Origin of the sequence: Aeromicrobium sp. Sec7.5 (assembly GCF_036867135.1) — a bacterium.
Taxonomy (GTDB): Bacteria; Actinomycetota; Actinomycetes; order Propionibacteriales; family Nocardioidaceae; genus Aeromicrobium.
Window position 1 is genome coordinate 2,595,452 of the sequence record NZ_JBAJIJ010000001.1, and the last position, 46,332, is coordinate 2,641,783.

Here is a 46,332-nt window from a genome sequence, read left to right on the forward strand (position 1 = left end):
TGTCCCCGGAGTCCGCGATCCAGGCCACCCGCACGGCCGGGCTCGACCTCCTGACGAGCGGCACCCTGCCGCCCAACCCGTCCGAGCTGCTGCAGACCGAGGCGATGCTCCAGCTGGTCGGCCAGCTCTCGGAGCTCTACGACCTCGTGCTGATCGACGCCCCGCCCCTGCTCGCGGTCACGGACGGGGCGCTGCTGGCGGCGCTCTCGGACGGGGCCCTCGTCGTGGTGCGCCACGGTCGGACGCGGCTCGACGAGCTCAAGGGGGCGGCGGAGCGCCTGCAGGCGGTCGGCGCCCGCGTGCTCGGCACCGTCATCACCATGACGCCGCGCCGCTCCACGTCACGCTACGGCTACGGCAGCGGCTACGGACCGGAGTTCTTCGCCCGTGAGACCGCCAGCACGTCACGCCGCGGCGGCTCCCGGCGCCGCACGTGAGCCAGGGCTGACGAGTTTGGGCTGACGGGGGCCGCAGAGACTGGGCTGCGTCAGCCGCGGTCGGCCGACACCACGAGCGAGTTGAGCCGGCTCGCGATCGTGAGGCACGCCTCGTTGATCTGGTCGGCCACCGCACGGTAGACCGCCGGCTTGCGCTTGTACGGGTCGATGATGTCGAGGTCGCCCCGGGCGCGGCTGCGCAGCCGGGCGGCCTCGGCCACGAGCGACGCCGGGTCGTCGGCCTCGACGGTGCCGACGAGCTGGGCGAACTCAACCAGGGTGAAGGTGCGACGCAGCGCCTCGGGCGCGGTGCCGAGGATCTCCGACCGGTGGCCCGTCGTGGCGGTCAGGATCAGGCTCGCTGAGTCGACGAAGTAGTCGTCGATGGGATGCGACCGGAACGAGCCGGGCGTGAGCCCGAGGCGCATGAGCTCCATCGCCGCCATCGCCTCCATGGGCTTCTCGACCCACCCACGCACACCGGCGCTGGCCACCTCGAAGTACCCGTCGTCGAGCTGGTCGCGCAGGACCGCCTCGATGATCGGGGAGCGACAGATGTTGGCGGTGCACACCCCGAGCACCGCGAACCGGGGCGACACGTCAGCCACGGAGCACGGGCCGCACGTGCAGCCCGGCCTCCGGGTCGACGACGGCCTCCTGGGCCGCGGCCACGCCGTCGACGAGCAGCGCGGCATCGAGGTCGACCGAGCGCTTCAGCAGCGCGAGCGCGATGGGACCGAGCTCGTGGTGGCGGGCCGAGGTGCCGATCGCCCCGACCTTGCGGCCGTCGACCGTGATCTCCGAGCCGACGGCCGGGAGGTGGTCGACCGAGCCGTCGAGGTGCAGGAGCGTGAGGCGCCGGGGCGGACGGCCCAGCGTGTGGACGCGAGCCACGGTCTCCTGTCCGCGGTAGCACCCCTTGTCGAGGTGCACCGCGACCTCCAGGAGGCCGGCCTCGTTCGGGATCGTCAGGTCGTCGGTGTCGAGCCCGATCCGGACCCGGCCGGCGGCGATGCGGGCCGCCTCCCAGGCCCAGGAACCCACCGGGGCGCCCAGCTCGTCGGGAACCTCGACCAGGCCGGACCGTGGACGCAGCTCCCAGCCGAGGCCCGGCAGGCCCACGACGGCGTGCTCGGCCGTCACCTCGCGCACCTCGACCCGCGACATGAAGCGCATGCGGTCGAGGAAGGCCACCAGTGGCGCGGCGGCGCCCGGCTCGGTGTGGGCCCAGACCGTCTCGCCGTCGTCGACGAGGTCGAAGCCGTGCTCGATGCGGCCCTGGGGCGACAGGATCAGCGCCGAGGTCCGCACCCCCGGCGCCAGGTCGCGCAGGTGCTGCGTGGAGAGGTCGTGCAGCCACGTGAGGCGGTCGGGACCGGTGACCGTCATGACGTCGCGGTGCGACAGGTCGACGAACGTGCCTCCCGCCTCGAACCGGCGCTGCTCGGCCACGATGCTGCCGTAGTGCGCCGCGACCGGGGCGTCCGGACCGTCGCCCGACACGGCACCCGCGAGGGCGAGCAGCGGCGACCGTGGGGCCTCAGACGCGCTCAAGCTGACCCCACAGGTGTGACTGCATCTCGTGCCCCTCGGCCGCCATGTCGTAGGCGTACATCAGACGACCCTCGACGAGGCCGTACATCCGCTGCCCCGCGGTGTACTCCGAGGCGGTGGCCGTACGAGCCACGAGGTCGGTCGCGAGGGTCAGACGCGGGCCGTCGGCCGCGCCGTACCAGACCTCGGCGTGGCCGGTGGGGTGGGCCAGGACGAGCTCGATGCCCTCGTCGGTGGGCCGCAGGAAACCGGTCTCCAAGGCACCCGGTCCGGTGCGTTGGCCCGTGTCGTCGGTGATCCAGGCGCGGCTGAAGAAGTGGAGGAAGGGCCGCGTGTCGTGGGCGAACACCAGCTCCTGCTCGAAGGAGTACGGCTCGATCGTGGGGTACTCGCCGCGCCCGCTGCCGTGCCAGGTGCCGAGCAGCCACGAGACCGGCACCAGGGACGGGTGCAGGTCGGTAGGGATCTCGAACGCCATGGGACCGATCCTACCGTCGGGGCCTGATCCGAACTGCAGGCCCTGATCCCACCGGAGCCCTAGAGTCGTCCCGTGCGAGCAGTGGTGCAGCGGGTGACGCGAGGAGCCGTGGTCGTCGGGGACGAGACCGTCGGAGCGATCGGGCCGGGCGTCGTGGTGCTGCTCGGGATCACCCACGACGACACCGAGGACGACGGCGACCGGCTCGCGCGCCGCCTGCACCGGCTGCGGATCCTGAGCGAGGACCTCTCGCTGGCCGACGGAGCCGGCGAGGCGCTCGTCGTCAGCCAGTTCACCCTCCACGCCGACACCCGCAAGGGCCGCCGACCGTCCTGGTCCGCGGCGGCGCCGGCCGCTGTCGCCGAGCCGCTGTACGAGGCGTTCTGCGCCTCCCTGCGCCGACGCGGCGTCAGGGTGCAGACCGGACGCTTCGGTGCCGCGATGTCCGTGGAGATCGTCGGCGACGGCCCCGTGACGATCATCATGGACAGCTGACCGACGCTGCGGACGAAGTTGACCGGCGGCAGTTGGGGCCGATCGGTCACAATGGGACGGTATGCCCGCACCACGACCGCGGGCCCCGAGCGAAAGAGAGAGCATGGCCGGAGGTTCGAAGACGCCGTCGCGGTACCGCGACGCCGGCAAGCGACGCCTCGGCGGTCAGCCCTTCCGTCGCCGGCACCGCAGGCTCCTCCTGACGCTGCTGACCGTCATGGCCCTCATGCTGGTCTCGGTCGGCGCCTACGCCTACCACCTCAACAAGCAGCTCAGCAATTTCGGCCGCGTCGACATCAGCACGGTCCAGTCCGGTGAGCCCGATCCTGACGAGGGGCGCGCGCTCAACGTCCTGCTGCTCGGCTCCGACATGGCTGAGGGCGACGAGGGAGGCGCCTCGATCGAGGAGGACGCCGTCCTCCCCGACTGGCCGTCGGGCAAGTACCGCAGCGACACCTTGATGATCGTGCACATCCCGGCCGACCGGTCGGCCGTGCAGCTCGTCTCGATCCCGCGCGACACCTACACGATGATCTACGACGAGGACGGCGAGGAGCGCAGCGAGCAGAAGATCAACGCGGCGTTCTCGGAGTACGGCCCCGCCGGCGCCGTGGCCACCGTCCAGGCCATGACCGGCATCACGATCGACCACCTCGCGATCATCGACTGGCAGGGGTTCCGCGACATCACCACCGCCGTCGGCGGTGTCGAGGTCACGATCCCGGAGACGTTCCGCGACCCGCAGCAGGGCATCACGTGGCAGGCCGGCACCCAGGTGCTGGAGGGCGAGGAGGCCCTGTCCTACGTGCGCACGCGCCACGGCCTGCAGCGCGGCGACTTCGACCGCATCGAACGCCAGCAGAACTTCCTGCGCAGCGTCATGAACAAGCTGCTCTCGCGCGGCACGCTGACCAACCCCCTCAAGCTGTCGAACACGCTCGGGGCCCTGTCGGACAACATGACGCTCGACTCGAACTGGTCCCCGGCCAGCCTGCGCTCTCTCGCCCTCTCGCTGCGCGGTGTGACCTCGGAGGGCGTTGCCTTCATGACCGCGCCGGTGGCCGCCACCGAGGACGTCTCCGGCGTCGGCAACGTCGTGATCCTCAAGGAGACGCAGTCCGCCGAGCTGTGGGAGGCCATCGCCACCGACCAGGTCGGCGGCTACGTGCAGGCCTATCCGGACGAGCAGCTCCCCGGGGCCGACGAGGTCAGCTGACCTCCTCGGCTGGACCGTTCAGGGCCGACGTGTCAGGGCCAGACCCGTCGGGGCCACACCCGTCAGCGGCTCGTCTCATCGGCCCGGGCCTCGCGGCCCTCGCGGTCAGCAGGCCGAGCGAAAGGCCACGTCGGTCTTGCCGGGCCGGATGCCGGGTGTCGTGACCAGCCGGCCGTCCTCGGTCTGGCCCGGCGCCGTGGTCATGGCGACGCGCACGTCCCGTTCCTGCCCGGGCGAGAGCTCGAGCTCGAGGTAGGCCACGAGCCGGTCACCGTCGACCTGGGTCTCGAACGGAACGTCCTCGCCGTCGAGCTCGACCCCGTCGATGCTGGCACCGGACGGCGCGTACGCGCGGACCCGGAGCACCATCGTGCCCTTCGGGGCGTAGGGCGCCACGCCCGTGACCGACAGCGGCAGGTTGGCCGGGTCCGTCGGCACCGTCGAGCGCAGCTGCGTGCGCACCGAGAGCTTCTGCTGGTCGTCCTCGCAGCGGGAGGCGCTGACCGAGCTCTCGCTCGACAGGTAGTACTGCAGCTTGGCCTCCGTGCGGTCCGAGAGGAACACCCCGACCGTCGGCACGGCGCCCTCGTCGGGATCGAAGCGACCGGCGATGACGTCCGAGCCCAGCTCGTCCTCCAGCGCGGGGTCGCGCAGCCAGACCAGCACCCGCCGCTCCCGCGCGGCCTGCGCCAGGGCCCGGATCACGGTGGAGGAGTCGCCCTGGCCTGCCGTGAAGACGTCGAAGACCGCGCGGGCGGTGCTCTCGAAGAACGCGTTCTGGCTGGCACCGTCCGGGTACTCGGCATAGGCCTGGTTCAGCAGCCGGTCGACGGTGTTCTCCGCCGTGAGGACCGAGCCGTCGCTCGCCTGGATGGGGCCCGTGCCCAGCAGGAGGTACGCCAGGGTCACCGGGTCGACCGCGAGCACGCCGTCGACCTGGACGCCCCGGTGCGTCGCGAAGATCGCGCTCGCCAGCTCGGCGGCGCGCGGGAAGTGCGGGTTGAGCATCGAGTTGCGGAAGTCGGTGCCCACCGTGGTGCCGTACAGCCCCGTCTCCTGGGGAGTCAGCGCTGCGGCCGGGGTGTCGAGCTGCGGCAGGTCGCTCGACGATCCCGTCTCGAGGATGGAGATCCGGCCGTTGTCGGCCTGCACGAGCAGCCACGTGCCCGGCACGCCACCCAGCGGTCGGATCTCGGCGTTGCTCTGCACCGCCACCAGGTACGTCCGGGGACCGGTGGTGCCAAGCACCTCCGGGAGGACGTCAGCCGCCCGGCTCGCCGAGCTGAGGACTCCCCCGACCTCGAGGAGCTGCTCCTGCGCGGCCACGACGGGGCGTCGCAGGCGGCCGAACAGGCTCGAGGTCTCCAGGGCCTCGACGTCGTCGACGACCGGACGGTAGGCCGCGTCGCTCTCGGCGAGGGCGGGCGCGATCGAGGTGAAGAGCGCCGGATCGATGACGCTGTTGCGCACCGTGAACGAGTCGGCCGCGAGCTGGTCGGCGACCTCCAAGAGCGGCGGGAGCGCGTCGTGCACGGCGACGGACAGCCCCGACGAGATCGTGGTGACGGCCTGCGCCTCGTCGCCGACGAGCGGCACGTGGCCGGCGATCCACCACAGCGGGCCGTCGGAGTTGTCGTGGGCACGGTCGGCGAACACCGTGAGCTGGTCGAATGCCTGCTCGGCCGCCTCCTGGTCGCCGGCCACGAGGGCGGTCCGGAGCACCTCGGCCTGGTCCGCCGCCTTCGTGAGCGCGAGGACGGCGAGGGTTGCCTGGAAGGCCAACCAGACCACCGAGAGTCCGACGACGACCGCGACGGCGAGCACGACTCCCCGACGCGTCCAGTCGGCCGGTCGCAGCACGTCACGCAGCACTCTGGGTCCTCCCGCGGGTTGGCGTCGTGGCGGCTCGCGCCCCTGACGACTCAGGGATCGTCACGATCGGGGCTCGTGACGATCAGGGCTCATGACAACACGGGGCCGGGTCACGTGTCGTGACCCGGCCCCGTGCGACGTCGGATGACTCAGGCGTTGCGACGACGTGCGGCGACCGCGACGCCGGCACCGCCGAGCACGAGCAGTCCGCCGATGACGAGCAGCCAGAGGCCGATCTCGGCGCCCGTGGTGGGCAGGATGCCCGAGCTGTTGCCGTTGTCGGCCGAGCCGACGGGCAGCAGGGTGATCGTGTTGCTGTTGGTGACGCAGCCCGTGCCACAGGCGGTGGAGACCGCCGGGAGCGAGGCCGTGGTGGCCGTGGCCACGCCGGACTCGCCGAGCGCGGAGATGGGCGTGTAGTTGCAGACGACCGTGATGGTCGTGGGCGTGCGCTCCTGCACGACCTCGGTGTCGAGGTTGATGTCGTACGTGGCCGCACCGCCGCCGGAGAAGGACTCCACGAGGTTCGGCACCGTGCTGGTGGAGACCGAGTTGCAGACGACCGGCACGTTGACGCCCTCGACCGAGCGCGACGCTGCGATCTTGACGTTGACGACCTTGCCGCCGATGAGCGTGGCGCCAGAGATGTTCACGACGACGCCGTCTCCGGTGTAGCCGTTGCTCAGCTCGGCGTTGGCCGGGCCGACGGTCAGGCCGACCAGCAACAGGGACGCCAGAGCAGCGAGCGTTCCGAGGATCTTCCTCATGTTGCTCCCAAGAAGTCAGTAGTGGTGGGCCGGGCAGGCACAGCGTAGCGCGAAATCGCACGTACGTGGGTCACGGAGGAACCCACCCGTTCAACGAGACACCTCGTATGACGTCACGGGGCCGGGTTCACCCGATTCTCAGCCACCACCGACCTCGGCCCGCGCCCAGGGCGCGGACCGAGCGGCCCTCAGGCCCGACGGCGCCGTCCGACCAGCGCGGCTCCGCCGGCGACGAGCAGCGCGCCCACCGCGACGAGCCAGAGGCCGATCTCGGTACCGGTCCGCGGCAGGATGCCCGACGCCGCAGCGTCGTCGCTGCCGACGGACAGCAACGTGATGACGTTCGAGGCGCTCGCCGTGCCACTGCCGGGCCCGAAGGGGGCGTACTCGCACGTCGCCGTGATGACCGTCGGGGTGCGCCCGTCCACGACCTGCGTGTCGAGCTCGAGGTCGAAGGTCGAGGCTCCGCCGCCCACGAACGACTCCACGAGGTCGGGGCTCGTGCTGACGCGCAGCACGTTGCACGTGACCGGGACCTGCGTGCCATCGACCGTGCGGGTGGCCGTGACGGTGACGTTGACGACATTGCCACCCACCACGGTGGCCCCACCGATCGTCACGACGACCCCGTCGTCGACGGCGTACCCTGCCCGGACGTCGGCCTGGGCCGGAGCGCCGGCCATCAGCGCCGTCGCCACCAGGGCCACGACGGCCGCGAACGACCCCAGAACTCGACGCATCGCCATCTCCTTCACCAGCATGTCGTCGGTCGACGTCCCGGCTTGACGCCGGGAGACGCGACCATGTGTCCCCCAGAAGACGGTCGCATGACGACGCGATGACGGCAGGGTGACTCACGTCACACCGCCGGAACGGCCTCCGAAGCCAGAAGACCCGGTCACCCGGGCGCGGGAGCGCCCCGGTGACCGGGTCGGGTCGAGCTGGGTCAGACGGTGACGGCGACGTCCGCGACGCTGCCGAGGGCCGCGACGACCGGGCGATCGACCGAGGCCGACCGAGGCGCGAGGGTGCGCAGGGTCCACTCGCCCGGCGCCGCGAAGAAGCGGAACTGGCCGGTCGCCGACGTGGGCACCTCGGCGGTGAACTCGCCCGTGCGGTCGAGCAGACGCACGTAGGCGTTGCCGACCGGCTCGCCGTCACGCGTGACGATGCCCTGGATCACGGCCTGGTTGGCGACGTCGACCCCGTCGAGGCTGGGGCCGCCCTGGATCGCTCCGCACATGTCAGGCCTCCCCGCGCTCGTCGCCGAGGGCGACCGGGACGCCGCGCAGCGAGCCGTACTCGCTCCACGAGCCGTCGTAGTTCTTGACGTTCGGGTAACCGAGGATCTCGCTGAGCACGAACCAGGTGTGCGAGCTGCGCTCGCCGATGCGGCAGTAGGCGATCGTGTCCTTGCCCTCGTCGAGGCCGGCGTCGGCGTAGAGCGCCTTGAGCTCGTCGTCGCTGCGGAAGGTGCCGTCGTCGTTGGCGGCCTTGCTCCACGGCACGTTGCCGGCGGTGGGGATGTGACCACCGATCTGGGCGGCCTCCTGCGGCAGGTGCGCGGGCGCCAGCAGGCGACCCGCGTACTCGTCGGGGCTGCGGACGTCGATCAGGTTCTTCGTGCCGATCGCGCCGATGACCTCGTCGCGGTACGCGCGGATGTCGTCGTCGGCGCCAGCGGCCTGGTAGGTCGTCGCCGGGCGGTCGACCGTGTCGGTCGTGAGCTCACGGCTGTCGAGCTCCCACTTCTTGCGGCCGCCGTCGAGGAGGCGGACGTCGGTGTGGCCGTAGTACTTGAGGTACCAGAGCGCGTAGGCGGCGAACCAGTTGTTGTTGCCGCCGTAGAAGACGAGGGTGTCGTCGTTCGAGATGCCCTTCTCGGACAGCAGCTTCTCGAGACGCTCCTGGTCGATGAAGTCGTGACGGACGCCGTCCTGGAGGTCCTTCTTCCAGTCGAGCTTCACGGCGCCACGGATGTGGCCCTTGTCGTAGGCCGAGGCGTCCTCGTCGACCTCGATGAGGACGACGTTGTCGCTGTCGAGGTTCTGCTCGACCCAGTCAGCGGTGACCAGCGCGGTCTCGCGGCTCATGTGTATCTCCTTGTGTGGGCGTACGTGGGTGGTGATGGACGGGGGGGGTCAGGCTGCCGGTGCCGTGGCGCGGCGGACCAGCAGGTACATCTCGCAGCCGAGGCACAGGCCCACGACGGCGTTGAGCAGGGCGGCCACGAGCGCAAAGGCCAGGGCGACCAGGGCGAGGACCTGGAGGTCGAGCGCCAGGGCCGCGAGCGCGACCACCGCGAAGACCAGGCCGACGGCCTGGGCGAAGCGCGGGGGCCGGGCGTCCTCGAGCTCGGCCGGCGGCCCGATCCGCGGGCGGACGACCCGACCGAAGATCCGGCCGTACGGCGAGTGCCGCACGCCGAGGAACGCGCCGATCGCGAACACGACCGTCTGCGCGGCGGTCAGGACGATCGCGACCTCGCGGGCCGGCGACACGGTCAGGAGCGCTGCGGCGACCACGAGGCTGGTGAGCGCCGCGCCGAACCGCAGACCGCGCGGGTCGACCTGCGTCGGGGCACCGACGGGCGTGCTCGTGGCAATGGAGGACGTGGACATGGGAAACATCTCCTCGCGTCGTGGACGCATGACGAAGAAAGGCTCGCCGCGGAGGCTGCGGCGAACGCGGAATCGGCGACCCGTCGGGGTCAGCCGGTCAGGACCGACACAGCGAGGAGCGCGTTCGGCAGTGGTCGACTGCCCGGCGACGCGTCAGGTGCGTGTGTCCGATCATGCGACCAATGTAGGCCGACGGCGCGACCACGTCGCATCCGTGTCCCATATTATGGACAAGCAGTCCACATGTCGAGATGAATCGTCGAACCGACCCTCAAACCTCCGACTGCTTGCTGAAAGCGGCGTCGAACGCCACCGCCGGCGGGGCGAAGTCGAGCGGGCGGAGGCGGGCCAGAGCCTCGGGTGCGCCCACGAGCCGGTCCATGCCGGCGTCCTCCCACTCGATCGAGATCGGGCCGGCGTAACCGATGCGGTGCAGCGTACGGAAGCAGTCCTCCCACGGCACGTCGCCATGGCCCGCGGACACGAAGTCCCAGCCGCGCCGCGGATCGCCCCACGGCAGGTGGGAGGACAGGATGCCGTTGCGGCCACCGCCCATGCGCATCCGCGTGTCCTTGCAGTCGACGTGGTAGATCCGGTCGGCGAAGTCGGAGATGAACGCCACCGGGTCGATGCCCTGCCACACCATGTGGCTCGGGTCCCAGTTGAGCCCGAACGCCTCCCGGTGGCCGATCGCCTCGAGCGTCCGCACGGTCGACCAGTGGTCGTAGGCCATCTCGGACGGATGCACCTCGAGCGCGAACCGGACCCCGCACTCGTCGAAGACGTCCATGATCGGGTTCCAGCGTTCGGCGAAATCGATGAATCCTGCCTCGATGCGCTCGGCCGAGACCGGCGGGAACATCGCGATGTAGGGCCAGATCGACGACCCGGTGAATCCGACGACGGTCGCGACCCCCAGACGCTGGGCGAGACGAGCCGTGTTCATGAGCTCCTCGGCCGCGCGCTGACGCACGCCCTCGGGGTCGCCGTCGCCCCAGACGCGGTCGCGCACGATCGCCCGGTGCCGCTCGTCGATGGGGTCGTCGCACACGGCCTGCCCCGTGAGGTGGTTCGAGATCGCCCAGACCCCGAGTCCGTGCCGCTCCAGGATCGCCCGTCGCTCGGCCACGTAGTCGTCGTCGTCCCAGCGCCAGGCATCGAGGTGCTCCCCCGACACGGCGATCTCGAGGCCCTCGTAGCCCCAGCCGGCCGCGAGTCCGGCGACCTCCTCCAGGGGCAGGTCGACCCACTGACCCGTGAACAGGGTGAAGGGACGGCGTCCGTCCCGCTGCTGCTTCATCGGCTGACCTCCGGTCGGATCTCGCGCGAGTCCTCGGCCGCGCTGCGCGAGATGGCGGCAAGCACCCGCTGGACGGCGAGCCCGTCCTCGAATGAGGGGGTGGGGTCATCGCCCGCGGCGACCGCCTGCAGGAAGTCGGCCGCCTGGTGGGTGAACGTGTGGTCCCATCCCAGCACGTGGCCGGGCGGCCACCACCCTCCGACGTAGGGCTGGTCCGGTTCCGTGACCAGCAGCCGTGTCGGGAAATCGGCACCGTCGAGGCACACCCAGAGCTCGTTGAGCGACTCCAGGTCGAACCGCAGCGACCCGCGACTGCCGAAGACCTCGATCTGCAGGGAGTTCTTGCGCGCCGTCGCCATCCGGCTGACCTCGAGGCTCACGACGGCTCCCCCGCTCGTGAGCAGCGTGGCCCACGCGGCGTCGTCGACCGTGACGTCCTCGACACCGTCGGTGCCGGGCCGGCGACCGACGAAGGTCTGCGTCCGGGCGCTCGCCCCGACGACCTCGTGGCCGAGCAGGTAGCGGACCTGGTCGATCGCGTGGGAGCCCAGGTCGCCCAGCGCGCCCGAACCCGCCGACTCCCGGCGCAGGCGCCACGACATCGGTGCGCGCTCGTCGACAAGCCAGTCCTGCAGGTAGCTGACACGCACCTGGCGGACCTCGCCGATGCGTCCCTCGGCGACGTGCTGGCGGGCCAGCGCCAGGGCCGGGATGCGGCGGTAGTTGAAGCCGACCATCGACCGCACACCGCAGGAGCGGGCGGAGCGGGCCACCTCGACCATCTTCTCGGCCTCGACGATCGTGTTGGCGAGCGGCTTCTCGACGATGACGTGCTTGCCGGCCTCGAGCGCCGCGACCGCGATCTCGGCGTGCAGGTGACCGGGCACGCAGATGTCGACGACGTCGACGTCGGCGCGCTCGAGGACGCTGCGCCAGTCGGTCGAGCTCTCGGCCCAGCCCAGCGGGCGCGCCGCGCGGGCGACCTCGGTCGCGTCGCGGCCGACGAGCACCTGCTGCCGGACGACCGGCAGGTCGGGCCGGAAGGCGCCGACGGTGCGCCAGGCGTCCGAGTGGGCGCGGCCCATGAAGGCGTAGCCGATCACGGCCACGCCGAGCGAGGCGTCGGGCTGACTCATGGACGTGCTCCTGCGGTGGAGGGGACCGGCGCCGTGAGCGACCGGAGGAAGTGGAGACCGTCGCGGGCGAGGTCGTCCTGGGAGTCGGCCAGGGGCCGCCAGATCGAGGCCGCCGTGGCGATGGAGGCGTTGTCGGCCGTGAAGCTCTCGATCACGAGCGGACCCTCGTGACCGACCTCGTCGAGCGCCGTGAGCAGGGCCGGCCAGTCGGTCTGGTCACCGCCGGGTGCGCCCCGGTCGTTGCCGCAGACCTGGACGTGCACGAGGTGCTCGCCGGCTCGACGAACGGCGTCGGCGCTGGAGCGCTCCTCGATGTTCAGGTGATAGGTGTCGAGCGCGATCCCCAGCGCCGGCCCGAGCAGGTCGCCGAGCGCCTCGAGTCCTTGCTCGACCGTGTTGACGAGCGAGGTCTCGTACCGGTTGAGCGGCTCGATGCCCAGCGTCACTCCCCGCTCCCCCGCGTACTCGACGACCGGCGCGAGCGACTCGCGCAGCTGCGTGTAGGCCGCCGACCGCTCCTGGGCCGACATCCGCCACACGCGTCCTGTCGCGGCGTAGAACGGTCCGCAGACCGAGGTGGCCCCGATCTCGGCGGCGAGGTCGACGCAGGCCATGAGGTAGGCCCGGGTGTCGTCGATCGTGGCCGCGTCGGTCGCGACCAGGTGCCGCCCGGGCGCCATAGCCCCGACCACGCAGGGCACCAGGCCGGTGTCGGCCAGTGCCTGCGCCACGACGCCCGTCGTGAGGTCCCCGGTGTTCTCCAGGGGCAGCTCGACGGCGTCGAAGCCGAGCCCGGCGACCCGCTGCAGGAGCGGGCCGACGTTCTCGTCGGTCAGGGGCGAGGTCCAGATCCAGGTGTTGGCCCCGATCTGGCGCGCCCGGGCGGTCTGCGTCACGGGTCAGCCGACCTTGCGGTCGATCCAGACCTGCGGGAAGCCGGGCAGGTCCTCGCCACCGAACTTCGCGTAGTGGCCGTCCGGCAGACCCTCGTTCGCTGCGAGGAAGTCACCACGCTCGGCCTCGGTGATCGGCGTCTGCGGCAGGACCCACTCGGCCGGGACCTGCTGGCCCGCGAAGATCATCTGCACCGCCAGCAGCGGGGTGCGCCACTGGAAGTTCGAGTAGACCGGAGCCAGACCCGTGAGGCCCGTCTCCTCCCACTTGCGCAGGAAGCTCATCTCGTCCTCGCCGGTCATGACCGGGTAGTCGACGCCGGCGTCCTCGAAGGCCTCGATCGCGGCGACCGCACCGTCACCGGCGTCCATCCAGATGCCGTCGACGTCACCCTGGACCAGTGCGTCCGAGATGATCTTCTTGATCTCGGTCGGGTCGGCGCCCGTGAAGTGGTCCTCGTGCTCGATCCCGTTCTCGTCGAGGATCTTCTCGGCCGCGGCCCACCGGGTCTCGAGGACGTCGACGCCGGGCAGGATGCGCAGCGCGATGACCTTGTCGCCCTCCTCGAGGTTGTCGACGAGGAACTCGGCGGTGTCGATGCCCCACGCGTAGCCACCGATCGGGTGGATGAACGTCGTGGCGCAGTCGGTCTCGACGCCACGGTCGAACACGACGACCGGCCTGCCCGTGTCGCAGGCCCGCTCGACGGCCGGGGTGATGGCCGCCGTGGAGTTCGGCGAGATGATGAAGGCATCGCAGTTGCCCTCGGAGATGAAGTAGTCGATGTCAGCGATCTGGGTGTTGTCGTCGTCCTGGGCGTCACGCGTCTCCATCTCGGAGATCGCCCCCTGCCCCTTCAACACCTCGAGCTGCTGCTGCATCGTCAGGAAGCCCGTCTGGCGCCACGGGTTGCTCACCGAAGCGTTGGCGAAGCAGACCTTCTTGGCGCCCGCCGAGGCGAACGCGGCGGTGTCGGTCATCTCGCCGTCGATGTACTGCAGCCACGGCGTCGCCGGGTCACCCGCGAACGTCGCGTCGCGCTGCTCGTTCTGCTCGTCGAAATCGGCCTGGACGTACCACTCCTCGCTGTCCTCAGACGCGCCGTCGTCCGAGTCGCTGCCGCAGGCTGTGAGGAGGGTCAGTGCCGCGGCTGCGGCGAAGACCCTCCGGGTCGCGTGTCGCTTCATCGCTGTTCTCCTTGGTGAGTGCCCGAGGTGGGCGGGGTGGGGGTGTCCGAGTCGGGGGTGGATGCGGAGGCTTGGGGCGGGGCCGGGCCGGGTTCGTCCGCGCTGCGGCGGCCGAACCTCCAGACCCGCGCGGAGGCCGCGACAGCGACGATGATGATCAGGCCCTGCACCGAGTCGCGCCAGGTCGAGGGCACGTGCAGCACGGTGAGCAGGACGAAGAGGAGCTCGAGGGCGTAGGCGCCCGCGGCGGCCGACAGGACCCAGCCACGTCCGCCGCCGAGCAGCACGCCGCCAACCACCACCGCGGTGATGGCCGAGAACTCGTAGCCCTGGCCCACGGCCCGGCCGCCGGCGTAGCCGACCAGGATGATGCCGGCGACCGTGGCCGACAGCGACGAGATCATGAACGCGCGCGTCTTGATCCACCACACGGACGTGCCGCCGAGCCGCGCGGCCTCGGGGTTGTCGCCCGTGGCCACGAGCGAGCGACCGAACGGGCGCCGCATCGAGAAGGCCGCGACGGCGGCGATCACGACGACGATGAGCAGGGGGTAGGGCACGACCTCGACGACCGGTACGTCCTCGATGCCGCCCCGCCCGATCTCGCGGAACTCGTCGACCGGGTTGCCGGCCGGTGCGACCCCGGCGACGTAGCGGACGACGCCGAACAGCGCGAGCATGGTGCCCAGCGTCACGATGAAGCTCGGCACCCGCAGCAGCGTCGTGACGAGTCCGTTCACCAGGCCGATCAGCGCGCCCACGACGAGCATCAGCAGCAGGACGGGCACGACCTGGCTGGCGTCGTCGCCGGCCATGTTGCCCGCGATGATGACCTGCGTCGTGACGACCGCTCCCATCGACAGGTCGAACTCGCCCGACACGATGACGTAGTACTGCCCCATGGCCGCGATCGCGATGGGTGCCGTGCGACCCGCGAACCGGATCAGCGACGACGGGTCACCGAAGTTCGGGTTGCTGATGATGATCGACGCCAGCAGGACCACGACGAGCACGTAGACCGCTCCGCCGGGGGTGGCGGCGCCGGACGCCAGGCGGGCCCCCAGGGAGCGCGAGTGCGCCGGGAGCTGCCGCTCGGTGGTGGACGTCGTCATCGGACCTCCTGGGTCTGGGGTGTCGTACCGACCGGCGGGACGGATCGGTCGAAGCGGGTCGGACGCACCTGCAGGTTGCGGCGGGCGTAGACCGCCACGGCGGCGATGATGATGACGCCGCGCACGACGTCCTTGAGGAACGGGTTGACCTGGAGGGCGCCCATCGTGCTGTCCATGACGGCGAAGATCGCGACGCCGCCGAGGGTGCCAATGACGCCGCCGCGGCCGCCGGCGAGCAGGGTTCCGCCGAGGACGACCGCAGCGATCGAGAGCAGGTCGTACCCGCCCTGCGAGCCGATCGTGGGGCTCCCGACGCTCAGTCGTGAGAGCAGGAGCAGGCCCGCGACCCCGGCCAGCACCGAGCAGAGGACGTGGGCCAGGACGACCGGCGGCGAGATGCGGAGCCCGGAGAGCCGCGCCACCTCGGGGCTGCCGCCGACGGCGTACATGTGGTGCCCAACGCGGGTCCGGCTCAGCATCAGGTACACGGCGGCCGCCAGCGCCAGCATGATCAGGACGCTGACCGGCACCGGACCGATGCTCGCCCCGTCAACGGCACGGAACGCCTTCGGTGCCGAGCCGCTCGACCCCTGGTAGTTCGTGCCGAGGTAGCCGCTGACGACCAGGCCGACACCCAGGGTCGCGATGAACCCGTGCACGTGCAGCTGGCTCACGACGAGCCCGTTCGCGAGGCCGATCGCCGCCGCGACCGCGAGGGTCAGCAGCACGGCGGGAATGATGCTGCCGGACTCGCCGGCCATCGTCGTGCCGCCGACGAGGCTCGCCAGGCTCACCACGTAGGGCACCGACAGGTCGAGGCTGCCGACGAGGATCACCAGCGTCTGGCCGATGGCCACCAGCCCGAGGATGCTCGTGGCGGTGAGGATGGCGGAGATGTTGCCGCTGCTGAAGAAGTTGCGCCCGACCGTGGCCGTCAGGATCGCGCCGACGGCGATCGCCGCCAGCAGGACGAGGTAGACGATCGCGGTCGAGGACAGGCTGGCGAGCCGTGCCCGCAGTCCGGGGGTGACGATCATGCGGCAGCCCCCGCGCCCGTCGCCAGCTGGAGGACGGCCTCCTCGGACGCACCCCCCGGCAGCTCCCCCGCGACCCGTCCGTCGCGCAGCACGACGATCCGGTCGCTCATGCCGATGACCTCCGGCAACTCGCTGCTGACCATCAGGACGGCGAATCCGTCGGCGGCGAGCTTGCGGATGAGCTCGTAGATCGCCACTTTCGCGCCGACGTCGACGCCGCGGGTGGGCTCGTCGAGCAGCACGACGCGCGGCTCGGTGGCGAGCCAGCGCGCGAGCACGACCTTCTGCTGGTTGCCGCCGGACAGGAACTGCACCTCCTGGTCGAGGCCGCGCGCGCTGACCCGCAGCGACGAGAGGATGCCCGGCACCGCGCGGCGTGCCTCGCCGGTGCGGCCGGGCACGACGCCGCGGACGACGGAGAGCGCGTTGTCGAGGATCGACTGGCGCAGCGCGAGGCCCGTGGCCTTGCGGTCCTCGGTCACGAGCGCGATCCCGGCACGGACCGCCCGCCTCGGCGAGCGGAGCCGCAGCTCGCGCCCGTCGAGACGGACGGTGCCCCGGCTGAACGGTCGGACGCCGAAGACGCCCTCCAGGAGCTCGGTGCGACCCGATCCCTGGAGACCCGAGACACCGACGACCTCACCGGCGCGCACCGTGAGCGTCACGCCGTCGACCTCGCCGTGTCCAACTCCGTCCAGCTCCAGCCGGGGCTCCCCGACCTCCGTGCCCGCCAGCGGGTCGGGGAAGTAGGTGACGAGCGAGCGGCCCACCATGAGGCGCACGAGCTCGGACTCGTCGAGCTCCGCCGCCGGCCGGGTCGCGGCATGCTGCCCGTCCTTGAGGACCGTGATGGTCGTGCAGAGGTCGAAGATCTCCTTCAGCCGGTGCGAAACGTACAGGATCGCGACGCCGCGCGCCGTGAGCCGCTCGATGATCGCGTAGAGCAGCTCGACCTCGTGGTCGGCCAGCGCCGCGGTGGGCTCGTCCATCGAGATGATGCGGGCGTCCTGGCTGACCGCCTTGGCGATCTCCACGATCTGCTGCTCGGCGACCGACAGGGTGCGCACGGGCCGCCCGGCCTCGAGGTGCGTCACTCCCAAGCCCTCCAGCAGCTCCTCGGCCTCGCGCCGCATGGCGGCGGTGTCGACCAGGCCGCGGCGCACCGGCTCGCGCCCGAGGAAGACGTTCTCGGCCACGGTGCGGTCGGGCAGGAGGTTGAACTCCTGGAACACCGTCGAGATGCCTGCCTGCTGCGCCTGCACGGGGTGGCTGAACCGCACCGGCGTGCCGTCGAGGCTGATGGTGCCCGCGTCCGGCTGGTGCACCCCCGCGAGCAGCTTCATGAGCGTGGACTTGCCGGCACCGTTCTCGCCGACGAGACCGTGGACCTGGCCGGCGACGAGCTCGAGCCCCGCACCCGACAGCACCGTGGTGCCGAGGAAGGACTTCGCCAGACCGGAGGCCACGAGCACGGGCGTGATGGTCGCCCCGGCAGCCCGACGACGTCCGGCAACGGGCGACGACGGGGTCGCGGTGGTGGGTGATGAGGTCTCGGCCACGGCAGCACTGTGACACGCCTCACTCCCTTTTGTCGAGCAACGATCAAAAGTTGATGGGTAGACGACCTAAAGATGCACGTGGTTGACTCGAAGAGTGCGAACCGGTGACCTCTTCGAGCTGCTGAAGGACGGGCGGCCGTGGACGCGCGCCGAGCTCGCCGAGACGACGGGGCTGGCCCGGTCGACCGTGGCGGCGCGGATCGACGTGCTCATGCGGCTGGGGCTCGTCGCCCCGTTCGGAGGTGCTCGCTCCACGGGCGGGCGCCCCCCCGCCCTGTTCGCGCTGAACCCCACGGCCAAGGTCGTCGTGGGCGTCGACGTCGGAGCGACCCACGTCCGCGCCGTGCTCGCCGACCTCTCCGGCTCGGTCCTCGGCGAGGAGGCGACCGACCTGCCGGTGGCCGACGGCCCCGAGGTCGTGCTGGGCTGGGTCGTGGCCGCCACGAGCCGGCTCGCGGCCTCCGCACCCCACGCCGACCTGGCCGCCGTCGGCATCGGCCTGCCGGGGCCGGTCGAGCACTCGACCGGCCGGCCCATCAGCCCGCCGATCATGCCCGGCTGGGACCGCTTCGACGTCGTCGACCACGTCCGGCGCTCGACCGGCGTGCCGGTGCTCGTCGACAACGACGTCAACATCATGGCGCTCGGCGAGCGACGCGCCCATCTCGCCGACGTCGACGACGTCGTGCTGATCAAGGTGGCCACCGGGATCGGCGCGGGAATCGTGTCGGGCGGTCGTCTGCAGCGCGGCGCCCAAGGCACGGCCGGCGACCTCGGCCACGTCCGTGTCGCCCGGGCCGGCGAGGTCATGTGCCGCTGCGGCAACACGGGCTGCCTTGAGGCGATCGCGGCCGCACCGGCCCTGGCTGAGGCTCTGCGGGGCAAGGGCGTGAAGGCCCGCACGGGTCAGGACGTCGTCGACCTCGTCCGCGGAGGTAACGCCACGGCGATCGCCGTCGTGCGCGACGCCGGACGCGACATCGGGGAGGTCGTCGCGACCATGGTCAACCTCGTCAATCCGTCCGTCGTCGTCATCGGCGGCCTGCTGGCGGGTGCCGGCGAGCATCTGCTGGCCGGCATCCGTGAGGTCGTCTACCTCCGCTCGCTGCCCCTGGCGACGGCGCAGCTGCGCATCGAGGCGTCGCGCGCCGGCACCGAGGCGGGCGTGCTGGGCGCCGTGGCCCTGGCTGTCGACCACGTGCTGTCACCCACGGCGGTCGAGGCCGCGAGCCTGGCGCTGCTGGAGGCCTGAGGACAGGCGACGGCGTCAGGCATCGGCTTGGGCCAGGACGGCCTCGACCTGCTCGCGCCGAGGCAGCCCGGACGCCCGGCCCACCACGGTGCCGTCGGGGTCGACGACGAGCACCGTGGGCGTGCGAAGGATGTTCAGGCGTCGGACGAGCTCGAGGTGCGACTCCGCGTCGACCTCGACGTGCTCGACACCGTCACGCGTGCGCACGACATCGGAGAGCAACGCCCGTGTCGCCCGGCACGGACTGCAGAACGAGCTCGAGAACTGCACGAACGTCAGGCGCGATCCCAGCTCGCCGCCGATGTCGGCAGCAGTCAGGACCTCCGCGGACTCCTCGGACGACGAGCTCCCGTCGTGCTCCGAGATCGGCGCAGGACCGGTGGCGCGGAAGCGCCCGTCGACGGCGCGCTTGGCCAGGGCCGCCACGGCCGCCAGGGCCACGGCTCCGAGCAGGACCCACACACCGATCATGTGATCAGCGTACGCGCGGACCCCAGATTGGCCCGGCGTTCCCGTGCACGAGTGCTCAGGCGCCGAGGCCGAGCTGGCCGAGGAGGTGGACGAGCGGAGCGGCCAGGGCGACCGAGAGCGCACCGGGGAACCCCCACCCCGACGCGGCGTGCCGGCGCCCTTCCCCCCACGCCCGCCCGACGACCTGGCCGAGGATCGCACCCGTCGCGACCGTGACGCCCGCCGCGAGCCCGAACACCCACGTGAAGGTGACGAACCCGCCTTGCAGCTGCGTCGTGATCGCGCAGGCCAGACCACTGCCGAACATCGCGATCGAGGCGATCAGGTAGCGATCGCCGGGCAGGCACCACACCAGCAGCGCGACGCCTGAGCCCACGGCTCCGAGCGTCACGACCTCCGTGCCGAGCGGGGTGCGGGCCGCGGTGATCCACCCGACGGCCAGGGTCGCGAGCAGGCTCGCCGTGGCCGCGTGGGCCGTGGTCAGGACGAGCTCGCGGCGACCGTCACGACGCAGCATCTGCGACAGCAGGGCCACGACCACCCCGGCGGCGGTCGCGGGCAGGATCGCGACGAGGGAGCCCGGCACCACCTCGGCGATGTCACCGGCACTGGTGCCGTCGGCGCCGATCAGGGCCCGCGGCCAGAGGGTCAGCACCGTGGCCACCACCGAGGCGGTGACCACGGCTGCGACCTTCGGGGCGCGCACGGTCCGGCCGCGGGCGTCGGCCGGGTGCGGCCCGAAGGCGATCTGCCCCTGGACGAGCAGGACCGTGGCGGCGACGAGGAGTGGATCGGCACGGACGGCGGCGGCGATCACGGCCAGGAGCACGATGCTCCAGACCGCCGGGGACCAGCGGGCAGGAGCGCGTCGCGCGGGAGACCGGCGGGTCGCGGTCCGGCGATCCTGCTGCTCGGGTTCAGGGGATCGGCGCGACACCCCCGCATGATGTCACCCGGCCCGTCACCCCCGACCGGGACACGCGCGGGGCCCGCGGCCGGGCGGTCCGTGTCGGCCGCGTGACGTCGATCAGCCTCGGGTCACCGATCGGAGTGATTCCCGTCACCTGTTCGTCATGGTGTGGAGATTGACCGGACACCTGGTCTAAGGTTGAAGCAGCAATGAGGCCGGGCGTGTTCGCCACGGCCTCGATCTGTACCCGGGGCCTTTCACTGGGGAGGGCCTCACCCGCCGGAGGTACCCGTGTCCCACCTGCTCCTTCTCACCAAGACCCCGCAGTCCTCGGTCGAGGTGCTCCCGGCCCTCGCGCTGCTCCCGCACCACGTCCGCATCCTGCCGGCCGAGGCGAGCGCCCTGCTCGACGCTCCGTCGTGCGACGCCGTGCTCGTCGACGGTCGCCACGACCTCGCGCAGGTCCGCAGCCTGACCCGGGTCATCCGTACGACCGGGATCGACGTGCCGCTGCTGGTGGTGCTCACCGAGGGCGGCCTCGCGGTCGCCGCAGCCGACTGGGGCATGGACGACGTCATCCTCACGACGGCCGGACCCGCCGAGCTCGAGGCCCGCCTGCGGCTCGGCATCGGACGCATCGCCGCCGCATCGAACGGCGCCGGCGAGAGCCACGTCATCTCCACGAGCGGCCTGGTCGTCGACGACGCGACGTACACGGCCAAGCTCGAGGGTCGCTCGCTCGACCTGACGTTCAAGGAGTTCGAGCTGATCAAGTTCCTCGCGCAGCACCCCGGTCGGGTCTTCACCCGCCAGCAGCTGCTGCAGGAGGTCTGGGGCTACGACTACTTCGGCGGCACCCGCACGGTCGACGTCCACGTGCGCCGGCTCCGCGCCAAGCTCGGCCCCGAGCACGAGACGCTCATCGGCACCGTGCGCAACGTGGGCTACCGCTTCGTCTCGACCAAGGACGGCTCGCGCGAGACGGCCGACGCGTCCGCCTGACGGGCGTCCCTGCCAGACTGGGGCCCGTGTCCCGCCTCACCGCGCACGACCTCATCGACCTCGTCCTCGACGAGGGCTCCGTGGAGTCCTGGGACTCCCCCATCGACATCTCCGGCCACCCCGAGAGCTACCGGCGTGAGCTGGAGGCGGCCTTCGAGCGCGCCGGCACCGACGAGTCGATCCTGACCGGTCGGGGCACGATGCGCGGTCGACCCGTCGCGTTCGTGGTCAACGAGTTCCGCTTCCTGGCGGGCTCGATCGGCCGGTCGGCGGCCGACCGCATCGTGGCCGCGGTCCGTCGGGCGACGGCCGAGGGCCTGCCGATCCTCGCAGCCACGGCCTCCGGCGGAACCCGCATGCAGGAGGGCACCCCCGCCTTCGTGCGGATGATCGACATCAGCCGGGCGCTGATGGACCACCGCCAGGCCGGCCTGCCCTACCTCGTCTACCTGCGCCACCCCACGACCGGCGGCGTGTTCGCCTCGTGGGGCTCGCTCGGCCACGTGCGCATCGCCGAGCCCGGTGCCCTGATCGGCTTCCTCGGCCCCAAGGTCTTCGAGCTCCTGAACGGTCGGCCGTTCCCCCCGGGGGTGCAGACCTCCGACAACCTCGTGCGCCACGGCGTCGTCGACGCGGTGGTGATCCCCGACGAGCTGCCGCTGGTCGTCGACCGCACGCTCGCGATCCTCGTCGACGCGCCCCTGCCGCGCGAGCTCGAGCCGCGGCGCGGACCGGTCGAGGCGCGGCTCGGCACGTGGGAGTCGATCGAGCTCACCCGCACGTCCGGACGCGCCGGGATCCGTGAGGTGCTGCGCCACGGCAGCGACCCGATCGTGCGGCTGCAGGGCACCGGGGAGGGTGAGAGCGACGCCGCGATGATCGTCGCCCTGGCCCGGCTCGACGGCCAGCCGTGCGTCGTGATCGGTCAGGACCGCCAGGCGCAGACCCCGGACTCGCCGATGGGGCCGGCCGCCCTGCGTGAGGCCCGGCGCGGGATGGAGCTCGCCGACGAGCTCGGTCTACCGCTCGTGTCGTTCATCGACACCCCGGGCGCCGAGCTGTCGCCCGAGGCCGAGCAGGGGGCCATCGCCGGCGAGATCGCCCGGTGCATCAGTCAGATGTCCACCTTGCGCGTGCCGACCGTGTCGGTCCTGCTGGGCCAGGGGTGCGGCGGAGGCGCGTTGGCGCTGCTGCCGGCCGACGTCGTCGTGGCGGTCGAGAACTCGTGGCTGTCGCCGTTGCCGCCCGAGGGCGCGAGCGCCATCGTGCACGGCGACGTCGAGCACGCCGCCGAGATGGCGGTCGCCCAGCAGGTCAGTGCCACGGACCTGCACCGGCACGGCGTCGTCCACCACGTCGTGCGGGAGTACCCCGACGACGACGCCGAGTCGCTGGCCCGTGCCGTCGTGGCCGAGGTCGCGGCCCAGCTGGAGGGGTTGAGGAACCGATGAGCGAGTCGGCGCTCTCCGAGATCGTCCGCCGAGCGGCGGAGTTCGACCATGTCGCCCCGCTCAACGAGGCGAGCCTGCTGGCGATCGCCGAGGGCGACACGCCCCGGGTCGACGTCCAGGTCACGGCCGGGTCCGAGGTCGTCGCGCTGGCGTACGCGGCCGGCGACGCTCCCGTGGAGCTCGTCGTCGACCCTCGCTTCCGCCGAGGTGGACTCGGCCACCGCGTGGCGGCGTCGGTCCTCGACGACGGCGAGACCCGGTTCTGGGCCCACGGTGACCTTCTGCCCGCGCAGAAGCTGGCCCGGCGCCTGGGCCTTCGCGCGGAGCGGACGTTGCTGGTGCTGCGCCGCGAGGACGCACCACCCGTCGACGCGCGCGTGCCCGAGGGCGTCACGATCCGCACGTTCACCGGTGCCGACGCCGAGGCCGTCGTGGCGGTCAATGCACGCGCCTTCGCCTCCCACCCGGAGCAGGGCGCGATGGACCTGGCCGACTTCCGGCGGCGTGCATCCGCTCCGTGGTTCGACCCCGAGGGGCTCTTCGTCGCCGAACGTGACGGCGAGGTCGTGGGCTTCCACTGGACCAAGGTCGACCACGGGATCGGCGAGGTCTACGTCGTGGGCGTCGACCCTGCGGCCCACGGCGGAGGCCTCGGCACCGCCCTGACCGCCCGCGGGCTGCAGCACCTCGACGCCCAGGTGCCGGTCGTCGACCTCTACGTCGAGGCCGACAACACCGCAGCGCTCACGGTGTACCGCCGCCTCGGCTTCACCGAGCAAGCCCGCGACACCCTGTACGCCCGCTGACCCTCCCGCCTGAGCGGTGTGAGAGCCGTCACGGACACCGCTGGGGTGACGGCAGCCTCACCGCCCCCGGCTCCGCGAGCGACCAGGGCGGCAGGAGTCAGGAGAGGCCGCGGTGCAGGGCGGAGGCGATGCGGCCGATGGCGGCGGGGGCGGAACGACCGAACGAGACCATGTTGGCGAAGCCGTGGATCAGTCCCTCCTCGCACTGGTACTCGACCTTCACGCCCGCCGCGCGCATCTTCTCGGCGTAGGCCCGGCCCTCGTCCAGGAGCGGGTCGAAACCGGCTGTGACGACGTAGGCGGGAGCGACGCCCGACACGTCACCGTGCAGGGGCGAGAGCCGCGGATCGGTGCGGTCCTCGTCGCCGGCGAGGTAGTTCTCCTCCGCCTTGTCCATGAAGCCCGTGGTCAGGTAGAAGCCCTCGCCGAAGGTGTGCCGGCTCGGACTGCGCTCGGCGAAGTCGGTGGCGGGGTAGATCAGCAGCTGGAACGCGGGCTGCTGGAGGTCGCCGCCGTCCCCCGCCTCACGCGCGGCCCGCTGGGCCACGACCGCCGCGAGGTTGCCGCCGGCGCTGTCGCCACCGACGGCGATGCGTGCGGGGTCGATGCCCAGGCCGCTCGCACTGTCACGCACCCACTCCCAGGCGGCCCACGCGTCGTCGACCGCAGCCGGGAACTGGGCCTCGGGCGCGAGCCGGTAGTCGACCGCCACGACCCGGACCTGGGCGGACTCCGCCAGGAACCGGCACAGGGCGTCGTGGCTGTCGAGGTCGCCGTAGATCCAGCCGCCACCGTGGAAGAACACCAGCGCCGGTGACGCGCCCGCGAGGTCGTGGGGGGTGTAGAAGCGCAGACCCAGCCGGCTTCCGTCGGGACCGTCGACGACACGGTCGGTGACCGCACCGATCGGTGGGGTGCCACCGATCATCTGCGTGCTGGAACGCAGGATCGTGCGACCGCGCGTGACGCTGACGTCCTCGAGGGCAGGCCCCTCGAGCCGCGCGAGGCGCAGCAGCAGCTGCATCTCGTGGTCGAGGCGCTTGCCGTCGACCAGCACGGAGGACCCTGCGGCCCTGCGGAGGAGAGGGGAGGGCAGACGCATGACGCCGCGCGCCACACCCCCGCGGACCGTGCCGATGACTGCGCCGACGGATGCCATGCGGGCAAGGTACCGCAACCCTCGCCGTTCACCCGTGAGTCATGTTCCCGTGCCACGATGACACCATGGAGAGTGCTGATCTCGACGTCACTGACGTGACGTCGCCGGACGAGTTCGACGTCGACCCGCCCTACGACTCCGAGCGCGGGACGCTCCCCGACCACCGGTTCCTGGATCGCGAGCTCTCCTGGATCTCGTTCAACGAGCGGGTCCTCGAGCTCGCCCAGGACCGCAGCCTCCCGCTGCTCGAGCGGGTCCGCTTCATGGCGATCTTCGCGAGCAACCTCGACGAGTTCTTCATGGTGCGCGTCGCCGGCCTGAAGCGCCGCATCGCGGCGGGGGTCGCGGTGCCCACCGCGAGCGGCCTGCACCCCAAGGAGGTCCTGAAGCGCAGCATCGCCGCCAGCCAGGAGCTGCAACGGAGCCACGCCGACCACCTGCACGAGCACCTCGCGGGCGACCTCGAGGCCGAGGGCATCGAGCTGCTGCGCTGGGACGACCTGACGCCCGACGAGCAGGAGCTCGTCTCCGAGAACTACCGGGCCCGGGTCTTCCCCGTGCTGACCCCGCTCGCCGTCGATCCGGCGCACCCGTTCCCGTACATCTCCGGCCTCTCGCTCAACATGGCCGTGGTGCTGCGCAACCCCGGCACCGGCAAGGACCACTTCGCGCGGGTCAAGGTGCCGCCCATCATCAGCCGCTGGATGGAGGTCGGCCCGCAGCGCTACCTCCCGCTCGAGGACGCGATGGCGGCCCACCTGCACCTGCTGTTCCCCGGCATGGAGATCCTGGCGCACCACACCTTCCGCGTGACGCGCAACGAGGACCTCGAGGTCGAGGAGGACGACGCCGAGAACCTGCTCAAGGCCCTCGAGCAGGAGCTGCTGCGCCGCAAGTTCGGCCCGGCGGTCCGCCTCGAGGTCGAGCCGACCATCGCCGACGAGGTGCTGGAGCTGCTGACGTCCGAGCTCGGGGTGCAGGCCGACGAGGTCGTCCGTCTCTCCGGTCCGCTCGACCTGCGCTCGCTGAACGAGATCGCCGACATCGACCGGCCCGAGCTGCACTTCGAGGCCTTCGTGCCCGGCACGCACGAGCACCTCGCCGAGGTCGAGACCGCCAGCCCCGCCGACCTGTTCAGCGCGCTGCGCAAGCGCGACGTCCTGGTGCACCACCCGTACGACTCGTTCGCGACGAGCGTCCAACGGTTCATCGAGCAGGCTGCGGCCGATCCCAAGGTCCTGGCGATCAAGATGACGCTGTACCGGACCTCGGGCGACTCCCCCATCATCGACTCGCTGATCGACGCGGCTCGTGCCGGCAAGCAGGTCCTGGTGCTGGTCGAGATCAAGGCACGCTTCGACGAGCAGGCCAACATCCGGTGGGCGCGCAAGCTCGAGCGCGCCGGCTGCCACGTGGTCTACGGCATCGTGGGCCTGAAGACGCACTGCAAGCTGGCCCTGGTGCTCCGCGACGAGCCCGACGGCCTGCGTCGCTACGCCCACATCGGCACGGGCAACTACAACCCCAAGACCGCCCGCCACTACGAGGACCTCGGCCTGCTGACCTCGAACCCCGAGATCACGCACGACCTCACCGAGCTGTTCAACAACCTGTCGGGCTTCTCGCAGCAGACCGAGTACCGCACCCTCCTCACGGCGCCGGCCCGGCTGCGCGCCGGCCTGGTCGAACGCATCCAGCGCGAGATCGCCCACCACCGGGCGGGGCGCGACGCGCACATCCGCATCAAGGTGAACTCGCTCGTCGACGAGGCACTGATCGATGCGCTCTACGAGGCCTCGATCGCCGGCGTGCGCGTCGACGTCGTGGTGCGTGGCATCTGCGCGATCCGTCCCGGCGTCCCCGGGCTGAGCGAGAACATCCGGGCGGTCAGCGTGCTGGGCCGGTTCCTCGAGCACAGCCGCGTGTACTGGTTCGCCAACGGCGGCGAGCCCGAGGCGTGGATCGGCTCGGCCGACCTGATGCACCGCAACCTCGACCGCCGCGTCGAAGTGCTCGTCCGGGTCCCCACTGCCGGCCACACCGATCGCCTCGGCCAGCTCCTGGCGCAGTCGGCCGACGACGACACGAGCAACTGGCGCCTGACGCCCGACGGGGAGTGGGAGCGACACGTCGGCTCCCACGACCTGCACCAGTCGCTGATCGACGACTCCCGTCGCCGACGCTCACGCGCCAAGGGCTGAGCCGCATCGTGCTGCGCACGGGGACCGGCCCCGGCCCGACGAACCGGCCCTCAGCAGGAGGCCAGGACGAGCGGGCCGATGAACGACATCAGCGAGGCTGCACCGGCCTGGCGGTCGAACTCGAGCACCGCGACGTCACCGTCGACCCGGTGCCGGGTCAGCACGATCGACTCCTCGACCGTGCCCGTCTGGCCGATGAACGGTCCCGTCGCGAGCCGGGCGCGCACCTCGGCCTGACCGGCAGCCACGGGTGCGGAGTCGAAGGCCAGCGCGACCTCGAAACGGTCGCCGGAGTCACCGGTGCCCGGCTCGGTCGGGTCCTGCTCCCCCGCGCCCAGGCCTCGGACGAGCCAGCGGTACGGCTCGAGGGTGCCGGCGGCCTCGACCGCGACGGCGGCCTGGGCCGCGATGTCGGGCCCGGACTCCGCCGGGTCGGTCGAGGCGCACCCGGCGCTGCCCGACTGGAGCGAGAACGCGTCGAGGTCGACGGCCTGGGCCCAGGCGCGCAGCGCGGTGGGATCGTCGGCCAACGACGGGGATCGCCCCTCGGCGACGTCGCCGAGGCGTTCGACGACCTCGAGCTCCGACGAGGCCACCACGACCCCGCCGTCGAGCAGCCGCGCGTGCTGGAACGTCTCCGGGGTGGACACGCCGCCGGCCCGCAGGTCGGAGAGCTCGATCGTCCACTCGTCGCCGTCCTGCACGTACCCGAGGTCGCGCATCCGCTCGCTCGTGACGTCGCGGGACTCGGGCAGACCCAGGAACAGGGCCGAGCCCGCGGTCGTCTGCACGAACGCCTCCCAGCGCACCGTCCGCGGCGACCAGCCGAGTCCGTCGGCCACGACGTCGCCGCTCGACACGAGGGTGGACCGGGTCGCCAGGTCACGCGTTGCGGCCTGCTCGACGACGTCGTCGCCCCCCGCCCCGAGCCGGTCGCGCAGCGCGGACCAGTTCGTCACGTCGATGCTCGAGACGTTCGCCGGCGCCAGCTGCGCGAGATCGGCCACCCCGAAGTCGGGCGTGAGACGTTCCGCGGCGACCATCCCGGCCGCGACCGCACCGCCGATCACGACGACCGAGACGAGTCCGACGAACGGTCGAGAGAGCCAGCTGCGGGTGCCCACGGCCACCAGCCCTTTCCAGGTCGAGTCCCGACCGCGACGCCCCGGGTCGGGGCCCAGCAGCCATCGACAAGGACAATACGTCCATGACCCGCGAGCGAACCATCGTGGCCGCGGGCGGCGTCGTCTGGCGCCCGCGGCCAGGCACCCGCAACGGAGTCGAGCTGCTGGTGGCGCACCGGCCCCGCTACGACGACTGGACGTTCCCCAAGGGCAAGCGCGACGACGGCGAACCCGTGCAGCGCACCGCGGTGCGCGAGATCGAGGAGGAGACCGGTCTCCGGGTCCACCTCGGGGTGCCGCTGCCCGCCGTGCGCTACCGCGTCGGGGCCGGACCCAAGATCGTCCACTACTGGTCGGCGCGGCCTGATCCGGAGTCGCCGGGCGCGTTCGTGCCCAACAAGGAGGTCGACGAGGTGCGGTGGCTGCGCCCCCGCGAGGTGCGCGACCTGCTGACCTACACGCACGACCGCGATCTGCTGGCGGCGTTCCGCGGACGCCGCGACGCCGGCCACCACAAGGCCCGCTCCCTCGTGGTGCTCCGGCACGGCAAGGCGGCCTCGGCCGGCCGGTGGCGCGGCGCCGATCACGACCGGCCGCTGACCGACCTCGGCCTGAGCCAGGCCGAGGGCCTCGCGCTGACGCTCTCGCAGTACGGCCCGGCCCGGATGCTCGCCAGCCCAGCCCTGCGGTGCCGGCAGACCCTCGCCCCCCTCGCGGACTCGGTCGGGCATCCCGTGGCGATCGACCGACGCCTCGTCGAGGACGCCCCCGCCACCGCCGTCGCCGCCGTCGTGCGCGAGGCGATGGCACGGCGAGGGCTCGCGGTGCTGTGCAGCCACCTGCCCACCCTGATGATCGCCTTCGACGCGATCGGCCTGAAGCCGCTCGACCTCGCCCCGGGCGAGGGGGTCGTGGTGCACCACCGCCACGGTCGGGTCGTCTCGACCGAGCGTCTGCCCTGACCTCGCCCACCCCTGCCGGCGTGATGTCCGTTACCTCCCGGACACCGCCTGCGACTGCAACGGCGCCGGGAGGGCTGCAGCGTTCCAGGATCGTTCACCGTTCGTTCACCCGGCACGGACCCGCGATACACCTGGCCTCCCTAGCGTCCTCACGTCAGTCCCCCCCGTTCCTTTTGAAGGGATCTTCACGTGAAGCGCAACACCCTGCGTACCTCGGCCTCCGCCGCGGCGCTCCTTTCCCTCTCCCTCGTGCTCGGCGCCTGCGGCGCTGGCAACGAGGATGGCGGCGACTCGGGCTCCGGCTCGCTGTCCGGCACGCTGAACGGCGCCGGCGCCAGCTCGCAGCAGGCCGTCGTCGCTGCGTGGAAGGCCGCCTTCCAGACCGAGAACTCCGACGCGACGGTCAACTACGACCCGGTCGGCTCCGGCGGCGGCCGTGAGCAGTTCCTCTCCGGTGGCGTCGACTTCGCCGGTTCGGACGCCTACCTCGACGACGAGGAGCTCGCTGCGGCCCAGGAGCGCTGCGGCGGCGACATCATCGAGGTCCCCGTCTACGTGAGCCCCATCGCGGTGGCGTTCAACCTCGAGGGCGTCGACGAGCTCAACCTGTCGGCCCAGACGATCGGCGCCATCTTCGAGGGCACGATCACGGCGTGGAACGATCCCGCGATCGTCGCCGACAACCCGAACGTCGACCTCCCGTCGGACGCGATCATCCCGGTGCACCGCTCGGACGACTCGGGCACCACGAAGAACTTCACGGCCTACCTCGAGGAGACCTCGGGCGGCTCGTGGACCGCGGGTGAGGTCGAGACCTGGCCCACGCCGGAGGGTGAGAGCGCCCAGGGCACCGCGGGAGTCATCGACCGCGTCAAGGCCACGGCCAACTCGATCACGTACGCCGACGCCAGCCAGGCCGGCGACCTCTCCACGGCCGCCGTCAAGGTCGGCGACGACTTCACCGAGTACTCCCCCGAGGCCGCTGCCGCGATCCTCGAGAAGTCCGCTCCGGTCGAGGGGCGCGGCGAGACCGACCTCGCCATCGCGGTGGACCGCGCCACGGAGGAGGCCGGCGTCTACCCCGTCGTGCTGGTCTCCTACGCGATCGCCTGCCAGACCTACGACGACGGCGCGAAGGCCGATCTCGTCAAGGGCTGGATGAGCTACCTCGTCAGCTCCGAGGGCCAGGAGAAGGCCGCCGCCGACGCCGGCGCCGCGCCGATCGGCGGCGACATCGCCGAGAAGGCCCAGGCTGCCGTCGAGACGATCTCGGCCAGCTGATTCCCTCGGAGGCCGGTCGGTGAGAGTCTGAAGACCTCACCGACCGGCCTCCACGGGGTTCGCCCCCGATCCACCCCACCAGTTCTGTCGAAAGAAGGAACGCCGTGAGCAGCACGACCGAGCGGGAGAAGGAAGCCCCTCGTCCCGTTCGCCGTCCAGGCGACCGCATCTTCGAGGGCCTCTCCACGAGTGCCGGCGTCCTGATCCTGCTGACCCTGCTCGGCGTCGGGATCTTCCTGACGCTCGAGGGCCTCCCCGGCATCACGGCGTCCGCCGACGAGATCGGCGGCAAGACGGGTGGCAAGGGCTTCTTCGCCTACGTCTGGCCCCTCGTGTTCGGCACCGTCTGGGCCGCCGTCATCGCGCTCCTGATCGCCGTGCCCGTCGCCATCGGCGTCGCCCTCTACATCTCGCACTACGCCCCGCCGCGACTCAGCTCGACCCTCGGCTACGTCATCGACCTGCTGGCCGCGGTGCCGTCGGTCGTCTACGGCCTCTGGGGCCTGCTGTTCCTGTCGCGCGAGCTGGCGCCGTTCTACCAGTGGCTCGCCGACAACCTCGGCTTCATCCCCTTCTTCGCGGGCAACCCGTCCGGCGGCGTGTCGGCCAACAGCATCCTCACGGCGAGCCTCGTGCTGGCGGTCATGGTGCTGCCGATCATCACCGCGATCTGCCGCGAGATCTTCCTGCAGACCCCCCGTCTGCACGAGGAGGCCGCCCTCGCCCTCGGCGCCACCCGCTGGGAGATGGTCCGACTCTCGGTCTTCCCCTACGCCCGTTCGGGCATCGTCTCGGCCTCGATGCTCGGCCTGGGCCGAGCCCTCGGCGAGACCATGGCCGTCGCGATGGTGCTGTCCGCGTCCGGCGTCGTGACGTTCAACCTGATCGGCAGCACGAACCCCAGCACGATCGCCGCCAACATCGCCCTGCAGTTCCCCGAGGCCTTCGGCACCTTCACCAACGTGCTGATCGCCACGGGCCTGGTGCTCTTCGTGATCACCTTCGCCGCCAACTTCGCCGCGCGCGCCATCGTGGAGCGCCGCAAGGACTTCTCGGGAGCCAACTGATGACCACGACGCTCCAGAGGACGCCCGAGCCCGACCTGCAGCAGCAGCTGCAGGACCACCAGCTCCCCACGTACCTGCCCAAGGCCATCATCGCGGGTGCCGCACTCGTCGGCATCGCCCTCACGGTCGTGGGCGGCCTGTCGATCGCCCAGGCCGTCATCGTCGCGTGGCTGCTCACCTGGGCGCTGCCGATCGCGTCGCGCGTCGTGGAGGGGGGCCGCAAGGCCGCCGACCGCACCGTGACGCTGCTGGTGTCCAGCGCCTTCGGCCTGGCGCTCATCCCGCTCGGCTCGATCCTGACCCTCGTGGTGAGCCGCGGCGGACCCCAGCTCAACGCCGAGTTCCTGACCTACTCCATGCGCAACGTGGTCGGCGAGGGTGGCGGCATCTACCACGCGCTCGTCGGCACGCTGATCATCACGGCCGCCGCCACCGTCATCTCGGTGCCGATCGGTCTCTTCACCGCGATCTACCTGGTCGAGTACGGCGACGGGAACCGGCTGTCACGCTGGATCACCTTCCTGGTCGACGTCATGACCGGTATCCCGTCGATCGTCGCCGGCCTCTTCGCCTACGCGCTGTTCGTGATCTTCTTCGGTGAGGGCATCCGACTCGGCATCGGCGGCGCCGTCGCGCTCGCCGTGCTCATGGTGCCGATCGTCGTGCGTGCGTGCGAGGAGATGCTCAAGCTCGTGCCGAACGAGCTGCGCGAGGCGGCCTTCGCCCTGGGCGTGCCGAAGTGGCGCACCGTGGTCAAGGTCGTGCTCCCCACGGCCATCTCCGGCATCGTGACGGGCGTGACCCTCGCGATCGCCCGCGTGATCGGCGAGACCGCCCCGCTGCTGATCATCGCGGGCCTGACCGACTCGGTGAACTTCAACCTGTTCTCCGAGCGCATGACGACGCTGCCGGTCTTCACGTACTTCTCGGTGAAGTTCCCCGGCGTCCCGCCCGAGGCCAGCATCGACCGCGGCTGGGGCGCGGCGCTCGTGCTCATCATCATCGTGATGGTCCTCAACCTCATCGCCCGCGCCGTGAGCTACTTCTTCTCCCCCAAGGGCGAGCGATGAGCACGCGGACCGGCCCCTCGCACCTTCCCTCCGTCACGACCGACCGCGCCGCGCGGCTCGGGCTCTGAAAGGAAAATCGATGGCCAAGAGCATCGACGTCTCAGACCTGGACATCTACTACGGGGACTTCCTCGCGGTCGAGGGTGTCAACATCACGATCCCCGCGAAGTCCGTGACGGCGTTCATCGGACCGTCGGGCTGCGGCAAGTCGACCTTCCTGCGCTCGCTCAACCGCATGCACGAGGTCATCAAGGGTGCCCGCGTCGACGGCAAGGTGCTGGTCGACGGCACCGACCTGTACGCGGCCGACATGGACCCGGTCAACGTGCGCCGCCTGATCGGCATGGTCTTCCAGCGCCCGAACCCGTTCCCGACGATGAGCATCTACGACAACGTGCTCGCGGGGCAGAAGCTCAACAGCAAGAAGATGAAGAAGTCGGAGGCGGACGACACTGTCGAGCGCGCGCTGCGCCAGGCGGGCCTGTGGGCCGAGGTCAAGGACCGTCTCTCGCGTCCGGGCTCCGGTCTCTCCGGTGGTCAGCAGCAGCGTCTGTGCATCGCCCGTGCGGTGGCGGTGCAGCCCGAGATCCTGCTGATGGACGAGCCGTGCTCGGCCCTCGACCCGATCTCGACGAGCGTCATCGAGGACCTGATCCACGAGCTCAAGACCGAGTACACGATCGTGATCGTGACCCACAACATGCAGCAGGCCGCCCGCGTCAGCGACGACACGGCGTTCTTCAACCTCGCGGGCGTCGGCCAGCCGGGCAAGCTCGTCGAGTCGGGCCGGACCGAGAAGATCTTCTCGAACCCCGACAACCCCGCCACCGAGTCCTACATCCAGGGTCGGTTCGGCTGAGCCCGAACTCAACCTCTGCACGACAAGGCCCCCGCCGACCGCGGGGGCCTTCGTCGTTCCGGCACCACCGGTCGTCACCACCTCGCTGGTCGAGTGCTCGGCGAGCCCTGGCGAGCCGGCGCATCGAGACCCGGTCGGCTGACCGGATCCGCCACCACAGCCCGGTCCGACCGCTCACCGTCACCTGGCCAGCGTCTCGATACACCGCCTTCGTTCCTCAGGCGCCACTCGACGACCGGGCCGACCGGCTCCGCCGGTGACACCCCTGACCACCGCGCTTCGCGCGGAGGTCAGGGCAGGAAGATGCGGGCGACGAAGTACGTGAGCGCCGAGACCGCCGCGGCCGCCGGCATCGTCACGATCCAGGCCACGACGATGCCGCGGGCCACGCCCCATCGGACCGCGCTGAGGCGCTTGGTGGCGCCAGCACCCATGATCGCCGAGGTGATCGTGTGGGTCGTGGACACCGGCGCGTGCAGACCGATCGCCATGACGTAGAGCACCGTGGCCGCCACACCCTCGGCGGCGAAGCCCTTGGGCGGGTCGAGGTCGATGATGCGCCGTCCGAGCGTGCGCATGATGCGCCACCCGCCCGAGTAGGTGCCGGCCGCGATGGCCGAGGCGGCCGCCACGATGACCCAGAGCGGAACGCCGTCACCATCGGAGTAGCCACCAGCGACGAGCGCCAGCACGATGACGCCCATCGTCTTCTGCGCGTCCTGCAGGCCGTGGCCGAGCGACATGCCCGCGGCCGAGACGGTCTGGGCGTGCCGGAAGCCGCGGGAGACCTTGTGCGGGTTGGCCTTGCGGAAGGTCCACATGATCGCGGTCATGAACGCGAAGGCGCCGAAGAAGCCGAGCAGGGGCGAGAGCACCATCGGGATGGCGACCTTCTCGACGAGCGTCTCCCCCGAGACCGACGTCGCGGACGCGAGTCCTGCGCCGACGATGCCGCCGATCAGCGCGTGGGACGACGACGACGGGATGCCGAAGTACCACGTGATGAGGTTCCAGGTGATCGCGCCGATCAGGGCCGCCAGGACGATGGTCAGGGCATGGGCCCGGTCGGCGTCGGAGACGCTCGTGACCCCCTCGATGTCGATGATCCCCTGGATCGTCTTGGCGACCTCGACGCCCAGCAGGGCGCCCACGAAGTTCAGGACGGCCGCCATCGCCAGGGCGACCCGCGGCGTCAGGGCGCGCGTCGAGACCGAGGTGGCGATCGCGTTGGCGGCGTCGTGGAAGCCGTTGGTGTAGTCGAACACCAAGGCGATCACGACGACGGCGATCACCATCGACAGGACCATGTCCACCGGTCAGGACTCCTTGACGGCGATCTGCTCGACGATGTTGGCGACGGTCTCCAACGCGTCGATGCCCTGCTCGACCGACTCGACGACGTCCTTCATCTTGAGGACCTGCATCGCCTTGTAGGAGCCGCCGAACAGGTGCGCGAGGATGCGACGGTGGTTGCGGTCGCCCTCGTTCTCGAGCCGGTTGATCTCGATCCAGTACTCGTCGAGGTTCTTCATCGTGCGCAGGCGCGGCATCGAGTCGGCAGTGAGCCGGCAGGCCCGCTGCAGGACGTCGAGCTGCTCGGCGAAGTAGGGCGGGAACTCGGTGACGTCGTAGAGGACGATCGAGTCGACCGTCTCCTCCATGAAGTCCATGACGTCGTCGAGCGCTCCCGCGAGCGAGTAGATGTCCTCGCGGTCGAAGGGGGTGACGAACGTGCTGTTGACGAGCCGGACGATGCGGTGGGTCGTCTCGTCGGCCTGGTGCTCGGCCTCGCGCATGCGCTCGGAGAGGGCTTCGCGGTCGACGCCCTCCTCGAGGATGCTCGCCAGCAGGTCAGCGCCCGCCACGAGGTGGTTGGCGGCTTCGGAGAAAAGGTCGTAGAACGACGTCTCCACCGGTCGGATGCGGAAGCGCACGCCTAGCTCCTGTCCACGGTCAGTTGGCCGAGACCATGCTAGGGGTTCACCGCGCGGTCACCAACGCGGCACCTAGCCTGGGGGGTCAGTCCTGGGTGAGGCCGAGGATCTCGTCGACCTCGTCCTGCGTGAGGTGCGCGTTCTTGGACGTCGCGGCGATCATCAGACGACTCGTCAGCTCGATCTCGTCGAGCGCCGCGTCGTCGCGCAGGCGCTCGTCCAACGGTTCCGTCATGCCCTCCCTCACTTCTCCGAGAGGCTCCAGCGTATCCCTGCCACGGGTGGCGCGCGGACGTTATCCCCGACCGACGACGCCGCCCCCGACCAGGCCGTCCCCGACCGCCGGACGCAGCAGCGATGGCACACTGTGACCCGTCAGGGCCTCTAGCTCAATTGGCAGAGCAGCGGACTTTTAATCCGCGGGTTGTGGGTTCGAGTCCCACGGGGCCCACCCGAGCATCCACGATCGCCTGCGACGACGCGGGCAGCGAGACCCCCGGCGAGACGGCCCACCCCTCACGCACTCCCGGGCGCAACGACCTGTCGCTGACCCACCAGCGAGCGCAACCTCAAGCGCCAGGCCTGGCGTTGGCAGTGGCTACAGCGACTGCGTGGGCATGGCGAGGGTGATCCAGTCATGCATGCCACCGCGGTAGTACACGAGATGGTCCAGCGGAAAATCGTCCTCGGCCAGAGTGCGAAGGGCGTCCGGTGTCTGCGGGCACTGCGGGCCATTGCAGAACAGGATGTGGACTCGTCCGTCGTCGAGTTCGTCCTTCCGGTCGAGCACCTGGTCGTGCGGGATGTTGACGGCTCCTGGGAGGGTCACGCCACCACGTGAGTCGGGTACCCGCGTGTCCACGAGCTGAGCGCCATCGGCCACCAGGCCCGCCACCTCAAGCTCCCCGACGGTGCGGATGCCGTCGACCGGCTGCATGGGCTGGACCTTGCCCCAGGCCGTTTCCACCGTGACGATCTCGGGGGCGTCAGTCGGACGCGGCAGATTCTGCGGATCGCCGGATCGAGTCCGGCGCGTTCGCGACACATCGGTCATGGGTACATGGTGCCCGATGGCCGAGCAAAGGCAAGCGCGATGATCGACGGTTGCCAGGAGGTCGGCATGGACCGGCCGGCGGCCTCGCCGTGCGGTTCAGGCCACGCCTGTTCGAACGGTTCGAGAAGATCCCCGGGCCGAGCAGAGCCGCCACACATCGCTCCCCGATGCGATGAAGCCCCGTTCGGCGAGCTCGTCGACGCTGAACCGCTCCCCGGCGCGGGACCCTCCACATGGGCCTGGAGGGCCGCGGGCATCTCACGGGCGGGTCACCAGACCATGGTCTCCCACAGACTGGCTTGAGGCGGGGCGGTCCCCAGCAGTCCGCCTCGAGAAGCTGTATCGCGGCGCCCAGACCCTCGAGATCTCCGAAGGCGCCAACGTGCTCCAGCCCTGGGTGGTCGCCCGTCCCCTCATCAGCCGCGACCCCGCCGACCGCCCCCTGCCCCCCTGAACCCCTCGGCAGGAGGGGTGCAATCCCTCCCCAGGTGCACGGCTCTCGGGCCCGTAGGGTCGAGTGAGGTTCCGCGACACGGCGACGGAGGTCCGACGGGAATGAAGTGACCTCTAGCAGCCTTAACTAGGTGAGCCTTCAACCTCTTTTGACTGGAGCACCCATGCGCCCCGTGACCTTCGGGATCGACACCTTCGGCGACGTGCCCGAGGACGACCACGGCAACCTCCTGACGCCCGCGCAGGCCATCCGCCAGGTCGTGGACGAGGCCGTGCTCGCCGACCGGGTCGGCATCGACGTCATCGCCCTCGGCGAGCACCACCAACCCGAGTACGCGATCTCGAGCCCCGAGACCGTCCTGGCCGGCATCGCGACCCGCACCGAGAACATCACGCTGGCCTCCGGCGTCACGGTGCTGTCCTCGGACGACCCGGTCCGCGTCTTCCAGCGCTTCTCGACCCTCGACGCGCTGTCGAACGGCCGCGCCCAGGTGATCCTCGGCCGCGGCTCCTTCACGGAGTCCTTCCCCCTCTTCGGCTACGACATGGCCCAGTACGACACGCTCTTCGAGGAGAAGGTCGAGCTGTTCACGAAGCTGCTCGAGGAGCAGCCCGTGACGTGGACCGGCACGACCCGTGCCGCCCTGCAGGACGCGGACGTGCACCCCAAGACCGAGTCGGGTCACCTCGACACCTGGATCGGCGTCGGCGGCTCGCCGGAGTCCGTGGTGCGCACGGCCCGGTACGGCCTGCCCCTGATGCTGGCCATCATCGGCGGGTCCCCGGCCCGGTTCGCGCCGTACATCGACCTCTACCGCCGCGCGACGGCGCAGCTCGGCACGACGGCGCACCCCGTCGGCATGCACTCCCCCGGGTTCGTCGCCGAGACCGACGCCGAGGCCGCGGAGATCGTCTGGCCGCACTTCAAGGAGAACCGCGACCGCATCGGGGCGAGCCGCGGCTGGCCGCCCCTGCGTCGCCGTGACTTCGAGTCGGAGATCGCGCACGGCTCGCTGTACCTCGGCTCGCCCGAGACCGTGGCCCAGCGGATCGCCGGCGCGCTGCGCACGCTCGACGTCGGACGGTTCGACATGATCTACAGCAGCGGCGCCATCCCGGCCTCGGCCCGCCTGCGCAACATCGAGCTCTACGGCACGGAGGTCATCCCCCGGGTCCGCGAGCTCCTCGCCGCGGACGCGCCGGCGTGAGCTCGATCGGCATCCTCGGGGCGGGCAAGCTCGGCCTCGTCCTCGCCCGCCTGGCGGTGCAGGCCGGGCACCAGGTGCGGGTCGCGAGCTCCCGCGACCCCGCGGTGATCGCGCTGACCGTCGAGGTGCTCGCGCCGGGCGCCGTGGCCACCGATGCGGCCACGGCCGTGGCGGACGCCGACCTCGTGGTCCTCGCCCTGCCGCTCGGCAAGCACGACCGCCTGGAGCCCGCCCCGCTGGCGGGCATGCTCGTGGTCGACGCCATGAACTACTGGTGGGAGGTCGACGGCCTGCGTGACGACCTCGCGAACCCGAAGACCTCGACGAGCGAGATCGTCCAGAGGCACCTGCCGGACGCCCGCGTCGTCAAGGCGTTCAACCACATGGGCTACCACGACCTCGAGGACGAGGCGCGTCCCCGAGGCGCCGACGAGCGCAAGGCGATCGCGGTCGCCGGCGACGACCCGGCCGACGTCGAGGCCGTCGCGACGCTCGTCGACGAACTCGGCTTCGATCCCGTGACGATCGGACGGCTGGCCGACGGGGTCCGGCTCGAGCCCGGCACCCCCGCATTCGGCGCCAACGTCACGGCGGGCGAGCTGCGCGAGCTCACCATGACTCGACCCTGAGCCGCACCTAGCCGCGACGGCTCGTGATGAGCTGGTCGACGGGGGCGAACTCGTCGGTCAGGATCGGCGCACCGCGGTACCAGTCGCGCAGCGCCTCGCCGGCCAGGACCTCCCAGCCGACCCCGTCGAGGCCGGACGCCAGCGCGGCCAGGTCGAGCGGGGTGTCCGACGCCAGGATCAGCAGGTTGCCGCCGTCCTCTCCGGCGATGGTCGGCGGATCGGCCAGCACGACCACCTCGGCGAAGACGCTCGCCACGGTGGCCGTCTCCGCCGTGGCGAAGGCGAGCGGACCGCGGTCGATGACGTTGGCGACGTAGGTGCCGCCGGGGACCAGGGTGCGATGAATCGCTCGCACGGCCTCGACCGTCGTCAGGTGCCAGGGCGGACTGATGCCGCCGAACGCGTCGCCGACCACGAGCTCCTGCGATCCCGCCTCGACGTCGTCCAGGACCAGGCGGGCGTCGTCGACCACGAGCTCGACGTCCGGGCTCGGGCCGAGAGCGGTGCCGTTCAGCTCCGCGACCCCGCGGTCGATCTCGACCACGAGGCTCGCGACCTGCGGGTGCACCTCCTGCAGGTACCGGGGCAGGGTCATGCCGCCGGCGCCCAGGTGGAGCACGGACGGGGCGGTCCCGCGGGTGTCCTCGAGCACGAGGTCGGCCACGGCACCCAGGGCCTGGGTGTACGAGAACTCCAGATGGGTCGGGTCGTCCAGGTCGACCGCCGAGTGACGCAGCCCGTCGAGCTCCAAGGTCAGCAGGGAGGCGTTGCCGGGGTCACTGCTCACGACGGCACAGTGGTAGGTCGTCTCGATCTCACAGGTGCCGCGTGCGGCGACCGTCAGGCCGCCGGCAGCGACCAGCGCCACCACGAGCGTCGGGACCGTCCGGGCCCGTCCGTCGATCACCAGCACCACGACCGCGATCGCGACGAGGGAGACCCCCAGCCCGATCAGGATGTTGCTCACCGAGACCCGGGAGATCAGCACGAATCCGGTCACGACCGTGCCCACGATCGCGCCCACCGTGCTGATGCCGGAGAGCGAGCCGACGACCGACCCGGTGTCCTGCAGCGAGGTCAGACGCACCTTCGTGACGATCGGCGTGACCGCGGACAGCAGCGCGCCCGGCACACCGATCATGAGCATCGCCGCCAGGAGCAGCGTGGACCCGTCACCGGACGCGGCGGCCCGCATCACCGCGGGGGTCGCGGCCGCGGTGACGCCCGAGATCGCGAGCGCCGGCGCCAGGAGCCGCTGCGTCGGGAACCGGTCGGCGAGGCGACCTCCTCCCCACGAACCGATCGCGATGGCCGACAGCGCCAGGCCGATCACCAGCGTGTTCGTCTCGAGGCTCAGCCCGAGGTAGGGCGCCAGGAGGCGCAGTGCCGTGAGCTCGATGACCAGCACGGCCGCCGAGGAGTAGAACACCAGCGCGGTGTGCGCGAACCGGGTCACGCCGTCACGGTACCGACCGACGCACGCCACCGGGGACCTCTCCCCATCGCGCGCCCGGTGCCAGCTTCGTACCGTCGGACCATGCGCTTCCGGGAGATCGACTGGCAGGTCGTCAGTCCCGCGTGACGTGGCGGAGGATCTCGGCGGCCACGACGTGCGGGCGCAGCTCGGGCACCCAGTGCGAGACGCCCTCGAGCTCCACGTAGCGGAAGTCCGCGTCGACGAACTCGGCGCACCCGTGCGCGGCCACGGGCCCGATGAACGCGTCCGCGTCGCTCCAGATGTACGTCGTCGGCACGGTGACCTTCTGCGTCGCGCCGAGCGCCCCGCTCATCGCGCGGTACCAGTGGAGCGCCGCGTGGAGCGCTCCCGGCTCGCGCAGGTGACGCACGTAGGTCTCGACGAGGTCGCCGGGGAGGTCGCCATAGACCTCGCGCAGCCGACGAGCATCGTCCGCGAGGAGGAGCTCGGCCATGTCCGGGGTCCGGCGGAACTCGGCGTAGTAGGCCGACATCCGACGCTGCTCAGGATCCTCGTGCACGGCTCGGCCGTACGAGCCCAGGTGCGGCACCGAGACGGCCGTCAGCGACGCGACGCGATCGGGGTGGGTCGACGCGACAAGCCACGCCACACTGGCACCCCAGTCGTGACCGACCAGGTGGAACGTCGAGGCTCCGAGCGCGTCGACGAGACCGATGACGTCGTCGGCGAGCCGGTCGGTCGCATATTGCTCGACCGCGTCGGGTCGTGCGCCCGGTGAGTAGCCGCGCTGGTCCGGCGCCACGGCCCAGCACCCGGCCTCGGCCAGCACAGGGAGGACCCCTGACCAGCTGGCCGACGTCGCCGGGAACCCGTGCAGCAGCACGATCGGCACACCCCCGGGCTCGCCCACCTGCACTGTGTCGAAGGTCAGGTCACCGACGCGGACGGGGGAGCTCGTGATCGCGGGATCCATGTCGTCACCCTCGCAAACCGGGTCTCCACCGTCCAGGCACCCTGGCGGACGTGGCCAGACGCGTCAGGAGGACACTGGACCCGGATCATCTCGGAGGGAGCCCGATGGGTCGCGTCGCGTGGACCGCGCTGCTCGCGAACTCCGTGCTCGTCCAGGCCGTCACCTTCCTGCTGCGCCCGGCCAGCACCTACCAGGCCATCGCCCTCGACGTCCCCGGCGGCGCGCTGGGCGCGATCGGTGCGACCTTCGCGATCGTGCCGCTGCTGCTCGCGATCCCCGTCGGCGGGCTCGTCGACCGGCTCGGCGAGAAGCGCCTGATGATCGGCGGCGCGCTGCTCATGGTCGCGGCCTCGACCGTGTTCCTCACCGCGACGGAGTCCGTCGCGGGGCTGGTCGTCGCGAACGCGCTGCTCGGGGCGGCGCACCTGGCCTGCGTGATCGGCCAGCAGTCGCTCGTGGCCAACACGGCGCCTCCCGGGCAGCTCGACGCCCGATTCGGCTACTACACGTTCATGGCCTCGCTGGGCCAGGCCGCGGGACCGAGTCTGATCGCTGCCGTGGCGGGCACCTCGGTCCAGCCCGACACCCGCCCGATCTTCGTCCTCGCCGTCGCGATGAGCGTCGTGATGCTGGTGACGTCGCTCCTGGTGCCCCTGCGTCGACGCTCTGCGGCCGAGCGGGCCGAGGCACGCGGTGGTCTCGTCGGCCTGCTCCGCACTCCCGGGCTGGGTCGCGCGCTGACGACGAGCGCGATCATCCTCTCCGCCGTCGACCTGACGCTGGTGTACCTGCCGGCGCTCGGGGCCGAGCGCGGGCTCACGGCAGCGGCGGTCGGCGCGCTGCTGACGGTGCGCGCCGTGTTCTCGATGGCCTCGCGCCTGCTGCTGGGACGGCTGTCGGCCTGGCTCGGGCGCACCCGGCTGATGGCGACGTCGATCGTCGTGACGGCGGGAGCCCTGGTGCTCTGCGCCGTGCCGGCGCCGCTGCCGGTGCTGCTGGTCGTCGTGGCGCTCCTCGGCCTCGGCCTGGGCGTGGGGCAGCCGCTGACGATGTCATGGCTGACCGAGCAGGCCCCCGCCACCCAGCGCGGCAAGGCCCTGTCACTTCGCCTCGCCGGCAACCGCGTCGGCCAGGTGGTGATCCCGACGACCCTCGGCGTGGCCGCCGTGGGCACGGGCGCACCCGGCGTGCTCGCCGCGACCGGCGTCGCCGTCGGCGCCTCCGGCCTCCTGCTGCGCGGCTTCAGCATCGACCGCCGCGACGACCCCGACCCCGCCTCCGACTGATTGCCGCTCGCGAGAGACTTTGTTGGTGGTCAGGAGAGACTTTGTTGCCAACAAAGTCTCTCCTGTGTACACACAAACTCTCTCGCGAGCGGTACGTCAGGTGGGGGGTGTGAGGGGGGCGGCGAAGAACGCGCGTTCGTGGTGGGCGGAGGCGGCGAAGGCCTGCCACATCCGCTCGCGGACCTCGGGCGTGGTGGCCGGGTCGGCGGCGACGCGGTCGGTGATGGCGCGGGCCCGCGCGGCGGCCTCGGCGAAGGCCGGGTCGCCGTAGGTCAGGAGCCAGTCGCGGTACGGGTGGTCGTCGGTCACCGCTGCCGCGAGGCGTACGCCGATGTCGGCGTACATCCAGTAGCACGGGAGCACGGCCGCGACTGCCTCGGCGTAACCGCGCCCGGCGGCGCCGCGCAGGTGGTCGACGTAGGCGGTCGTGGCCGGTGCCGGGTCCACGCGGACACCGGCGGTCCAGTGCTGGTGGAGCCGGAGCTCCTCCTCCAGGCACTCGGCGGAGCCGGCCGCCCAGAACGCCGCCTCGGCCGGATCGTCGGCGAGCTCGGCCGTACGGGCGAGGACCTCGGCGTAGGCGTGCAGGTACTCCGCGTCCTGGGCCAGGTACCACGTGAAGGCCTCCCGCGGCAGCGTGCCCGCCGCCAGCCCCGCCACGAACGGGTCGGCGTCGGTGCCGTCGCGGACATCGGCGATCCGTTCCCACCAGTCGGCGGTCGCGCTCGTCACCAGGCCGCCCCGCGACCACAACCCGGCGAGGTGGCTGACCGGTCCGTTGCCCTGACCGACCGCGAGGGCAGCACCGTGGCGCAGGCTCTCGGTGAGCCACTGCTTCGACCGGTCGACGCTCGCGAACCAGTCGCCCGACCCGGCCCGCACCGCCGCGCCCTGCCAGGTTGCCACAGCCGACGACAACGAGCATCCCGTGCCGTGCGTGGCCGATGTCTGGACGCGAGGCGCCACGAGTGCGCGCACCGGGTCCGCGGCGGCCGCGTCGACCAGCGCGTCGTGCACGAGGTCGCCCTCGAGGTGACCTCCCTTGGCCAGCACCGCCACCCCGAACCGCTCCGACACGGCGAGCGCCTGGGCGACGACCCCGTCCCAGGACGTGGCCGACGCCACGTCGGCGAGGACGGCCAGCTCCGGGACGTTCGGCGTGATCAGGTCGGCGGCCGGCAGCAGGTCACGCATCGCCTGCTCGGCCTCCGGGACGAGCAGGCGATCGCCGCTCGTCGCGACCATGACCGGGTCGAGCACGACGACCGGCGGGCGGACCCGGTCCAGCCAGGCGCGGACGACCTCGATCGTGGCGACGTCGCCGAGCATGCCGATCTTGACCGCGTCGATCACGACGTCGTCACTCACGGCGTCGAGCTGCTGCTGCAGGAACTCCGGCGGCGGCGTGTGCACGGCGCGGACGCCGCGGGTGTTCTGCGCGACGAGCGCGGTCACGACGGCCATGCCGTACCCGCCGTTCGCGGCGATGCTCTTGAGGTCGGCCTGGATGCCGGCGCCGCCGGTCGGGTCGGTGCCGGCGATCGACAGCACCCGCGGGACGGCCGGGACGGGACGCGTCATGACGAGGTTCCTCTCCACGCACGGACGTAGTCACGGGCGGCGGCCTCCGGGTCGGCCGCGCCGCAGATGCCGGACACGACGGCGAGCCCGGCGATGCCCGAGCCGTGGAGCGCCCGGGCGTCGGCGACGGAGACGCCGCCGATCGCGACGGCCGGCACGGGCGAGAGCGCCACGCGGGCCCGCATCCCGTCCAGGCCCAGCGCCGCCGGGGCGTCGGGCTTCGTCGGCGTCCCGTGCAGGGCACCGATGCCGACGTGGTCGACGACCGAGGGGTCGACGGCCGCCAGCTCCGCCGCGGTCGCGGCGCTGAGCCCGAGCAGCGCGGCCGGCCCGATCGCGACGCGAACCTCGGCGGCCGGGGCGTCGTCCTGCCCCACGTGCACCCCGGCGACCGCGATGCCGTCGGCCCGGGCCGCGAGGAACGCCTCGACGTCGTCGTTGACCACGAGCGGCACGCCCGGTGGGAGGACGGCGGCAACAGATCCGAGCAGGTCGACCAGCTCCTCGGTCGACGCGTGCTTCTGGCGCACCTGGACGATCGAGACACCTCCGGCCACAGCGGCAGCGACGACGGCCGGCACCGAGTGACCCGCCGCGGCCGCGATGCCGGCATCGGTCACGAGGTAGACCGAGAGATCGGTCGTCACGACAGCCGTGCGCGGGCGCGGAGGTCGTCGGCCGAGACCGCCGCCAGGGCGTCGAGGAACGCGACGGCGAACGAGCCCGGACCCGCAGCACGCTCGGCCGCCAGCTCGGCCGCCACGGTGTAGGTCGTGACCGCCGCGACGGTGGCCACGAAGGCGTCGCCCTCGACCGCGGCGAACGCCGCCATGACCGCACCGAGCGCGCACCCGCCGCCGGTGACCTTGGTCAACAGCACGTCACCGTTCGCGACGCGGGCCGTGCGCGTGCCGTCGGTCACGAGGTCGACCGGACCCGAGACCGCGACGACGGCACCGCTCGACGTGGCGAGCTCGGTCGCCACAGGTGCCGCGGCGTCGACCTCGTCGAGCGCGTCGACACCACGTCCCCCCGCGCCGGCCCCGGCGAGGGCGAGGATCTCCGAGGCGTTGCCCCGCACCACGGCGGGTCCAGCATCGCGGAGCCGGTGCGCCAGCTCCGTGCGGACGGGCAGAGCGCCGATCGCCACGGGGTCGAGGACCCACGGCGTCCCCGCCTCGCCGGCGCCCGCCACCGCGGCCTCCATCGCGGCGCGCTGCTCGGCGTGCGGCGTGCCGAGGTTCACGAGCACGCCGCCGGCGACTCCGGCGAACATCCCGGACTCCTCCGGGATGTCGACCATGGCCGGCGCAGCGCCGATCGCGAGCAACGCGTTGGCCGTGAAGTTCACGACGACGTCGTTGGTCAGGCAGTGGACGAGCGGCCCGTCGGCACGCAGCCGGTCGAGCGCGGCGATCGCGGACCCGAGCAGGTCGGTGTCGGATCGACGGGGGGCGGTCGAGGACGACGTCATCTGGGGACATCCCTTCGCTAGTGCGAGCTAGAGCAGGTGGTGCGGGTGTGTTCTCAGCCCCGAGCGGGGCACCCCGTGTCTGGCCGTCAGGCTAGCCGACGGCCCACCTCGCGGCCCACGGGGCCGGGGCCCACTACCGTGGGCGCATGCAAGGGGTCCGGGTGCCGTGGTGGCCGCTGTTCGTTGTCGTGGCCGTGACGCACGTGGTGCTGCTGGCGGCCGGGGTCGAGCCCTGGGACAGCGTCACGAAGTGCCTGGCGGCTCCCCTGCTGATCGGCTGGGTCCTGACCTCGGGCGCACCGCGGATCCTCGCCCTCGCCCTGGCCTTCTGCCTCGGTGGCGACCTGCTGCTCGAGCTCGACGGCCTGTTCCTGGCGGGCATGGCGTCGTTCGCGGCGGCGCACGTCTGCTTCATCTCGTGGTTCGCGAGGCATGGCGCCGTCGCGCGTCTGCGGGCACGCCCTGGCGTCGTCGTCGCGCTTCTCGTCGCGGCGGTCGCCCTCGTCGCCCTCGTCTGGAGCGGCATCGACGACCCGGTCGTGCGCACCGTGCTGCCGCTCTACGCCCTCCTGCTGTCGGGCACCGCCGCGACCGCGCTGGTGACCGAGCGCCTGGCCGGCCTCGGCGCCCTGCTGTTCCTGGTCTCGGACGCGGTGATCGCCCTGACCGAGTTCGACCGCGTGCCGACCACCACCGGCAGCCAGGTCGCGATCATGGTGCTCTACCTCGCGGCGATCGCCCTGCTGACGACCGGGGGCAGCCGACTCGCCGGCGTCACGTCGACCGCCACCCCGATGTCCGAGTCGGCCCCTGAGACAGCCCCAGGATCGGCCCAGTGACCGACGCTCCGACCTCATCGAACGGCGTCTACCGCGCGATCGTCCGGGTCGTGGCCGTGCTCTTCCGGATCCAGGGCTATCGCTTCGACGTGCAGGGCACCGACCACCTGCCCGCCACGGGCGCCGCCGTGCTCGCGGCGAACCACAACAGCCTCCTCGACTTCACCCTCGTCGGCCGCGCGG

Annotated in this window: 47 protein-coding genes and 1 tRNA gene (1 of these 48 running past the window's edge); 19 read left to right on the forward strand and 29 right to left on the reverse strand. The window is 71.6% G+C overall.

Features of this window, described 5'->3' with window-relative positions; all coding sequences use genetic code 11:
• A protein-coding gene (locus V6S66_RS13000) for a polysaccharide biosynthesis tyrosine autokinase (RefSeq protein WP_334207153.1) crosses the window boundary here: on the forward strand, window positions 1-437 show its 3' end. Its footprint begins 901 nt before the window's first position; 437 of the gene's 1,338 nt are visible here — the last part of the coding sequence; its start codon lies off the left edge, out of view; its stop codon occupies window positions 435-437.
• A gap of 50 nt (window positions 438-487) precedes the next feature.
• Here the strand turns inward: V6S66_RS13000 and V6S66_RS13005 are convergent, their stop codons facing one another.
• Genes V6S66_RS13005 through V6S66_RS13015 form a run of 3 tightly spaced genes read right to left on the reverse strand, consistent with a single transcriptional unit; the run spans window position 488 to window position 2,469 of the window.
• The gene (locus tag V6S66_RS13005; RefSeq protein WP_334207154.1) at window positions 488-1,045 is read right to left on the reverse strand and encodes an arsenate reductase/protein-tyrosine-phosphatase family protein; all 558 of its coding nucleotides are present in this window, start codon (window positions 1,043-1,045) and stop codon (window positions 488-490) included.
• Window positions 1,038-1,991, reverse strand: coding sequence for a CAF17-like 4Fe-4S cluster assembly/insertion protein YgfZ (gene ygfZ / locus V6S66_RS13010; RefSeq protein WP_334207155.1), 954 nt, complete (start codon window positions 1,989-1,991; stop codon window positions 1,038-1,040). Before ygfZ ends, V6S66_RS13005 begins: the two co-directional genes overlap by 8 nt.
• Complete coding sequence (locus tag V6S66_RS13015; protein ID WP_334207156.1) at window positions 1,978-2,469, reverse strand: FABP family protein; 492 nt, start codon at window positions 2,467-2,469, stop codon at window positions 1,978-1,980. Before V6S66_RS13015 ends, ygfZ begins: the two co-directional genes overlap by 14 nt.
• Window positions 2,470-2,541: 72 nt before the next feature.
• On the opposite strand from V6S66_RS13015, the gene dtd reads away from it, so the two are divergent.
• Window positions 2,542-2,964: a D-aminoacyl-tRNA deacylase gene (gene dtd / locus V6S66_RS13020; RefSeq protein WP_334207157.1), complete on the forward strand. Its 423-nt coding sequence runs from the start codon at window positions 2,542-2,544 to the stop codon at window positions 2,962-2,964.
• Between the two features lie 103 nt (window positions 2,965-3,067).
• Complete coding sequence (locus tag V6S66_RS13025) at window positions 3,068-4,180, forward strand: LCP family protein (protein ID WP_334207158.1); 1,113 nt, start codon at window positions 3,068-3,070, stop codon at window positions 4,178-4,180.
• Between the two features lie 105 nt (window positions 4,181-4,285).
• Here V6S66_RS13025 and V6S66_RS13030 read toward each other — a convergent pair whose 3' ends face one another.
• The 13 genes from V6S66_RS13030 to V6S66_RS13090 form a co-directional block, all read right to left on the reverse strand.
• Entirely contained in the window at window positions 4,286-6,052 is a 1,767-nt protein-coding gene (locus tag V6S66_RS13030) for a DUF4012 domain-containing protein (RefSeq protein WP_334207159.1), read from the reverse strand.
• A 149-nt stretch (window positions 6,053-6,201) separates the two neighbouring features.
• Window positions 6,202-6,819, reverse strand: coding sequence for an LPXTG cell wall anchor domain-containing protein (locus V6S66_RS13035; protein ID WP_334207160.1), 618 nt, complete (start codon window positions 6,817-6,819; stop codon window positions 6,202-6,204).
• Window positions 6,820-7,007: 188 nt separating this feature from the next.
• On the reverse strand, window positions 7,008-7,559 hold the full coding sequence (locus V6S66_RS13040; protein WP_334207161.1) for an LPXTG cell wall anchor domain-containing protein: 552 nt from the start codon (window positions 7,557-7,559) through the stop codon (window positions 7,008-7,010).
• A 206-nt stretch (window positions 7,560-7,765) separates the two neighbouring features.
• Complete coding sequence (locus V6S66_RS13045) at window positions 7,766-8,062, reverse strand: DUF1416 domain-containing protein (protein ID WP_290582002.1); 297 nt, start codon at window positions 8,060-8,062, stop codon at window positions 7,766-7,768.
• Between the two features lies 1 nt (window position 8,063).
• Complete coding sequence (locus V6S66_RS13050; RefSeq protein WP_334207162.1) at window positions 8,064-8,912, reverse strand: sulfurtransferase; 849 nt, start codon at window positions 8,910-8,912, stop codon at window positions 8,064-8,066.
• Between the two features lie 48 nt (window positions 8,913-8,960).
• The gene (locus V6S66_RS13055; RefSeq protein ID WP_334207163.1) at window positions 8,961-9,440 is read right to left on the reverse strand and encodes a DUF4395 domain-containing protein; all 480 of its coding nucleotides are present in this window, start codon (window positions 9,438-9,440) and stop codon (window positions 8,961-8,963) included.
• Between the two features lie 271 nt (window positions 9,441-9,711).
• Window positions 9,712-10,740 carry a sugar phosphate isomerase/epimerase family protein gene (locus V6S66_RS13060; protein ID WP_334207164.1) on the reverse strand — a complete coding sequence of 343 codons (1,029 nt, stop codon included), beginning with the start codon at window positions 10,738-10,740 and terminating at the stop codon, window positions 9,712-9,714.
• Window positions 10,737-11,876 carry a Gfo/Idh/MocA family protein gene (locus V6S66_RS13065; protein WP_334207165.1) on the reverse strand — a complete coding sequence of 380 codons (1,140 nt, stop codon included), beginning with the start codon at window positions 11,874-11,876 and terminating at the stop codon, window positions 10,737-10,739. The genes V6S66_RS13060 and V6S66_RS13065 overlap by 4 nt, the downstream gene beginning before the upstream one ends.
• Window positions 11,873-12,772, reverse strand: coding sequence for a sugar phosphate isomerase/epimerase family protein (locus V6S66_RS13070; protein WP_334207166.1), 900 nt, complete (start codon window positions 12,770-12,772; stop codon window positions 11,873-11,875). Before V6S66_RS13070 ends, V6S66_RS13065 begins: the two co-directional genes overlap by 4 nt.
• Before the next feature lie 3 nt (window positions 12,773-12,775).
• Window positions 12,776-13,957: a substrate-binding domain-containing protein gene (locus tag V6S66_RS13075; RefSeq protein WP_334207167.1), complete on the reverse strand. Its 1,182-nt coding sequence runs from the start codon at window positions 13,955-13,957 to the stop codon at window positions 12,776-12,778.
• Window positions 13,954-15,069, reverse strand: a complete 1,116-nt coding sequence (locus V6S66_RS13080) for an ABC transporter permease (protein WP_334207168.1) — start codon at window positions 15,067-15,069, stop codon at window positions 13,954-13,956. The genes V6S66_RS13075 and V6S66_RS13080 overlap by 4 nt, the downstream gene beginning before the upstream one ends.
• Complete coding sequence (locus V6S66_RS13085; RefSeq protein WP_334207169.1) at window positions 15,066-16,106, reverse strand: ABC transporter permease; 1,041 nt, start codon at window positions 16,104-16,106, stop codon at window positions 15,066-15,068. Before V6S66_RS13085 ends, V6S66_RS13080 begins: the two co-directional genes overlap by 4 nt.
• Window positions 16,103-17,665 (reverse strand): sugar ABC transporter ATP-binding protein, encoded by a 1,563-nt coding sequence (locus V6S66_RS13090; RefSeq protein WP_334207170.1) that lies wholly within the window; start codon window positions 17,663-17,665, stop codon window positions 16,103-16,105. Before V6S66_RS13090 ends, V6S66_RS13085 begins: the two co-directional genes overlap by 4 nt.
• Before the next feature lie 94 nt (window positions 17,666-17,759).
• Between V6S66_RS13090 and V6S66_RS13095 the strand changes: the two genes are divergently transcribed.
• Complete coding sequence (locus tag V6S66_RS13095; protein WP_334207171.1) at window positions 17,760-18,917, forward strand: ROK family transcriptional regulator; 1,158 nt, start codon at window positions 17,760-17,762, stop codon at window positions 18,915-18,917.
• Between the two features lie 15 nt (window positions 18,918-18,932).
• Here V6S66_RS13095 and V6S66_RS13100 read toward each other — a convergent pair whose 3' ends face one another.
• Window positions 18,933-19,388 (reverse strand): thioredoxin family protein, encoded by a 456-nt coding sequence (locus V6S66_RS13100; protein ID WP_334207172.1) that lies wholly within the window; start codon window positions 19,386-19,388, stop codon window positions 18,933-18,935.
• 55 nt (window positions 19,389-19,443) lie between these two features.
• Window positions 19,444-20,325 carry a hypothetical protein gene (locus tag V6S66_RS13105; protein ID WP_334207173.1) on the reverse strand — a complete coding sequence of 294 codons (882 nt, stop codon included), beginning with the start codon at window positions 20,323-20,325 and terminating at the stop codon, window positions 19,444-19,446.
• 264 nt (window positions 20,326-20,589) lie between these two features.
• On the opposite strand from V6S66_RS13105, the gene V6S66_RS13110 reads away from it, so the two are divergent.
• Genes V6S66_RS13110 through mshD form a run of 3 tightly spaced genes read left to right on the forward strand, consistent with a single transcriptional unit; the run spans window position 20,590 to window position 23,557 of the window.
• A complete protein-coding gene (locus tag V6S66_RS13110; protein WP_334207174.1) occupies window positions 20,590-21,300 on the forward strand; it encodes a winged helix-turn-helix transcriptional regulator in 711 nt (236 codons plus the stop codon).
• Between the two features lie 26 nt (window positions 21,301-21,326).
• The gene (locus V6S66_RS13115; RefSeq protein WP_334207175.1) at window positions 21,327-22,751 is read left to right on the forward strand and encodes a carboxyl transferase domain-containing protein; all 1,425 of its coding nucleotides are present in this window, start codon (window positions 21,327-21,329) and stop codon (window positions 22,749-22,751) included.
• Window positions 22,748-23,557, forward strand: a complete 810-nt coding sequence (gene mshD / locus V6S66_RS13120) for a mycothiol synthase (protein WP_334207176.1) — start codon at window positions 22,748-22,750, stop codon at window positions 23,555-23,557. Before V6S66_RS13115 ends, mshD begins: the two co-directional genes overlap by 4 nt.
• A 97-nt stretch (window positions 23,558-23,654) precedes the next feature.
• Here the strand turns inward: mshD and V6S66_RS13125 are convergent, their stop codons facing one another.
• Window positions 23,655-24,716 carry an alpha/beta hydrolase gene (locus V6S66_RS13125; RefSeq protein WP_334207177.1) on the reverse strand — a complete coding sequence of 354 codons (1,062 nt, stop codon included), beginning with the start codon at window positions 24,714-24,716 and terminating at the stop codon, window positions 23,655-23,657.
• Between the two features lie 65 nt (window positions 24,717-24,781).
• Here V6S66_RS13125 and V6S66_RS13130 point away from each other — a divergent pair, with 65 nt between their 5' ends.
• Window positions 24,782-26,917: an RNA degradosome polyphosphate kinase gene (locus V6S66_RS13130; protein ID WP_334207178.1), complete on the forward strand. Its 2,136-nt coding sequence runs from the start codon at window positions 24,782-24,784 to the stop codon at window positions 26,915-26,917.
• A gap of 50 nt (window positions 26,918-26,967) precedes the next feature.
• Here the strand turns inward: V6S66_RS13130 and V6S66_RS13135 are convergent, their stop codons facing one another.
• Window positions 26,968-28,041: a hypothetical protein gene (locus tag V6S66_RS13135; RefSeq protein WP_334207179.1), complete on the reverse strand. Its 1,074-nt coding sequence runs from the start codon at window positions 28,039-28,041 to the stop codon at window positions 26,968-26,970.
• Window positions 28,042-28,124: 83 nt separating this feature from the next.
• Here V6S66_RS13135 and V6S66_RS13140 point away from each other — a divergent pair, with 83 nt between their 5' ends.
• The 5 genes from V6S66_RS13140 to pstB all read left to right on the forward strand — a co-directional run bounded on the left by V6S66_RS13140 (window position 28,125) and on the right by pstB (window position 33,280).
• Window positions 28,125-29,003, forward strand: a complete 879-nt coding sequence (locus tag V6S66_RS13140; RefSeq protein ID WP_334207180.1) for an NUDIX hydrolase — start codon at window positions 28,125-28,127, stop codon at window positions 29,001-29,003.
• Window positions 29,004-29,192: 189 nt separating this feature from the next.
• Complete coding sequence (pstS, locus tag V6S66_RS13145) at window positions 29,193-30,284, forward strand: phosphate ABC transporter substrate-binding protein PstS (RefSeq protein ID WP_334207181.1); 1,092 nt, start codon at window positions 29,193-29,195, stop codon at window positions 30,282-30,284.
• A gap of 104 nt (window positions 30,285-30,388) precedes the next feature.
• A complete protein-coding gene (gene pstC / locus V6S66_RS13150; RefSeq protein ID WP_334207182.1) occupies window positions 30,389-31,351 on the forward strand; it encodes a phosphate ABC transporter permease subunit PstC in 963 nt (320 codons plus the stop codon).
• Complete coding sequence (gene pstA / locus V6S66_RS13155; protein ID WP_334207183.1) at window positions 31,351-32,421, forward strand: phosphate ABC transporter permease PstA; 1,071 nt, start codon at window positions 31,351-31,353, stop codon at window positions 32,419-32,421. The genes pstC and pstA overlap by 1 nt, the downstream gene beginning before the upstream one ends.
• A 79-nt stretch (window positions 32,422-32,500) precedes the next feature.
• Window positions 32,501-33,280 carry a phosphate ABC transporter ATP-binding protein PstB gene (gene pstB, locus V6S66_RS13160; protein ID WP_334207184.1) on the forward strand — a complete coding sequence of 260 codons (780 nt, stop codon included), beginning with the start codon at window positions 32,501-32,503 and terminating at the stop codon, window positions 33,278-33,280.
• Between the two features lie 290 nt (window positions 33,281-33,570).
• On the opposite strand, the gene V6S66_RS13165 is transcribed toward pstB, so the two are convergent.
• From V6S66_RS13165 to V6S66_RS13175, 3 genes are all read right to left on the reverse strand, one after another.
• A complete protein-coding gene (locus V6S66_RS13165; protein ID WP_334207264.1) occupies window positions 33,571-34,587 on the reverse strand; it encodes an inorganic phosphate transporter in 1,017 nt (338 codons plus the stop codon).
• A 9-nt stretch (window positions 34,588-34,596) separates the two neighbouring features.
• On the reverse strand, window positions 34,597-35,214 hold the full coding sequence (locus V6S66_RS13170; RefSeq protein ID WP_334207185.1) for a DUF47 domain-containing protein: 618 nt from the start codon (window positions 35,212-35,214) through the stop codon (window positions 34,597-34,599).
• An 85-nt stretch (window positions 35,215-35,299) separates the two neighbouring features.
• Window positions 35,300-35,449 (reverse strand): hypothetical protein, encoded by a 150-nt coding sequence (locus tag V6S66_RS13175; RefSeq protein WP_334207186.1) that lies wholly within the window; start codon window positions 35,447-35,449, stop codon window positions 35,300-35,302.
• Window positions 35,450-35,592: 143 nt separating this feature from the next.
• Between V6S66_RS13175 and V6S66_RS13180 the strand changes: the two genes are divergently transcribed.
• Window positions 35,593-35,665: transfer RNA gene (locus tag V6S66_RS13180), tRNA-Lys, on the forward strand.
• Between the two features lie 147 nt (window positions 35,666-35,812).
• Here the strand turns inward: V6S66_RS13180 and V6S66_RS13185 are convergent.
• Entirely contained in the window at window positions 35,813-36,268 is a 456-nt protein-coding gene (locus V6S66_RS13185; RefSeq protein ID WP_334207187.1) for a rhodanese-like domain-containing protein, read from the reverse strand.
• A 617-nt stretch (window positions 36,269-36,885) separates the two neighbouring features.
• On the opposite strand from V6S66_RS13185, the gene V6S66_RS13190 reads away from it, so the two are divergent.
• Window positions 36,886-37,929, forward strand: a complete 1,044-nt coding sequence (locus tag V6S66_RS13190) for an LLM class flavin-dependent oxidoreductase (protein WP_334207188.1) — start codon at window positions 36,886-36,888, stop codon at window positions 37,927-37,929.
• Window positions 37,926-38,558 carry an NADPH-dependent F420 reductase gene (locus tag V6S66_RS13195; protein WP_334207189.1) on the forward strand — a complete coding sequence of 211 codons (633 nt, stop codon included), beginning with the start codon at window positions 37,926-37,928 and terminating at the stop codon, window positions 38,556-38,558. Before V6S66_RS13190 ends, V6S66_RS13195 begins: the two co-directional genes overlap by 4 nt.
• Window positions 38,559-38,565: 7 nt before the next feature.
• On the opposite strand, the gene V6S66_RS13200 is transcribed toward V6S66_RS13195, so the two are convergent.
• Together V6S66_RS13200 and V6S66_RS13205 are read right to left on the reverse strand one after the other, a co-directional pair.
• A complete protein-coding gene (locus V6S66_RS13200) occupies window positions 38,566-40,014 on the reverse strand; it encodes a fused MFS/spermidine synthase (RefSeq protein WP_334207190.1) in 1,449 nt (482 codons plus the stop codon).
• Between the two features lie 112 nt (window positions 40,015-40,126).
• A complete protein-coding gene (locus tag V6S66_RS13205; protein WP_334207191.1) occupies window positions 40,127-40,969 on the reverse strand; it encodes an alpha/beta fold hydrolase in 843 nt (280 codons plus the stop codon).
• 104 nt (window positions 40,970-41,073) lie between these two features.
• Here V6S66_RS13205 and V6S66_RS13210 point away from each other — a divergent pair, with 104 nt between their 5' ends.
• Window positions 41,074-42,255, forward strand: a complete 1,182-nt coding sequence (locus V6S66_RS13210; RefSeq protein WP_334207192.1) for an MFS transporter — start codon at window positions 41,074-41,076, stop codon at window positions 42,253-42,255.
• A gap of 96 nt (window positions 42,256-42,351) precedes the next feature.
• Here V6S66_RS13210 and thiD read toward each other — a convergent pair whose 3' ends face one another.
• Genes thiD through thiM form a run of 3 tightly spaced genes read right to left on the reverse strand, consistent with a single transcriptional unit; the run spans window position 42,352 to window position 45,310 of the window.
• Window positions 42,352-43,836, reverse strand: a complete 1,485-nt coding sequence (gene thiD, locus V6S66_RS13215; RefSeq protein ID WP_334207193.1) for a bifunctional hydroxymethylpyrimidine kinase/phosphomethylpyrimidine kinase — start codon at window positions 43,834-43,836, stop codon at window positions 42,352-42,354.
• Window positions 43,833-44,483, reverse strand: coding sequence for a thiamine phosphate synthase (thiE, locus tag V6S66_RS13220; RefSeq protein WP_334207194.1), 651 nt, complete (start codon window positions 44,481-44,483; stop codon window positions 43,833-43,835). Before thiE ends, thiD begins: the two co-directional genes overlap by 4 nt.
• Window positions 44,480-45,310, reverse strand: coding sequence for a hydroxyethylthiazole kinase (gene thiM / locus V6S66_RS13225; RefSeq protein ID WP_334207195.1), 831 nt, complete (start codon window positions 45,308-45,310; stop codon window positions 44,480-44,482). Before thiM ends, thiE begins: the two co-directional genes overlap by 4 nt.
• Window positions 45,311-45,456: 146 nt before the next feature.
• Between thiM and V6S66_RS13230 the strand changes: the two genes are divergently transcribed.
• Together V6S66_RS13230 and V6S66_RS13235 are read left to right on the forward strand one after the other, a co-directional pair.
• Window positions 45,457-46,149, forward strand: a complete 693-nt coding sequence (locus V6S66_RS13230; protein ID WP_334207196.1) for a lysoplasmalogenase family protein — start codon at window positions 45,457-45,459, stop codon at window positions 46,147-46,149.
• On the forward strand, window positions 46,146-46,332 hold a 187-nt coding region (locus tag V6S66_RS13235; RefSeq protein WP_442885907.1), incomplete at its 3' end, for a lysophospholipid acyltransferase family protein. The genes V6S66_RS13230 and V6S66_RS13235, both read left to right, overlap by 4 nt.

Bases quoted from the DNA above. Each gene is read 5' to 3' on its own strand.
- V6S66_RS13015 (WP_334207156.1), bottom strand. From the start codon at position 2,469: ATGGCGTTCGAGATCCCTACCGACCTGCACCCGTCCCTGGTGCCGGTC.
- V6S66_RS13025 (WP_334207158.1), top strand. From the start codon at position 3,068: ATGGCCGGAGGTTCGAAGACGCCGTCGCGGTACCGCGACGCCGGCAAG.
- V6S66_RS13035 (WP_334207160.1), bottom strand. From the start codon at position 6,819: ATGAGGAAGATCCTCGGAACGCTCGCTGCTCTGGCGTCCCTGTTGCTG.
- V6S66_RS13040 (WP_334207161.1), bottom strand. From the start codon at position 7,559: ATGCGTCGAGTTCTGGGGTCGTTCGCGGCCGTCGTGGCCCTGGTGGCG.
- V6S66_RS13045 (WP_290582002.1), bottom strand. From the start codon at position 8,062: ATGTGCGGAGCGATCCAGGGCGGCCCCAGCCTCGACGGGGTCGACGTC.
- V6S66_RS13050 (WP_334207162.1), bottom strand. From the start codon at position 8,912: ATGAGCCGCGAGACCGCGCTGGTCACCGCTGACTGGGTCGAGCAGAAC.
- V6S66_RS13055 (WP_334207163.1), bottom strand. From the start codon at position 9,440: ATGTCCACGTCCTCCATTGCCACGAGCACGCCCGTCGGTGCCCCGACG.
- V6S66_RS13060 (WP_334207164.1), bottom strand. From the start codon at position 10,740: ATGAAGCAGCAGCGGGACGGACGCCGTCCCTTCACCCTGTTCACGGGT.
- V6S66_RS13065 (WP_334207165.1), bottom strand. From the start codon at position 11,876: ATGAGTCAGCCCGACGCCTCGCTCGGCGTGGCCGTGATCGGCTACGCC.
- V6S66_RS13075 (WP_334207167.1), bottom strand. From the start codon at position 13,957: ATGAAGCGACACGCGACCCGGAGGGTCTTCGCCGCAGCCGCGGCACTG.
- V6S66_RS13080 (WP_334207168.1), bottom strand. From the start codon at position 15,069: ATGACGACGTCCACCACCGAGCGGCAGCTCCCGGCGCACTCGCGCTCC.
- V6S66_RS13085 (WP_334207169.1), bottom strand. From the start codon at position 16,106: ATGATCGTCACCCCCGGACTGCGGGCACGGCTCGCCAGCCTGTCCTCG.
- V6S66_RS13100 (WP_334207172.1), bottom strand. From the start codon at position 19,388: ATGATCGGTGTGTGGGTCCTGCTCGGAGCCGTGGCCCTGGCGGCCGTG.
- mshD (WP_334207176.1), top strand. From the start codon at position 22,748: ATGAGCGAGTCGGCGCTCTCCGAGATCGTCCGCCGAGCGGCGGAGTTC.
- V6S66_RS13125 (WP_334207177.1), bottom strand. From the start codon at position 24,716: ATGGCATCCGTCGGCGCAGTCATCGGCACGGTCCGCGGGGGTGTGGCG.
- V6S66_RS13130 (WP_334207178.1), top strand. From the start codon at position 24,782: ATGGAGAGTGCTGATCTCGACGTCACTGACGTGACGTCGCCGGACGAG.
- V6S66_RS13140 (WP_334207180.1), top strand. From the start codon at position 28,125: ATGACCCGCGAGCGAACCATCGTGGCCGCGGGCGGCGTCGTCTGGCGC.
- pstA (WP_334207183.1), top strand. From the start codon at position 31,351: ATGACCACGACGCTCCAGAGGACGCCCGAGCCCGACCTGCAGCAGCAG.
- pstB (WP_334207184.1), top strand. From the start codon at position 32,501: ATGGCCAAGAGCATCGACGTCTCAGACCTGGACATCTACTACGGGGAC.
- V6S66_RS13165 (WP_334207264.1), bottom strand. From the start codon at position 34,587: ATGGTCCTGTCGATGGTGATCGCCGTCGTCGTGATCGCCTTGGTGTTC.
- V6S66_RS13175 (WP_334207186.1), bottom strand. From the start codon at position 35,449: ATGACGGAACCGTTGGACGAGCGCCTGCGCGACGACGCGGCGCTCGAC.
- V6S66_RS13185 (WP_334207187.1), bottom strand. From the start codon at position 36,268: ATGACCGATGTGTCGCGAACGCGCCGGACTCGATCCGGCGATCCGCAG.
- V6S66_RS13190 (WP_334207188.1), top strand. From the start codon at position 36,886: ATGCGCCCCGTGACCTTCGGGATCGACACCTTCGGCGACGTGCCCGAG.
- V6S66_RS13205 (WP_334207191.1), bottom strand. From the start codon at position 40,969: ATGGATCCCGCGATCACGAGCTCCCCCGTCCGCGTCGGTGACCTGACC.
- V6S66_RS13210 (WP_334207192.1), top strand. From the start codon at position 41,074: ATGGGTCGCGTCGCGTGGACCGCGCTGCTCGCGAACTCCGTGCTCGTC.
- thiD (WP_334207193.1), bottom strand. From the start codon at position 43,836: ATGACGCGTCCCGTCCCGGCCGTCCCGCGGGTGCTGTCGATCGCCGGC.
- thiM (WP_334207195.1), bottom strand. From the start codon at position 45,310: ATGACGTCGTCCTCGACCGCCCCCCGTCGATCCGACACCGACCTGCTC.
- V6S66_RS13230 (WP_334207196.1), top strand. From the start codon at position 45,457: ATGCAAGGGGTCCGGGTGCCGTGGTGGCCGCTGTTCGTTGTCGTGGCC.